Consider the following 53,203-nt stretch of genomic DNA (forward strand, 5'->3'; position numbering starts at 1 on the left):
AGCGCCGCCGAACCCCGGTGCGGCGGGCTGCCTCGGCGATGCTCAGACCCGCGGGAGGATCGGAGCGAGAGGGCCGAGGGACCGGTCGCGGGTTGACTTCGAGCACGCTCTAAAACCTAGCGTCGAGGCATGACAACACTGATCACTGGAGCGAACAAGGGGCTCGGCTTCGAGGCCGCCCGCCGACTCATCGCCGCGGGCCACACCGTCTACATCGGAAGCCGGGACGCCGAACGCGGCCGCCGGGCCGCCGAGCGGCTAGGCGCGCGAGCAGTCCGGCTTGATGTCACCGACGACGCGTCCGTGGAAGCCGCGGCGAAGGCCATCGAGGCAGACGGAGGGCTGGACGTGCTGGTCAACAACGCCGGCATCCAGGAAGAGATGCGTGAGGGCAACGTCGTGATCGGCGCCGCGGACGTGACCGCCGACCTGATGCGGCGCACGTTCGAGACGAACGTCTTCGGCACGGTGCGCGTCCTCCACGCGTTTCTCCCGCTGCTGCAGCGTTCCGCCGCCCCGGTCGTGGTCAACGTCAGCAGCGGCCTGGCCTCGTTGACCCGGGTCACCACGCCGGACACCCCGGCGTACGCCTACCCGGGCGTCGCCTATCCGGCGTCCAAGACCGTGATCAACATGATCACCGTGCAGTACGCCAAGGCATTCCCGAACATGCGGATCAACGCGGTGGAGCCTGGCTTCACCAAGACCGACCTGAACGGGAACACCGGCATCCAAACCGTCGAGCAGGGTGCCGAAATCATCGTGCGCATGGCACAGGTGGGTCCCGATGGCCCCACCGGGGGCTACTTCGATGCCGAAGGCACCCTCCCCTGGTAATCCGAACCGGGCGCCGTCTCAGGCAGAAGGCTCCCCACCTCCCCACGGTGGTCTCAGGACCAAGCACGCAACTGACCCCGGTTCGAGCCGGTGCTGGAATGCCGCAGCGCCGGGCGCGGCCCGGCCCGTACCGGGGTCGCGGCGGCGTCGACCAGGGCGAACGCCTCGGCACTGCTCAGCGGGCGACCGTCCATGACCGGGCTTGCCATGCGGGCAGGCCAGGCCCTCGGTCGCGCTGTGGATCCGGCAGATCGCCGACCGGACCTCATAGGCCGAGCAGCGGCCTTCTTCCAGGGCCGGGCAGGGGCCCGGCGCGGGGGCGGCGGCGGGCGGGCGTGGTGGCATCACCACTCCGGCCTGGCGCAGCCGCTGGCGTTGTCCATCGTTACTCTCAGTCGTTCAACAAGTATTTCAAGTAGTGTCAGCGGCTACTTGACGCACAGTATTCGGGGGTCCGTACGGCATGTTGGGCAGGTCGAGTGGGGCGGAGCGGCACTACTGGGCTGAACGAGCGGTGGCCGCCGATGAGTCGGTGTCGTGGGTGGTGGTGGACGAGGCCCTCGGCAAGCAGGGTGGCTGTGAGCGATAGCCGGCGGAGCCGACGACGCCAGGCAGCTCGCAACCTGAGCCCACCGGCGCAGCCTGACAGAATCGTGACCCATGATCGACGATTTCGCGAAAGACAACCTGCACGAGAGACTGCGGCGAGACCGCAAGGCGCTGCTGTGGAAACTCGACGGCTTGTCCGAATACGACGCCCGCCGGCCTCTGACAGCGACCGGGACCAACCTCCTCGGCCTGGTCAAACACATGGCCACCATCGAGGCCAGGTACTTCGGCGAGGTCTTCGACCGCCCATCCCCGGAACCCCTGCCCCGGTGGCAGGACTCCAACGGCAGCGATCTGTGGGCGACCGAAGACGAGCCCCGCGAACAGATCATCGGGTTCTACCGGCGCACCTGGGAACACTCGGACGCGACGATCAACGAGCTCCCCCTCGACGCCCCCGGCCACGTGCCGTGGTGGCCGGAGTCAACGCCGGCCTGGCACACGAACCTGTTCGCCATCATGGTCCATGTCCTCGGCGAGTCCACCCGGCATGCCGGGCACGCCGATATCCTGCGCGAAGGACTCGACGGCCGGACCGGACTGCGCGCCGAACACGAGAAGCAGATCGACGAGGAAGCCCGCGCAGCCTACTGCGCGAAGATCGAGCAGGCCGCCAGGGCGGCCCACACCAATTAAGGCTTAACCACAATCGCGCCGTGGCCGCGCCCTTGACGGGGGCCACGGTTCACCCCCGCCCCCACCAGCAAGATCACTTAAACGCCACATGTCGGAGTGCTGCGACGCTGCGGGCCGCCGAAGCCGACACCGGGCGGCCCGATCTGGATGCTTCCGTCGTCTTCCCGAGCGAGTTCGACATAGCCGAGGACCTCGCTCCAGAACGCGGCGAGCCGTTCAGGGTCGGCGGCGTCGATGATCAGCTCACTGATACGGCATGCCATGCGCGACAGTGTACGCAGGTGACCCGGAAGTCGATCATCGGCCGTCTCCCCCGCCGGGGGTGACGAGGCCGCTCTCGTAGGCCAGCGCCACCATCTGGGCCCGGCTGCCGAGGTTGAGTTTGGCCATGGCCCGGTTGAGATGGGTTTTGACGGTGGCCTCGCTGACGTTCAGGCGGGTGGCGATCTCGGTGTTGGACAGGGCGTGGCCCACCAGCTTGAGGACTTCGGCCTCGCGGGCGCGCAGCTGGTTGGCCTGGTCGGCGAGCACGGCCTCGGCACGGGCGGTGGCCATCGTGGCAGTGCCGAGCGCGGTGGCGAGCCGTTCCACCTCCGCGCGGCTTTCCCGGGTGATCCGTTCGAGGTCGGCGCGGGCGGCGTCCTCGCGCTGCTCGGCCTGTCGCCGGTCCTGTTCTGTGGCGCGCAGGGCGCGTTCGGCGGCCAGCCCGATCCGGCGCGCCGCACCGGCACCGGTGAGGAAGCGGCCGCTCCCCGGGCCAGCGCCCCGGTGGTGGTCAGGCGATCGGGTCGGCGTGGCCGGGCTCCGCAGGCTCGGCGGAGGGCGCGGAGGCCTGCCGCGGCTCGGTGGTGAGCCGTTCGCGCAGGTCCGCGCGCAGCGTCCGCAGGTCGTCGCGCTGCTGGCGCAGCTCGTGCTCGCGCGCCACGAGGAGCTCGCGCTGCGCGGTGATCTCGGTGGCGAGGCGGCCCGCCTCGGCGCGCAGCGCATCGCGCGCGGCAAGCACGGCGCGGAGCTGTGCCCGGTGCACGCCCTGACCACCTGGATCGCCACGCTGCACCGGCACGGCCGCACCCGCGGCCCGGTGTTCGTCCGCATCGACCAGCGACGATGCCGGGGCACAGGTAGTCCAGAGCCGCGGCCAGCTCGATGGCGTCCGCCGTGCCGCCCGCCCGCTCGTGCAGCGCGCTCCGTTCCCGGTCGCCGGGCAGCGCGCACAGCTGCGCGCCGTGGGCGAGGACGCGCTGGTCGGCCAGATCCTCGGGGAACATCGCATCCGCCGCGGAGGTCTCGCCCCTGGCCGGGCAGAGGAACGACCGCCGCCGTTCCTCGGGCCCAAGGCCGGCCGCGGCGCCGGGCGCCAGCCGGACCTGTGCGCCGAACGCCTGGTCAACGCCTACTTCGACACCGGCTCCCTGCCCGCCCGGGACGTCCACCGGTCCCGTGTCCGCGCCACGCCGTCACGCCGTCACGCGCCGCGTACCCCGGTGGGCTGCTCCGCGGTCGCGCCGGACGGGGTCAGGGCCTGCGCCTTCCCGCGCACGCGGACCTCCGGAAGGAGGCTCAGCAGGCCCAGCGCCGCCAGCGCCGCACCGAGCCAGAGAGGGGCTCGCAGACCGTAGGAGTCGATGGCCAGGCCCCCCACCGAGGAGCCGATGATGACCCCGAGGGTGATGAAGGACGAGTGGACCGTGTTGACCAGCGGCCGGGCGTTGGCGGTGCGCTGGACGCGGGTGACCATGGCGGGGTTCATGGTGACGCCGACCAGGCCGATGCCGAGCATGAAGGCCACCGCGGGGATGCTGAGGTGGGCCAACAGGGCGAAGCCGACCAGGCAGACCAGGTTCAGTGCCAGCCCCCATGTCTGGACGCTGATGGTGTGCCGGTCGGCCAGGCGGCCGACGATGGTGTTGCCGATCACGGTCGCGGCGCCGTACGCGATGAGCAGCACCGGCACCGTGCCCTCGCCGACCCCGGTGACCCGGGTGAGGATCGGGCTCAGGTAGCTGAAGGCGGAGAAGGTCGCGCCGATGATGAGGGTGCTGGTGGACAGCACGAGCCACAGCTTGGCGTTCTTGAAGACCTTCAGCTCCTCGTGGAGGTCGGAGGCTCCGGCCCCGGCCCGCTCCAGGCGGGGGACGCCGATGAGCGTGGCGAGGGCGGTCAGCACGGTCAGCGCGCTGATGGCCCAGAAGGCGGCCCGCCAGCCCAGGTGCTCGCCGATCAGGGTGGACAGCGGGAGCCCCAGCAATGTGCCGACCATCAGCCCGTTCAGGACCACGGCGATGGCCCGCCCGCGCACCCGATCGTCGGTGAGCTGGGCGGCCAGGGAGATGGCCACCCCGAAGAACGCCTGCGAGGCGATCCCAGTGATCACCCGGGCGACCATCATGACCGCATACGAGCCCGAGGCCGCGGCCAGCACGTTACCCACGAGGAAAATCACGAACAGTGCCGTGAGTGCCGATTTCGGCCGCAGCCGCGCCATGGCCATGGCGAGGAAGGGACCGCCCACGGCCATGGCGACCGCGAAGGCGGTGATGAGGTAGCCGATCTGCGGGATGGTCGCACCAAGTCCGGCGGCCATCTGCGGCATCAGTCCTGCGACGGCGAACTCGCTGGTCACCATGGCGAAGATGCCGAGGGCCAGCAGGTAGACGGTACGGGGCAAAGCAGTCGCTCCTTGGTCACGAAAATTTTGTATCGAACGGTGTAGAACCCGGGCATGCGAAGCCCGCCCGGGACTGACGGGAAGGTGTCAGGTGAGGGCGTCCATGGCCGTCGCGGCGATGGATTCCAGGACGGCGGGGCCGGCGCCTCCCTGGGCGGCGACCCGGATACCCGCGATCACGGTGTTGACGAACCGGGCGAGCGCGTCCGGGGTTCGGGCCGAGGTGATGTCGCCGGCCGCCAGCCCCGCAGCCAGGACCACCCGCAGCGAATCCAGCCGCCGGGTCAGGTCGCGATCGAGCAGCTCGGCGATCTCGGGGTCCCGGCCGGCCAGCTCCACCGTGGTGTTGACGGTCAGGCAGCCGCGGCCGTGGCCGTCCCGGTAGGAGGCGGACTCCAGCTCGACGATCTCGGCGAGCAGGGCGCGGATGCGCTCCAGAGGCGGCCGCTGCGGGTCTTCCAGGATGCGCTCCTGGTTGGCGGCGGTGGCGTCGACGTAGCGCGTCAACGCGCGCTTGAACAGCTCGTGCTTGCTGGTGAACGCGTTGTACAGACTACTGCGGTCCAGGCCGACGGCCTCGCACAGGCCCCGGGTCGAGGTGGCCTCATAGCCGTACGCCCAGAAGAGGTCCGTCGCGGTGGCCAGCACCTGATCCTCGTCGAATGTCCGCGGTCGCGCCATGGAGGTAACGGTAGCCGTTTTACACCATTTGGTGCAATACGGTCGGCGCCGCTGGACGCTCGCGGAGCTCCCCGCTTCACCCGTCGCCGAACCGCCACATCATCGCCTTCGCCTTCACCGCGACCCCATGTGAGCCATGCACGGCGAGATCGGCCGGATGGTGTGAGCCGCCGGCAACCTGCGCGACCTGGCGCTGGTACTGCTGCTGTACGTCTCGGCGCTGCGGGCCAGCGAGGTCTGCCGGGCCCGCGCCGACCACCTGACCGACGAGCACGGCCGGACCCTGCTGCGCGTCACCGCCAAGGGCGGCAAGACGCGCACCGTCCCGCTGGACCCGGCCGTGATGGAGGTGGTGCGCCGGTTCGTCTCGCCCAAAGGCCAGAGGCATCTGCCCGGCGACCGGTGGTCGGCGACCACACGGAGCTTGGTCGGGTACGAATCATGGCTGGAGCGTGACCATGTCATGCTGCTCGACATCGACGAGGCGGTGACCGGCATCTCCTCCCGACCGTTCTGGTTGTTCTGGACGACGCAGGACGGTAAGTCGCGTTCCCATGCGCCGAGACCTCAGGAAGCACCAGCACCCCGGATCCTGGCGCCTACCCGACAACTTCGAATACGCCTCCGACGGACATGCCGTGAATGAGGAATTGAAGTACTGATGAGAGCAGGCCTTGGAGAGCGCCACCCGGAACCGGCTCGCCTCCTGCAGATCGATGCTCCGGTGGAGAGCCATGACATCGCATGGGCGGGTGGGCGGCTGCCGCTTCGCGTCGCTGCCCACACCTCCGATGCAGAGGTGCCCCTTGAATTGGTCACGTCGGTGCGCTGCATCGTCTGGGTCGGTGACTCAATCGTCTTCTGCGAGAACAGCGACGGCGCTCATCCGTGGCCGGGCTGGCGGCGACAGGCCGGGAAGTCGTATGCGGACACCATCGTGCGTGAGGCGCGCGAGGAGACCGGCTGGTGGATCGACCGCGCGAGCGTCCGGCGCACGGGTGGCTTCATTTGACGCACCTACTGCCCCAGCCGCCCGATTCTGTGACACCATTCCCCGACTTCCTACAGATCGCCTGCCAGGCGAAGGCATCCGAACGGGAGGACGAGCCCCACACGGCGTGGGTCGACACAGAGGGCTACGAGCTGCGCTCTCGCCTCGTCGCCGTCGAGGAGGCGTTGAAGGAGACCACGTGTTCGCCGCGCTCGCCGAGTTCATCCGTGAACTCATCGTGGAAGGCACTCACGAGGGCCTGACCGCCGCGAAGGCTCATGGTGTCCGACTCGGCCGCCCGCCCGCGATGACCCCCGAGCAGGTCCGGCACGCCCGCGCCTTGCTCACCCAGCCCGACGCCACCGTGCCCTCGATCGCCCGGCTGCTGAACGTCAGCCGCTCCACGATCCACAAGTACGTGCCCGAACTCGCCACGGGCCACCCTGCCGTCGACCAGTCAACAGCGCGAGCCGAGCTGGAAGCGGAAAGCGGGCACTGATTCGTTCACTAGAACGTCTCTTCCTGCGGTTTCTTTTCCGGGCTCTGGCGAGCGGCCCTGATCGCCGATACCGCGCCAAGCACAACGCCGGCCATGCACACGATGATCATGGGATTGACATAGCCGGGTACGAGGTCGAAAACCTCATTGCACTGCCTCCTGAGCGGGAAGCAACTCGATTCGGCCTTCTCCGGTTCCCAAGGCTGGCCGTGCTTGAGCGAGCAGGCCTCTTCGATGTCCCACGCGAACGTGTGCCACAGACCCCAGCAGTACATGATCCCCGCACCCGGCAAGGAGAACATGCCGAACTCAGCCCAGGTCCCGGCCCTACCGCCGATTCATGTAGTCACCAGCACATGAATGCCTATGACGACTACCACCAGCACGATGAGGATCGGACCGGATAACAGGCCCAGACCTACGACCGCTTCCATGCCTTCTCCCCCAGGTCGTACCGCGTAGCAGCCCCGCGTGGTCCTGGTCGATGAGCTGATGGCCTGCCTAGCCGACGGCTCCGCACTGTGTGCAGCGGGGGACTGAGCGGAGGGCCGGATGGATTCCATTCGGGGCTCAACTCAGCCATGGGTAGCGGCGGCCAGCGCAGCCATCACGGGATCCTCACGACCAGGGCCAGCTCATCACCCTGGAATCTCAGCCACCACCAAGAACAACAAGGCCGAGGCCAGGAATGGCTGAGAGCTGAGGTCGTCGATCCATCCTTCGGCGTCCGGCTTGAGATAACCGGCATCGATGGCCCGGGCGACGTTGCGGCGCAGCCCGAAGAGGTGATCGGCGGTCGTGAAGTCGCGGAACACTGGCGCGGCTGTGACTACGGACCGCACCACGAGTCCTGCCTCCCTGCACAGCCGGGCCAGGTTGCGGCCGATAGTCGGATTGCGGATGATCTCTGCGGCTAGGAACCGAACCAGTGCGCGGCTCATGGCCGGCTGGGGGGAATCGATCAGCAGCCCCTCCCAGTCGGGTTCGGCCATGACGATCCGCCCTCCAGGGCGGGCTGCCCGGCGAAACTCCGCCAGCACCTGCGTCGGATCCGCCACGTGCTGGAGCACACGGTCGGTGCGAGCTCGATCGACGCTCCCCTCGTCCAACGGCAGCGCATGGACGTCTCCCGAACGGATCTCGACCAAGGGTTGTTCTGCTAGGCGGGCTCGAGCTTCGGCGATCATCACGGGATCCCGGTCGACTCCGATGACCTGGCCGGCCGGTGCGACAGCGGTCGCCATGGCCGCCAGGTCGGTCCCCGGTCCGCAACCGATGTCGAGCACGGTCTGCCCTGGGTGGAGATCCAGCAGTTGCAACACCTGTTGCTTGTAGTCCCGGCCCGCTGTGCTTGCGGCGACGTGGTCGAGATAGGCGATCGGATCCGGACGAGATCGAGAGTCGTTGTTGATCATGCGGACAGCCGATCAGACGCAGATGCGGCTCTCGAGGAAGAGATGTCGAGATTTCGTGCACCTTGCCTCGTCCCTCCTGGCCCAAGGGCTTTCTGCGCTGCGACCATTGCCGCTTACCCGCTGCGCTCGCCTTGTCAGTCCTAGTCACCTGCCTGGCTGTCGGCCATGGCCCACTCCGGCAGCGTGCGACTGGCTCCCACTCCCGATTCCACGGACGAGGCGGCTTGATGGCAACGGATCCAGAAGCCGTTTCGGCGGTTGGACTGCTTCATGCCGCTGCTGCGCCCTACGAGCCCGCGCCCCGCGGATGAGCGCCGAACAGATGGCGAACACAAGTCCCATATGATCACGCGGACTTACTCCGGCAGGGCTCATGATCAGCTGCACTTGCTCACGGAATCGCCGAATCTTACACATCAGCCAGCACGGCACCGGTCTCCGAACACCCCGATTGCCGCCGAGACGTCCCGCTGCCCTTTGCCTGTTCGTTCGCTCTCATCTTGGTGATCGAACTTCGATCTCCAGGTTTTGGCGGCCCATGACACGCTGGTCAACGGCACCCCGAGTGAGCCGAGTGAACCGTGCCACCCGCCGGCACGTCTACCGATCATGAGGATGCTTGCGGCCGCGGTGCTTCTCCTGCTCGCGACGGCCTGCGGTCCCGCCCAAGCACCGGTCACCGCCGAGGAGTTCGCCGACCGCGCCCGTGAGGTCGCCGAACACTGGCGGGCTTCGGCGGAGCAAGGGCCCTGGAGGGCGGGGTTCGTCCCGCTGCGGAACCTGACCCTGGAGCCCGACTGGGAGCACACGCCCCGCTGGGTCGGACGGAGTGCGATCAACAGCGCCTGGAAGCTGGAGACCGGACTCCCGGCCGAGGCGCCCGCCCCGGCCGAGCTGCGCTGGGCCGACGGGGGCACGCTGAGCGTGCCGGTCCTGACGGCCGCGGCCGCCTATGCCGGGCTCAGCAAGCCCACGTCCTTCGCCGACGAGAAGTGCCCGGCCGAGGGCTGCCGGCCGCTGCGCGTGGTCGCGGTGGCGCGGGGCGAGGCCACGGTGCCCAGCAGCCGGGGGGATGTGCGGGTGCCGACGTGGGACTTCACCGTGGAAGGCGTGCCGGGGCCGTTCCGGCGGGTGGCGGTGGACCCGGCCGCGATGGGTGGGCCGCCCCGGCCGCTGGAGGGCGGAATCCAGGAGGTGAGCACCTACGAGGTGCGCACGCCGACCGAGCTTCGGCTGAGCTACCAGCACGGCGTCTGCGACACGACGTACGGCGCGCGCGTCCACGAGACGCCCGAGGCGGTGGTCGTGGACGTCGACGTCCGGCCCGACGACGTGGAGATCTGCCCCGCGATGGGGAAGACCGACCGGATCGGCGTCACGCTGCGCCAGCCCCTGGGCCGCCGGGTGGTACTGGACTGCGGCAGTGGGGTGCCCCTGCTGCCGCACAGCGGCGTCCGCCTGGCCGAGTTCCGGAACTATGACCCGCGCCGCTCCTGATCTTCGGCGCTCTCGGCTACGGTGTGGGACCGTTGCCGGCAGTTGAGCGTGACGGTGGCCTGGGGCCTGCCCGAGGCGGGGTCCAGGGGCACGGGGAACGTCCGCCCGTCGGCCACTCGGATCTCGCTCGACCTCGGCCCCGTCCACGTGACCGACTCGAAGGCGGCGTCGGGGACGTCGTCGTCGAAGCAGCCGAGCTCCGTCGATCCTTGGAGGGTTGATCATGTCGTCCGAATCCGTGGAAGCCGTGCTGGTCATCGTCGACCAGGACGGTGCCGTGCTGTGCGACATGACCGGCGGCAGTCCGGCGCTGCCGCGGATGCGGTTCGACGTCAGGTGGCCGCCGATGGACAGCGAGCTGACCGATCGCGTGCGCTACGAATTCGGGCTGATCACAGTGGTTCTGGAGCCGTTGGACTTCACGACGGTGGTCCTGCTGGCGGTAGGCGGAGCACGGCCGGTATCCGCCGATGGGTTCGCCTGGCACGGGCATGATGCGGTGAGCGGGCAGAGCCTGGTCCTCGACCGCCGGGCGGCGCGATCCCGGCCGCCCGCCTCCGACTGGTTCAGGCCCGGCTGGTTCGAGCGAGCCGAGTCCTACATCGACAGAGAGATCAAGGCTGCCGGTCGCATGCGGCTCGGTCCGAGCCGTCAGATCAAGCACTGGAGCATGTCCGCCGTGCTCCGCACGCCGACTGACCGGGGTGACCTGTACCTGAAAGCGGTCCTGCCGAGGCTGGCTCGCGAGCCGGACATCACTCGGTACCTGGCGTCATTGCGCATCGCGCCGTTCGCCACCATCACCGCGATCTCCCCCGATGACCGCTGGTGGCTCGCCGAGGACTTCGGTGGCGTGGACGGCTGGGCGGTCTCCACAGAGCAGCGCCGCGCCTGCCTGACACAGCTGGTCATGGTGCAGAAAGAGACCATCGGCCGCGGGGACGAGCTGATCGCCGCAGGATGTGTCCCGCTCACCCCGACCTCGCTGGCCGACGGCGTGCGGTCGGCCATGGCACGCGACGACATCTGGCGGGCGCCCGAACTTCCGAAGAACCTGTACCGGGCGCTGAGCGGCGAGGAGGCCGACCGACTGCAGGCACTGACCCCGTACCTGGTCGAGTGCATCGAACGCCTGGACGAGGCGGCCGTCCCGGCGACGATCGTCCACCGCGATTTCCATCCGGGCAATGTGGTCGTGCGCGACGACGAGATCCTGCTGCACGACTGGAGCTTCGCCACCGTCACGAACCCGCTGTTCGACCTGGCCTCATGGCTGCTCGACGTCCCCGAGCCGGACGCTGCGAGCTACCTCGAGGTCTGCTTCGCCGCCTGGGCCGACACCGTCGCACCGGAACGGATGCGGAGCGCGTGGTGCGTGGCCAAGCCGCTCGCCGCAGTGGTGGAGATCATGAAGCTGATCGAGCTGGCCGACATCGTCGGACCGGATCACGACTTCAACTGGCTACCGATGGCCTACGGCTGGGGCCGGCGACTGCTGAACTCGGCCACCGACCCCGACCTGACCATCAACGGTTGGCGATAGTAAGGCTGATCGGCCGCATTTGAAGACCTTGAGGCCCGGTACGGACGGCGCGCCTGACGGTGAGGCCGGTCTCTGGGAGAAAGATCGCATCACTGGTCGTAGGTGCGCAGCCGTCCGACACGATATCCGTGAGGCCATCCCCTGCACGCCGTTCGCGTCGCGCGCTGAGCCGAGATCGTCGGTTTGGGCGCCGGGGCCGTGCGGGTGGACCCGGTGCCGGCGGTGAAGCTGTCGGCGCTTGCCCGCTACGGGCTGGTCCCCAAGGCGCCGACGTTGCGGGATCTGGAAGGCGATCGGCGGGCGTCCACGCTGCCGGCCACCGTCCGGCATCTGGAGACCTCTTCGGTCGAAGATGCCCTGGACGTGCTGGACCTGCTGATCACCTCGAATCTGCTGGCCCGGACCGAGCGGGCGGGCAAGGCCGAGCAGCTGCACACCTCCCCCGAACTTCGTAAGGCGGCCCGCACGATGGCCTCGGCGGTGGAAGTGCTGATGTCGGCGCCGGAGGCGACCGAGGATCGGCTGGTGTCGCTGTCCGTCGTGCCCTAACGGGATTCCTGCAGGGAGGGCCCGGCCGACGACGCCAGGCGGAAGCCCAGGCCGATCGCCACCAGGTCCCGCTCGTACGCGCCGTGCCGGCGAGCACAGCGGGCTAGGTCCCGGTCGTGGCGGAACGCACCGCCCCGGGTGATGTGCGGGTCGAAGGCCCAGTCCTCGGTCCTCGGCACCTCAAGGGGAGCGCCCTGGTAGGGGGCGTAGAGGGTGGAGGTCCATTCGTCGGCGTTGCCCGCCATGTCCAAGACGCCGAACGGGCTGGCCCCCTCGGGGAAAGAGCCGACCGGCGTGGTCGTGCCGATGCCCAGGTCCACGAGATTGGCCAGCCCGGTACGGTACTCCTCACCCCAGGGGAACTCACGGTCGTCGTCGCCTCGGGCGGCGCGCTCCCACTCGTCCTCGGTCGGCAGGCGTACCTCAACGCCGCCGAGCCGCTCCCCCAGCCACCGGCAATAGTCCGTCGCCTCCTGCCAGGTGACACCGATGACCGGGTGGTCCGCCGGCGCCTGCGGCACCGGCCTGCCGGTGGCCCGCGCGAAGAGCGTCCATTGCCCGACGGTCACGTGGGTGCGGGCGATCCGGAAGCCCGGGACGTGGATCTCGGCGCGCGGGGCCTCCTTCCGGTACCACTCCACCGGCACCCTGGTGTCGGCGTAGCGGCGCGCGACCTCCTCCACATCCTCGGCGGGCGTGCCTCGCCGCAACGTTCCGGCCGGGATCTCGACCCAGTCCACCTGTTCCACGCCCATGACGCCTCCACAACTCTCAATCGAAGAGACACCATGGTCGCGCCGACGGGCCCGAGCGCTCATCAGGCGGCAGACCTAGACCGGCAACGTCTTTGGTCCTAGGCGGTGTCTTCACGGTGATCTCAACTCCATTGCGTTTGACTGAGCGGCCTGTCGTCAATCCCTCGTGACGACACAACGGGACCTCTGAAGAGGACGCGGGATGGACCTGGCGTCGGTCGGCGCACTGATAGGAATGGTCGTCGGGGGGTCGGGAATTGCGGTCGCGGGAGCGGTGGCCGACAGCGAGACGATCACGGCGTGTGTGAGCACGAACGGGACGCTGCGGATTCCGCCGGACTCCTCTCCCACAGGCTCATCCGACCAGGCCGCGCGGGGCTCTCTTCCCGTTCCCACCAGTACGACGGTGCCCCGCGGGTGCCTGGACGGTGAGCGGACGATCTCCTGGAACCAGACGGGTCCGGTCGGCCCGCAGGGCGCACAGGGTGAGACCGGCCCGGCCGGGCCGAAGGGGGAACCAGGCATTTCCGGCAGGGAGATTGTCAGGAACCGCACCGTGTTCGCTGCCCACGCCTGCAATGGAGTCGAGGTCACCTGCCCGCAGGGCAAGACGCCCATCAACGCGCGCTACTACGCTAGGTATGCCGCCGGGCCGGGTCACGTCGACCAGATGCAGGTGGGCCATTGGGGACCCGTCTACGATGAGGGCATCTGGTTCTACGGGGCCTTCAACCCCCTCGATGTTCCCGTCCTTGTTGAGGTGACCGCCATGTGCGCGGTCCTGTCCTGAACCACCGGACAGGTCATCGGGGAGTCCCCGGAGCGGGTTTCCGTCCCGGTACGCGGCCGAGAGCCGACGGGAGCGTCATGGGGTGCCCGGACCGCTCGCCGCCCCTTGCCGCAGGTTCGGACTCATCCGAGACGGTCCTTCATGGTAGAACGGCCAGCACCGACCGGTCGTGACAACTGTCATGCGTGGATGTCCCGGCATGGCCCACCGGCCGGCCGCGAACGCCCCGGGGGCTCCTGAGGGATTTCGGGCTGAACGGTGGTCTACGGCCGGCGCTGTCGGGCGAAGGGGAAGGCATCCGTGACGAACAAGATCGTTAAGGGCAAGGTGCTGTGCTACATCGTTCGTGACGGACGGTTGCTGGTCTTCCGGCACACCGGCTTCAGCTACGAGGAGGTCGGAATCCAAGTCCCTGCCGGAAGCATCCGGCCAACGGAGACACCGCAGGACGCCGCCCTTCGCGAGGCGCGGGAGGAGACGGGTCTCACCCGATTCAGGATCGTCCGGAAGCTGGGCGAGGTCACCTACGACATCAGCCCCTACCGATTCGAGATCCAGCACCGCCACGTCTTCCACCTGGAGCTCACCGAGCCCGCCCCGGAGCGATGGGCCGGCCGGGAGCTCCACGACGGCGAACGGGAGCCCACCGACTTCGAGTGCTTCTGGATCCCGCTCGAAGCCGCCCATGTCCTCCAGTCCGGCTAGGGCGCGCTAATCGGAGCGCTCTTCGACTGACCAAGGGCGACCGTCATGGTCCGCACGTCCGGCACAGAGCCCGGCACGCGCCTCCACCCTTGAGGCCGGTCCTCCCATCACCGAGCACGCCACGGCCACGCTCAGCGGCACGTGAGCGGGTGGTCAAACGGTCGGCGTCAGGTGTCCGGCGGCGGCCGGTCCCGCGAAGGCGATGTCGGCATCGGTCAGCGGGGCCCCGGTAGTAATGGCGGGAAATCCAATGGATATCGCCGGCCAGCGTCGACGTAGAGCATCCAGGCAAGGCCGGCGGCATCCTCGGCCAGATGCGCGGCGCCCGTCAACTGGCGTTCCAACTCTGCGACGCTCTTTCATCAGAGCGGTTCAGAGGCGTATCCGTTGAGTTTTCAGCCATTACTACCGAGACCCCGAGGGGTGCGCGGCCGTAGGCGCTCGCCCTGCGGTCCGAACATGATCAGGTACTCGACCGGACCGCCGGGGCTGGCGTTCGCCACCCCGTGCGGGGTGCGGGTGTCGAATTCGGCGACGTCCCCGGAGGTCAGGATGAGGTCTTGGTCGCCGAGCGCGAGCCACAGCCGCCCGTACAGGACGCACAGCCACTCGTAGCCTTCGTGGGAGACCCGACGGGGCCGCGCGGGCGGGTCCTCGAGGGCGGGCAGGAGGTGCTTGTGGGCGTGCAGGCCGCCGACGTACCGGGTCAAGGGCAGCACCGCCTTGTCGTCACCGAAGCTCAGCGGCGCCCTAGCTGTATTGACCCGCAGGGTTGTTGACGCGGGTGATTGGTGGCTGTCCGCCGAGTGCGGTGTGGCAGCGGTGGTGGTTGTAGGTGTGGATGAAGTCTGCCAGGGCCTGGGTCCGTTCGTCGTTGCTGGTGTAGGTGCGGATGTAGGCCCACTCGTCGAGCAGGGTGCGGTTGAAGCGTTCGACCTTGCCGTTGGTCTGTGGCCGGTAGATGCGGGTGAGCTTGCCTGTCGCGCCGATGTCGGCTAGTGCCTGCCGCCAGGCGAAGCTCTTGCGGTAGGGCCAGGCGTTGTCGGTCAGGACCCGTTCGACGCGGTCGATCCCGCAGGCGGCGAAGAAGGCGGCGGCCCTGCGCAGGAAGGCGGCGCAGGTGGCGGCCTTCTCGTCGCTGTGGATCTCGCTGTAGGCCAGCCGGGTGTGGTCGTCGACGGCGGAGTGGATGTAGTCGAACCCCACGCTGCTGCGGTTGGCCCGGCCGGCTTGGCGGCCGAGGACCTTGTGGCCGCCGCCGGCGGGGATGCGGCCGAGTTTCTTCACATCCACGTGGACCAGCTCGCCGGGCCGGGCCCGTTCGTAGCGGCGGATCACTTCTCCGGTGGGCCGGTCCAGGAACGCAAGACGGTTCAGCCGGTGCCGGGTCAGGATGCGGTGCACCGTGGATGAGGGCAGGCCCAGGATCGGGCCGATGCGTGCCGGGCCCAGCTTGCGGTCCTGTCGCAGCCGGCAGACACGCGCCTCGACGTCCGCCGCGGTCCGGTGCGGTGTTTTGTGAGGGCGGCTGGAACGGTCGGCCAGCCCGGCGTCTCCTTCCTGCTTCCACCGGCGCACCCACTTGTGTGCCGTGGTGCGGGAGATGCCCATCTCGGCGGCTACATGGGCGACGGGGCGGCCCGAACGGACACGCTCGATGAGCAGACGCCTGCCGTGAACGGTCAGCCGGGCGTTACGGTGGGACACGAAGACCTCCGTGTGGTGCGTTCCTAGACAGCTCCACCACACCGGAGGTCTTCGCCATGATCAAGCCCAATCAGCGTTAACAACGCTTGTGGTCAATACACCTAGCGCGCGGCTCGGCCGCGGGGGCGGGCGCCGTGCCGGCCAGTTCGTCCAGGGAGATGCCGTACTCTTTCGACAGCTGCAGCAGCACCTCCAGGGTGGGCTTGCGCCGGCCGGTCTCGATCCGCGACAACGTGCTGGTCGAGATCCCGGTCGCGCAGCTGACACCGGCGAGCGTCGCGCCGTGGTGCTCACGCGCGGCCCGCAACCGGGGCCCCATCGCGGCCAGCGTGCCGTCCACGTCGTCGGCTGCCACCTTCCCCGCTCCTTCTCACCGTGCCGCGCCATCGCTCTTTCCTGCGAGTTTGCCAGAATGGCAAGGCAAATCGCATCGGGCGGGTGCCACGCCGCAGGATCAACGGGTAGCCGCATCCGCCGCGAACCGAGGAGAAGCCCATGCAGCCCGAGCCGACCACCGAGCTCCGCAACCGCACCGTCGAGACCCCGGCCGGGCGCCTGCACCTGGTCGAGCAGGGCACCGGCCCGCTGGTCCTGCTCGTGCACGGCTTCCCCGAGTTCTGGTACTCCTGGCGCCGCCAGCTCCCGGCCCTCGCCGCGGCCGGCCACCGGGCGGTGGCCATCGACGTGCGCGGTTACGGCCGCTCCTCCAAGCCGGAGGCGATCGACGCCTACCGGATGCTCGACCTGGTGGAGGACAACCTCGCCGTCGTGCGCGCCCTCGGGGAGGACGACGCGGTGGTCGTCGGCCACGACTGGGGCTCCAACATCGCCGCCGCCTCCGCCCTGCTCCACCCCGAGGTCTTCCGCGCCGTCGGCCTGCTGAGCGTCCCCTACGCGCCGCCCGGCGGCCCCCGCCCCAGCGACATCTTCGGCCAGATCGGCGGCCCCGAGCAGGAGTTCTACGTCTCCTACTTCCAGGAGCCCGGCCGCGCCGAGGCGGAGATCGAGCCCGACGTCCGGGGCTGGCTCGCGGGCTTCTACGCGGCCCTGTCCGCCGACACCATGCCTGCCTCGGGCGAGCCCGACCCGCACTTCGTCACCCGCGGCGGCCGGCTGCGCGACCGCTTTCCCACGGGGGTCCTCCCGGCCTGGCTGAGTGAGGACGACCTCGACGTCTACGCCGGGGAGTTCGAGCGCACAGGGATCACCGGCGCACTCAACCGCTACCGCAACATGGACCGAGACTGGGAAGACCTCGCCCCGCACCGCGGAGCCCCGATCAAGCAGCCGTCCCTGTTCCTCGGCGGCACCCTGGACGCCTCCACCACCTGGATGTCCGACGCCATCGACGCCTACCCCACCACCCTTCCCGGCCTGTCGGCCTTCCACCTCTTGGACGGCTGCGGCCACTGGATCCAGCAGGAGCGCCCCGAGGAGGTCAATCGCCTGCTGACCGACTGGCTCGCCACCCTCCAGGCCTGAACCAGGCGGGCCACCCGGGCAGCCTGGCGGTGCGCTCGGCCTCGTGACCGGTCTCCCCCAGCAGCTCCCGAGCCGCCGCGACCTCGACCGGCTCATCGCCGTCGGCGTCTCCGCCCGGCAACTCCAGCAGGACCTTCCCCGCCGGGCTGCCCGCGGCCTGGGGCTCCACATCAGCGCCCCGGCATGCCGGCAACGCTGACGGCCGCGCTCCAGCGGTGAACGGATCCGCCGTAGCGCAGCGGCATCAGCGGCAGGGGTGGCCCGGGTGGTTCGCTCGTGCTCGGCGGGCGAGCGGGTGGTCACGCTCGCCCGGCGGTTCCGTGTCGGTGGCGTTCTTCGTCATGCCCGGGTGGGGAGCCGGGTCGCCGCCGTGTCGGTGGCGGTGAGGTGGCGGCGGCGGCTCGGCATCATCATGGTCGGGTGGGAGACGCTCCAGGCCGCGCTGGCGCAGATCATCTCCTTGAGGCGGGCGGCGGTGCGGCCCGTGATGACGGTGGAGGTGACCTGGTCGTCGGGGGTCACGCGCTGGATGATCCCGTCGCGGCGTCCGAGGCTGATGCACTGCACGGAGTAGCCGATCGTGGTCTGGGGAACGGTGCGGCCGGTCAGGCGCGCGGCGATGACGTCGGCCGCCAGCCACGCCATCGGGTTGGCCGAGGCGCACGACATCCGCAGCGGCCTGCCGCCCGCTCCCTGGGCGAGCGCGGCGTCGCCGACGGCGTACACGTCGGGGTGGGAGACCGAGCGCATGCCGGCGTCGACGATGATCCGCCCTGTGTCGGACACCTGGAGGGTGGTGGCGGCCGCGATCGGGTGCACGGTGAACCCCGCGGTCCACACGGTCACCTGGGCGGGGATCTTCGCGCCCGTGCCGGTGAGCGCACCGTCGGCGTCGACGCGGGTGATGGCGGCGTGGTCGTGGACGGTGATGCCGAGCCGGTCCAGGGCGCCGCGCAGGTGGCGCTGGGCCTTGTCGCTGAGCCAGTCGCCGACGCGGCCGCGGGCGGCGATCGCGACCTTGAGGCCGGGGTGGGCCTCGGCGATCTCGGTGGCCGCCTCGATGCCGGTCAGGCCGCCGCCCACGACCAGCACGGTCGCGCCGGGCGTCAGCCTGCTCAGGCGCGCCCGCAGCCGGAGGGCGGCCTGCTTGCCGGCCACGTTGTGGGTGTGCTCGGCGGCGCCGGGGACGCCGTGATCGGCGATGACGCTGCCCAGGGCGTACACGAGGGTGTCGTAGGCGAGGGTCTCATCGCCGAGATCGACGGTCTTGGCCTCCACGTCGACGGCGGTGACCCGTGCGGTCCGGACCTGTACGCCGGTGCCCGCGTAGAGGTCGCGCAGCGGGCGGGGCTTCAGGTCCTGTCCGCCGGCGAGCTGGTGCAGGCGTACCCGCTCGACGAACTCCGCATCGCCGTTGACCAGGGTGATCTCGACGTCATCGCGGTGCAGCCGCCTGGCGAGGCGGCCGGCGGCGTTGGCTCCGGCGTATCCGGCTCCCAGGACGACGATGCGGTGCTTCATGGCTGGCTCCTATCCGGTTGCGTTCACCTCCTGAACCGGGCAGCCGCGCGATCCCTGACAGCGAACGAGTGTGATCTGGGTCACCAGTTCTCCGCGGCAGGGCGGTAGGGTCGCGACCGGTGACGGCGTCATCTGGGACCGGAGGCCGGGTGGATCAGGGGTGGACCTGGGAGCAGGATGTGCCGCCGCGGTGGCTGCTGATCGATGACGGCAGCAGTGGTGTGGACGGCTCCGGCGCCCCTGGCGCTGTGCGCCGGTATCGACGGCTTGTTCGTCGAGCCCGCGCCGCCGCTGAACAGGGCGGTAGGCCAGGGGTGGCTCGCCACCTCCTGCAGGTGGTCGAACCGATGTCGCATCACGTCCGCCGCGCCGACGGGGCAGCGCAGCACGTTCTCCTCGACCCCGTTGAACGGGCTGCAGCGGATGCGTTTGATGGTCAGCAGGCGCCCGGATGGGGTGATGAGGACGCCGCGGACCCGTGCGGGGCGTTTCACCGCTCACCTGGAGCGTGGACGCCCCGTCTTCCAGGGCGGGGAGGAAACGCGGCACGGCCCGGCATGGTGGTCCCCCGGTTGTGCCGGTGGGGGTCGGCAGGTTGATCGGCATGTCCCGTGTGCGGCTTCAGCCCTCGCCTGCCCAGGAGGCGGCGCTGTTGAAGCATCGCGGGCACGCCCGGCTCATATGGAACCTCGCGGTGGACCAGCACGCGCACCGGCGTCCAGGCGTGACGTCCGCGCCGGGTTTCGCCGAGCAGTGCCGTCAGCTCACTCCAGGTGCGAGCCATATTCGCGTGGCTGCGGGCATCTGCTGACGATCGTCACGCGGCGAAGGGCTTTCCGGGCCGTGCGGTCACGCCGGTCGGCAAGCTTGCCCGGCACAACAGCGACAGAGGAGACGATGCCGAACACCGACCGCAAGGGTCGACTCGTCGCGGCGAGCACCTATACGGGCACGGTGCATGCCGCGCCCCTCGACACCAGATCCACCCAGCCGGGCCTGGCCCCATGGAAAGCCGTGTGCCCCGTTGAAACGAACCTCACGCGAACCACCAAGCCGGTGACGTGCCGTCGCTGCCTGATCTGGCTTGCCAAGCGAGGACGAAAGATCGGAGACATCATCGAACTGAAGGAGCGCAGGCTGGGAGGCGAGACTGAGAACAGCGGTTTCAGCGGTGGGTCGCCGTGCGGTGCGCGGGACCGGAATGGCCCGGGAGCCGACGCGAGGGTGGTGACCTGCGGCGATGCGATCCCGGAGGCTGCGCAGAGGTGAGGTTCTGTCTGATCTCGGGCCCGGCGCGGCCCGTTTCTGCCGCATTCCGGTGGCACCCCAAGAACCAGTGGCGCGTTGGGGTAGTCCTGGGCCAGCGTGGTCAGGGCGTCCTTTTCCGTGGCATCGACGCTGAGGGCCCAGCGGACTTTGACCGCGGTCCACTCGGCGACATACCGGCAGCGGGCCTGCTCATGAGGCGGCAGCCACTGGCCGGGGAATTGGCCTTCCTCCTGGGCTCCTCGGCGCGACCGAGGAGGGCGAGTTCCTGGGCGAGTCCCCGGTGATCGCCCGCGAGAAGCCGCGGTGGACGTTCCGCTGTGCCGCCGGGGGCGATGCGGGTCTGCCCGAGGGCGTCGTCGCGCGTGCCTGCCAGCGCGTCGCGTAAGCGGCAGAACGCCTGCGCCCGTTTCGGGTGCGGTCGGCGCGCCGCCTCGTCCGCCCCCGGAACGGGGCCAGCCCGAGCATCACGGTCGCCCCTTCCTTGCCAAGAAGGGGCCCCGGTAATGATCGCGGAACATCCAACGGATGCACCTCCGGCCTGCCCTGATGCGAAGGCGTAGCATGGCTGGTGTGCCCGGCTGGTGGGCGCGACGGGCCGGGGCCGTGGGTACCGCCGGCCTCGCCGGGATGCTCCGCGTCGATGTCGGCAAGCGGAAGCGGCGCCGACCGCGGGGCCGGCCCGGGGCGCGGCCGCCGGGCGCCGGGTAGACGGGCCCCGGAACGAGCAGGTTGATGGCGACGCCGATGGGGATCGACACGAAGGCGCCGAGGGTGAGGAACATCCACTGCTGACGGCGCTCGGCGCGGATCATCGCTGTGGTCTCGCCGGCGAGGATCCGCCGGATCTTCTCAGCCTGCTCCGCATCGATGGCGAGGAGACGCTGCTGCTTCTCGGCCCGTACGAGGAGTTCCTCGCGTGCCGCCTGCTGAACGGCGAGGTCACGCCGGAGCTCGTCCATGAGATGCGCGGCTTCGGTGGATGTCCCAAAGGGCGAGAGCCGCTCCGCCTGCCGCCTCACTACTGTGACGTCGCATGACCGGCACCGAGATTGAGATCACTGCAGACCTGGTCCGCGATCTGCTGCAGGAGCAACATCCAGACCTTGCAGGGCTGGCCATCGGTGAGGTGGCGGGCGGCTGGGGCAACCACATGTGGCGCCTCGGGGACGAGTTGGCCGTGCGCATGCAGCGTATGGACCCCACCCCGGAGCTCCAGCTCAAGGAGCGGCGGTGGCTACCCGTGCTGGCCCCGCGCCTGCCGCTCCCGGTGCCGACCCCGGTGCGGTTCGGCGAACCGTCCGAGCGCTTCCCCAAGCACTGGACCGTGATGACGTGGGTTCCCGGCGAGCCGCTGGATCACGGCTCGATCAGCCGCGGCGCCCACGCGGCCGACACGCTGGCGGGTTTCCTCCAGGCGCTCCATGTGGAGGCACCCGCCGAGGCCCCGGCCAGTTCGGACCTCGGCGCTCACCCCAAGAGGTGCACGGGCGGCTTCGAACGGTTCTTGCAGGCCATTGACCCCGCCACCGTCGGCGATGCCGGCGCCGTCCGGGCCGTCTGGGCCGATGCCGTCGCGGCCCCCGAGTGGGAGGGCCCGCCGGTGTGGGTGCACGGCGACCTCCATCCCGCCAACGTCGTCGTCTCGGACGGAACGCTCTCAGGCGTGATCGACTTCGGTGCCCTGTTCGCCGGCGACCCGGCGTGGGACCTCGGCGCCGCATGGGTGCTGCTCCCCGCGGGCACGGCCGTGCGGTTCTTCGACGCGTACGCGCACGCGGACGAGGCGGCGATCCGGCGCGCCCGTGGGCTGGCCGCCATGAAGTGCCTCTTCCTGATGCTCATGGGACAGAACGGAGAGCGGGGCCTTCCCGGCGGCAAGCCGCACTGGGGACCTGCAGGCCGCGCGGCACTTGATCGGGTGCTGAAGGGCGTTTGATGTAAGAGCCGGCCCCGGGCATGGGCCGCACTGCGCCCCGGCGACACGTTGAAGTTCCGAAAGTCCGACCGGTGGGGCCGCTCAGCCGCGCACGTGCGGCCGCTGGTCGCCGAGCGAGATGCCCAGCGCCGGGAACTGCTCGGCGATCTCCAGCGTGGTGAGAGGGCCAGGTGCCGTAGCCGTGTGACCAGGCGTTCGCGAGGGTGACATCGAGATCCGGCCGGTGGTGCCCGAGCCCACCGAGTACGTCGTGCCGAGTCCGGAACGCGAGGACCAACGGAGCCGTGTCAGCCAGGCTCAGGTGCGTCCGGCGGATACGAGAGTGAAGGTGTCACGGAAGGCGGCGTCTGGGTGGGTCCACCGCCCGGCGACCGGGCGAAGAAGTTCCAGGCCATGGCTGAGCCGCTCGTGACGGGCGCGGTGGATAAGACCACGTGGTCGGTGGTGATCAACGTTTGGTATCATTACCTTTCCGGCTGAATGTTGATTTCGGCCGGAAAGTGCTTGTATGACCACTTTCAAGGTAAGCGTGCGGCCCGCGAGCGCCGCAGACTTCTCCACCGTCGAACGACTCTGGCTCATGTTCCGCCACGACATGTCGGAGTTCCAGGGCGGGCTGCCCGCCCCCGACGCCACCTATCGCAGCGACCGGCTGCAGGCCGCGTTCCAGGACGATGACTGGGCGCCCTACCTGTTCACCAGCGACGACCACCCGGTCGGGTTCTCGTTCGTACGCGCGCTGTCCGGCCCGGAGCGGGTGCTGAACAGCTTCTTCGTCGTACGCGGGAGGCGCCGGTCCGGGATCGGGATGACGGCTGTGCAGGAGGTGATCTCCCGGCATCCCGGCCCGTGGAAGATCGCCTTCCAGGACTCAAACACGGCGGCCGTGGCGTTCTGGAGGCGCGTGGCTACCACGGTCGTCGGCGAGGCGTGGACGGAGGAACGCCGGACGGTCCCGCACCGGCCGGACGTCCCGCCGGACGTGTGGATCTCCTTCACGACCGCCTGACGGGTGAAGGGGCCGGCGGCTGAAGGGGTCCTGCCCTGGGTGAGTGCCGCCGGCTGGTTTCGGAGCAACGTTGCGGTTCACGGCTGGTGACATGTTCTTAACGGAACCCCATGTAGCTACGGTTCTACCCAGCACAAAAGCGCCCCGCCCTCCTGAGGGCGGGGCGCTGCGTCTGGGTGGGGTCTCGGGGGTCCTGCCGGAATGCCGCGGAAAGGGGCCGCCGAGTTACTCAGGACGGCGGGATTCGGTTCGAACAGGGTGGGATACGTCGGGCGCGATAACGCGATCTCCGCTGTTTCCGCAGGTCGTACTGCCTGGTAAGGAGCCTTATGTCAATCGCTCTACATCCCCTGGAGCGCACTGCTGGACCGCCCGCGGCTGCCGTCCCGACCCGGCTGGGTCTACCTCGGCCAGCCCGGCGACCCGCAGCCCCGCCTTAACTTCCAGCCGGTGACCGAGCCGAAGCACGGCAAGACACGCCTGCACCTGGACGTCGTGGTCGACGACATCGACCAGGGCATCGCCCAGGTCATCGCCCTCGGAGGTCGGTTCACCGGCGAGCGGCACGACTTCGACGAAGGGGTGGTCGTTGTGATGGCCGACCTCGAAGAGCACGAATTCTGCCTGGTCCAGTACTACTGACCCGCGAACGTAGATCCCCGCCAACCGCGCCAAGCCCGCCGTCAACCCCGCCGGACTACCGCCAAAATCCGGTCCGATCCTCCTCGCGAGCCGACGCGGTCGTGGTCGGTCCGGCCCGCTGGGGCGGGCACCGCCGTGCTACCGGACCCCCGGGCGGCGGTGGGGGAAGGAAGGAAGCAACGCGGCCCGGTCTTCGCCCGTAACCGGAGGAGCTGCAGCTCCCACCGCAGGTACGGCGTGTAGGGGCGTTCCACGACGCGAAGCCGGTGTCCGGTCGACGTGTCACGCCGCCCCAGTCGTGAGGGACGACATGGTGACGATCGCGGGGTCACAGCGCGCCGGATCACTCCCGAATCCAGCACAGGATCAGACCCGGCGCTCCATCGAAAACGGCTGTTTTCGATGGAGCCGTGAAAGAAGAGCGCTGGCTATGTGACACGAATCGATGTCAACGTCGTCGAAGGGGTCTTGTGCAAGGGGTCTTGTGCGTCGAGCGGGTCTCCCCGCGCGAGCTGGACCCCCGAGGACACGAACGGTGGTGTTCATTGCCTCCGCCGGACCGTGGCGGGCGCCTTCCGCAGACCGTTCCCCAGTCGGCCGGGTTTTGACAGCAGGCGGACCAGCGGTGCCGTCGTCGCGGTCGTCAGCAGCGCGAGCAGGACCAGCATCGTGAATCCCGCCTCATTGATCAACCCGTGTTGGAGGCCGATCGTGGCGATGACGATCTCGGTCACACCGCGGCAGTTCATCAAGGCACCGAAGCACAGCGCGTCGCGTGGGGCCAGGCCGACCCGGCGGGCGAAGAGAGCACCACCTGCGAGCTTCGGGGCGCCGGCCACCACGAGCAGCACCCCGAAGAGCCACAATCGACCAGGATCCACGCCCACCGCGCGCAGGTCGGTGTGCAGGCCGGCACCGGCGAAGAAGAGCGGCAGCAGTACGGCGCCGGTGAAGTCGTGTAATCGGCCGGCGGCCCGGTCGACTGCGGGTGCCTGCCGGGGCAGGATCGCACCGAATACGAAGGCGCCGATCGCCGCGTGCAGGCCGATCAGCTGCGTGACCGCGGCGAACCCGGTAGCGCCCACCACCAGCAGTGTCGACAGCATGCCCGTCGTCGGGGCAAGCCGTTCGATGAGCCGGAGGAGTGCCGGCCGGGCGCCGAGCACGGTCAGCAGCGCGGTGCAGGTGATCAGCGACACGGTCATGGCCAGCTGCCGTACCGATCCGGAGGCCGAGACCATCAGCAGCAGCGTCAGCACGGACCAGCTCAGGCCATCGCCGACTGCGGCGCAGGTGAGGGCCAGCCGGCCCGGGATGCTGCCGGCCGTTCCGGTGTCCGCCAGGACGCGGGCGAGGACGGGCAGCGCGGTCATCGCGATGGCGAGGCCGAAGAACACCACGAACTCGAAACGGCCGGCGGCCGGGCCGGCCAGCGTCGGGTATATCGGGACGGCGACGGCCATGCCGGCGGCAACCGGCAGACCGATCGAGCCGACGGCCCCCTTGCATATGGCCCGGGGCGGCAATGTGTGCGCGCCGAGAGAAAGCTCCCGGCCGATGAAGAACATGAACATCACGAGGCCTAGTTGGGCCACCAACTCGCGGCCGGCGACCTCCTCGAAGAGCCAGTGGCTCACGCCCGGCCAGGCCAGGCCGAGCAGCGACGGACCGAGCAGCAGGCCACCTGCGATCTCGCCGACCACGGCCGGTTGACGTAGGCGCGTGGCCAGGGCGCCGCAGAGGCGGCAGACGGCGACCGTCACCGCGACCGCCGCGAGGAGCCGGGTGATCGGCTCTGCGGCACCCGGCATCGACCGTGCCATGGGGGTGCCGGCGGCGCCGAGCAACGCCAAGGCCACCGCTGTGCAGGCGGCCGCGCCCCAGCCGATGGCGCGCCACCGTTGGGCGGTCAAGCCACGGCCCTCTCGGGAAGCGCCTTCAGGTTGTGGTCGGCGACCGGCTGGGCTGCCTCGACCCAGGTCCCGGCGGCGGCGGCGCGCAGGGCGGCCATGATGATCTGGAACGACCAGGCGGCGCGAACCGCGCCCGCCGGGTGGGCGGCCGTGGCTGCCGGGTCGCCCAAGGCCACGGCGATGCTGTCGAAGAGCGCCGCCTGGGCCGGGTCGTCGTGAGTCTCGTGCTGATAGCGCTCTTCTCGGGTGCCTGCGCTGCCGGCACACCACCAGCCGCGGTTGAGGCTCCAGCCCGCCGTGCCGTCGGTGCCGATCAGCTCGATCCCGGCCTGGTGCCAGGGGTTCGTGCTGCCCGGCCAGGTCGGCGCGTCGCGGCCGCATTCGAAGTACAGGCGGGGACCTTCGTGGAAGATGGCGATGCCGGCTGTGTGGTGGGGCGCCGGTGGCAGGCGGCCGTCGTCCGCCCAGCCGACCGCCTGCGCCAGGACGCGGTCGGCGACGAGCGTGTCGCCGAACAGGAACCCGACGAGGTCGAGCAGGTGCGAGCCGTGCTCCAGGATCGACCACTTCGTGGCCGCACGGATCAGCCGTATCCGGCCGATGGTCCCGGAGGCGATCTCGTCCCGGAATCGGCGCAGTGGTGGGAAGTACCGCAGCTGGTGGTTGCCGAAGAGGGCCACACCGGCCTCCCGGCAGTCGTCGAGGATGCGGTACCCCTCCTCGGCACGCACCGCGATCGGCTTCTCGACCAGGATGCCGCGTGGGGGCGTGCCGGCGGTGAGGACGTCATCGACCACCGGTCGCCGTACGGCCGCCGGCGTCGCCACCACGAGGAGGTCTACAGGGTGGTCGTGCAGCATCGCCGCGACGCTGGGGTAGACGTGCGGCACAGCGAACCGTCGCCCGAACTCGGCGCCACGGTCTGCGTCGATGTCGGCGCAGGCGGCCAGCCGGCAGGCCGTCGACGCCGCGAGTGCTTGGGCGTGCCCAACCGCGCGCGGCCCGCAGCCGGCCAGCCCGACCCGCAGTGCGTTGCCGTTTCCGCTCATCATGCCCGTCCTCCGATTCCCGTCAGGTAGCGCAGATCCGGTCCGTGGTTGATGTTCGCCACCTCGAACGGCGCCACGTCGACGCGCCGGCCGGAGTGGCGGACAGCCGTCACGAGCAACTGCCGGGTGTCGCCGCGGCTCATCGGCGTCGAGACCAGCTCAGGCAGCTCAACGCCGGTACCGAGAATCGCGTAGCCGCCGTCCTGGGAGGGAGCGATCCGGACCCGGCCGTCGGGCGCCGACAAAGTCCAGTCGATCTCTTCCGGACGTACCGTCGGCAGGTCCGAGGCCATGAACGCGACCCGGCGGTATCCGTCGGCGAGGCCTCGGCGGATCTCCTCGGCCTGCCGCCGCGCGAACGGCCCGTCGTGCTGTCGAACGAGCTCCGCCTCGGGCGCGCAGGTGGCGGTAAGGTCGGCGAGCTCTAGCGGCCTGCCCGCGACCGACACCCGCACATGCGCGGTGGCCGCGGCGGCCGTGCGCAGGGCGTGGCGCAGGCAGCGTTCGTACGCGTCGCGGGCCGCGGCGGCGCCGACGTCGGCGACCAGCCGGGTCTTGCTTTCGCTGCTGGCCGGCGGTCGGCACAGTACGACGACAAGGGTGTCCGCTGCCATCACCTGTCCTCCTCGGGCATCTTGATGCCGTCCAGCGCGTCCGCGCACGGGCAGCTCCGCTCGACCGGCAGCGCCTCGACCGCGGCGGCCAGGACGGTCCGCAGCCGGGTGATGTTCTCGGCGAAGACCCGGAAGACCTCGTCCTGGCTGACCCCGGCCTCGCCCCGCACCCCGGCGTCGCGGTCGGTCACCAGGGAGATGGCGGTGTAGCAGAGCGCCTTCTCGCGGGCGAGCGCGGCTTCCGGCAGCCCGGTCATGTTCACGAGCGACCAGCCCTGCTCGGCGTACCATTGCGACTCCGCCCGGCTGGAGAACCGGGCGCCCTCGATGACCACCATCGTCCCGCCGTCGACGACCGCCTCGCCGGTGAACCCGCCCGAGGCGCCGGCCGCCCTGAGGACCGCCGAACGCCCCACCGGGCAGTACGGATCGGCGAACGGTACGTGCACCGCGCCGCGGTCGTAGAACGTCTGCTCGCGGCCCGTCGTGCGGTCCACCACCTGGTCGGGTACGACGAGGCTGCCGGCGCGCAGGTGCGGCTGCAGCCCGCCGACCGCGCACGGGGCGATGATCTGGCGGACGCCCAGCGCGTGCAGGGCCCATATGTTGGCCCGGTACGGGATGCGGTGCGGTGGGTACCGGTGGTCGCGTCCGTGTCGCGGCAGGAAAGCGACCGTGCGTCCTCCGACCCGGCCTACCGTGACCGCCTCGCTGGGGGGCCCGTACGGGGTCCGCACGGGGTACTCCGGCGCGCCGTCGAAGAACGCGTAGAGGCCTGAGCCGCCGATGATGCCGATGTCCGCCGACACGTCCGTCATTGATCCTCCTGAGCCGGCTCGATGAGTTCGATGAAGTGGCCGTCCGGGTCGGCGCAGTATTGATAGCGGCCCGTCTCGAAGTCGACTGGAGCACCGACGGCGCGCCCACCGGCTTGGGCCGCCGCACGGGCCGCGGCGTCGAGGTCGTCCACCGCGATCGCGAGGTGCATGGTGGGCACGTCGCACGGGCGGGTGTCGAGCCGCCGGACCTGGGCGCTGGCGTATCTCAGGATCTCCAGCGCGACTCCACCGGGGGTGGTGAGCATGGCACCACGCAGTCCCGCGTCAGGCACGGCGACAAGGCGGGAGGGCCGCGGGTCGTCGCCCGGCTCGATCGGCGACACCTCGGCGTCCGGCCACAGCGCGCGGTAGAACCGCACCGACCGGTCGACGTCCGCGACCGTCAGGCCGTAGTGGTGGATTCCTGGCATTCCTGGTCCTCCTGGGTGGTGTCGAGCCGGCGCAACAGAAGAAGCGCGCCGAGTGCGGCCAGCGCGAGAAGCCCGCCCGCGGTTGCGAATCCGGCGGCGAGGCCCCGCGCGGAGTGCAGGCCGCCGGCGGCGAGCGCGACCGACGACAGGACTGCCAACGCGATCGAGCCACCGATCTGGTGCGACGTGGAGAAAATCGAGGTCGCCGAGCCGTTGTCGGCCTCGTCGATCCCGGCGACCGATGCGACCGTCAGCGGCACGTAGACCATGGTCACGCCGACGCCCACGCAGACGAACCCCGCGATGACCAGTGGCAGCGGCGGGCCGGCGAGCACCGCCGCTACGATCATCCCGAGCCCTGCCGCGGCCAACGCGAATCCGGCCCCGACCGAACGGGCGAACCCGAACCGCTGGAACTTCGCGCTGACCAGCGGTGTGGCGAGCAGCGGCATCGAGGCCAGCGCCAGGAACACGTAACCGGCGTGGTCGGCGGAGAGGCCGAGTACCTGTTGCAGGTACAGGCTGCCGAGGAATTGCGTGGACACGAACCCCACCGGCAGCGCGAGGCCGAGCACAGCCGCGACCGGTACCCCGCCGCGGCGCAGCAACGCCAGGCGGAGCAACGGTTCGCGGGCCCGGCGGGTGGCCACCGCGAACGCGACGGCGAGCAGCGCGGCAACGGTGGCGCCGGCGAGCGTCGGTAGCGACAGCGGCCCCGTCCGCCCAACCTGACCAGCGGTATGTACGAACAGCGCGAGCGCCGCGACCAGCAGTACCGCGCCCTTCCAGTCCATCGTCGCGCTGGTCGTGCCGGCGGGCCGGCGCGGGAAGGCGAGCAACGCCAGCGTGATGGCGAGCAGGCAGATCGGCACGTTGACCCAGAACACGGATGGCCAGCCGAGGTACGCGACGAGCAGTCCGCCGAGCAGCCCGGCGCTGACCCATCCGGCGCCGCCGCCCATGGTCAGCAGGCCGAACACCCGGGACCGCTCACGCGAGTGGGGGAAACTGTCTGCGAGTTGCGCGATGCCGGCCGGGGTGCTGATCCCGGCGCCGACGGCCTGCACGACGCGGGCGCCGAGCAACATCGCCGGTGTGGTCACCAATGCACCCAGCAGCGACCCGGCGAGCAGCAGCGCCTGGCCGGTCAGAAAGACGCGGCGGCGCCCCCACAGGTCGGCGGACTTGCCGCCCAGTGGCAGCAGCCCGGCGAACGCGACCGAATAGGCGTTGAGCACCCAGTGCGCGTCGTCGGCGTCGAGCACGCCATCAGCCGACATGGCGGGCACGCCGATGCTGACGATAAGCCCGTCGACCAGCCCGAGGAACTGCGCCGCGAGGACCGCCGCGACGAGCGGTACGCGCCTCACGTCGGCTCCCGGAACGGGTGCTGCACCGCCGTCCGCTGCCCGACGACATGGCTCGCGTACCGCGCGACGAAGGCATCGTGCGCCGGTGTCGCCTCGTATGCGAGGTAGTCGCCGTAGCTGTCGAAGTCCGCGACGAGAGCGAAGTCGTAGTTGTCCGGGTCCTTGCCACCGTTCACGCCGAAGGCGTGCGCCCGCACGTACGGGTCGGCGGCGAGCAACTCGCGCAGTCCGCCGAGGAAGGCGTCGATCCGTTCGTCGGTGGCGTCGTCCCGCCACCGAAACATGACCACATGCCGAAGCATCCGCAGTACTCCTAACCCGAGCGTCTAACTGATCCAGGGCCATCGGTCGTCGTCGTCGAGCGTGCGGTCCCGGCCGGGAATCCACCGCGTGCCGAGCGCCGAGACCCGGTCGGTGACCTCGACGTAAACCACGTCGGCGATCCGGCCGACCGCACGTAGCTCGTCGTCGACACGGTTCTTCGCGGCAGTCGTAGTGACCAGCGCCTCGCCATCGGCCGGCACGAACCGGGCGGCGGGCAGCCGCTCCCGCAATCGCGCGACGAACGCGGCGCTGACCCCCGGAAGCACGGTCACCGTCGCGGGATCGGCCGGGCGGAACGACGGCGCCTGGCGGCCGGGACGCGGTGGGGTGGCCCGGATAACGGCGATGAATTCCTTCTCCGCCTCCGCTGCGGCCTCCTCCACGCGCCGCCTGGCCCGTTCGGCCATGGCGGTGCGGCGCGCCTCCGGCATGTGGATCGCCGCCGGTACGTCCGGAAGCTCAGCCACCACACACTCCTGACGGGGCGTCAGGTACCGGTCGAGTCCCGGGAACGCCTCGGTGACCAGGACCGATCCGGCCAGCGCTGCCTCGAAGATCCGGGCCGCCGCAGTGTCGGTCCAGCCGGCGAACTCGCCGCGCAGCGTGTTGAGCGTGAACCGGCTCGCCTGATAGCGGCGGAACAGCTCGGTCGGGTCCATCAGCCCGTGCGTGCGGACGTTCGGGAGCGGGCTCGATTCCGGCCAATCCCCGACCAGGGTCAGCGTCAGAGCGGGGTCGGTGGCGAGCCAGCTCCGCACGGCGGCCGCCACCCGGTCCTCTCGCGCCGAGGCCGCCGCGACGGTCACCAGCAGGTCCGACTCGACCGGCGGCGGGACGGGCACGTCCATTAGCGACACGGCGAACATCGCCGGCGACACATGCCGCACGACGGCCCCGGGCCCAGCGAGTGCCGTATAGCCGTCGACCGCCCGCTGCCCGCCGGCGAACAGCAGTACCCCATCGAAGGCGCGCAGCGCCGGACCGAGATGGTGGCGCCCATTCAGGAGCGGCAACCGGAACGGGGCGTCCGCGTCCAGATACCAGCAACGCACTCCGTCCACTGTGGATGCCAACTCCCCGACCCACAGGTCCGCCGCCCAGTCGCCCTCCCCGCCGCCGCCGAGAGCCCCGGCCCACTTCAGGACCGTGTCCCTGGGTCCCACCCGCCGGCACAGCTCTGTACGTACCTCCGCGGGGGTGTCACAGGACACCACGGACACCCCGCCACCGGCCCACCGGGGCGACCCGGCGGGCGGAGGCGGCGCGATCTCGTAGACGGTGGTCGACGCGTGCCGCCCAGCGGCGACGGCGACGGACCGGTACAGTGTCGTCCCGCCCTTGCCGACCGCCGGGTTCAGCACGGTCGGCGCGAGGATGTGGACCTTCACCGCGGGTTTCCCTACACCACTTCGACGGTCAGCGGCGTACCCGGCAAGACGCCCCAGCGGCCGAAGAAGCTGCCCTGGTTGAGGCCAAGGGCAAGCGAGCCGCGGCTGTTCAGGTAGACCAGCTCCGAGCCGAGCTCGACCTCGCCGAACGTCGACAGGAACGGCCACTCCGCGTCGAACGTCGCGGTCCGCACGCGCACCTTGCGACCGGCCAGCTTGTCGATGTTGCCCAGCAGCTCGGCGGGGATGTTCGTCCACACGTTCCCGAAAGCCTTGTCGATCCGCACGATCTCGCCGCGTACCACGCCGCCCTCGGCGACCGGCTGGATGAAAGGCAGGCGCACGAGGTCGCCGACCGGAAGCATCCGGCCGACGTCGCCCAGCGGGAACCCGGCGGCGAGGCGAGCGGCACACGCGGCGACGATGTCCCGCCCGTACCAGGTAGCGGTGACCGTCTCAGCCATCGCGGCCGGGTTGGTGACCTCGTGGGCCGCCACCGCGGGCACATCCCGCAGAGCGAGTGTCAGCAGCCCGTTGTTCGGCGCGACCAGCAGCTGATCCTTCTCGTTTCGCACCACGACGGTGCGGGTTCCGGTACCGGTCTCCGGATAGACATAGGCGGCGATGATCGCGCCGGCCGGGAAGAACTCGGGGACGTTCGCGAGGCACAGCGCGCCCTCCCGAACGTCGAACGGGGGAACCTGGTGCGTGATGTCGACGATCCGCGCCTGCGGGCAGATCGTCAGCATCAATCCCTTGCACAGCGAGACAGCCTCATCGGCGGCGCCGACATCAGACAGGAACCCGATGACGCGTTGCTTCACATGAACCTCCTGGGTATGCGCTGGCACTGCACCACCATGCGGCACCGGCGCGGGGCTTTCCCAGGTCAGCGACCGGACACTTACCGGTCATGTGCTAACAAACGGGCAGTGACGTCGTTGGCCGCCTTCGGCTCTCCGGCGGCCTGATGCCGACAGCCATCGCGTGGTCGCCGGCCGTCGTGCTCAGCATCGCCGACACTGAGCAGGAGCTGCGCAGCCGCGCCCGAACGATCCAGCGAGAGGCCCTGGAAAGTGATGCTGGAGTATTAGGCTCACACCCAATTGATGTGGTCGTTAATATGCCTTTTTGTGCCGTTTACCCTGATTCATCCCGTTGTCGCGGTGCCGTTGCGCCGTGTTCTGCCGCCGGTGGCGCTGGCCGCCGGGGCGATGACCCCCGACCTTCCCTACTTCGTCCCCGACGGGATCATCGATGTGATCCCACTCGGGCCCTGGTGGCCGCTGCTGGATGCCGGATACACCCACAGGGTGCAGGCGAGCGGGCTGGCCGCCGACATGGTGCTGGCGCTGGCACTGGCGGGAGTGATCACGGTGTGCGCCGCCCCGGCCCGCGCTCTGCTGGCCCGGCGGCTGGGGCGTCGCGGCCGGCCGCGGGCAGCACACTGGGCGTGGTGGCCGGTGGCCGCCGCCACCGGGATCGCCACCCATCTGGTGTGGGATCGCCTGGATGAGTGGCTAGGGGCCGCCGGGGACCCGATCCTGCTGGAGGACGAGGGGGTGCATCTGGTGGGTTCCCTGATCACGCTTGCGGCGCTGGGCTGGGCCTGCCGGTGGCTGTGGCGCAGGCCGCTGAGCGAGCCGGTACCTCAGCCGAGCCTAGGGGTGCGACTGGGACTGCTGGCGGCGATGGGGCTGCTGGCGGCCGGGCTGGTCGCGACACTGAGCGCTGGGCTGGGGCTGAGGTCGCTGGTGACGCTGACGATCGACGCGGTCGTGCTGGTACTGCTGGCCTATGCCGCCTTCCGTCGCCTGGCCCCGTCTCGGGCGGCAAGTTGACCCGTCGGGCCCTTATCCCCGGCTGATCTGGGCCGACTTCCATTCGGCCTCCTCGGCGCAGAAGGTGGCGGGCCGCGGTCGGAGCTGCTCGACCGATTCGGCGAACGACCTGGGGAAACGGGTCGGGAGCAATCCCGATATCGCGTCCCAGGCCGACTCAACCCGAGACCACAGGCCGGACGACCATGGCAGGGCTCCGTCTTTCCTGCCCGGGACGCCGACGGGGTAGTCACCGGCGAACCCCGGCGCGAGCCCGTGACGCGAAGGGCGGTCCCGTCTGCCCGGCGTCCTGGCCGGGACGTGCGTTTCCCAGGCCGCGGGCGACCTGGCCGGGTTACGGTCAGGGCTATGACCATGGACGAGTCCCCAGCGGTGCCCCTGGATCCGTATGCGGCGACGCTGGCCCGCAAGTGGATGGCCGCGACGGTTGTGCTGCGCGACGCCGCCGGGCAGGTGCTGCTGGTCGACCCGACCTACAAGCCGCTGTTCGAGCTGCCCGGCGGGGCGGTCGAGGGCAACGAGCCGCCCCGGACCGCCGCCCGCCGGGAGGTGCTCGAGGAGCTCGGTCTCGACCGGCCGGTGGGGCGGCTGCTGGGGGTGGACTGGGTGCCGCCCAGGCCCGGGTGGCCGGACGGGATGATCCTGATCTATGACGGCGGCGTGCTCACCGGCGAGGAGATCGCCGCGATCAGGTTGCCGCCGCAGGAACTGGCCGGGTGGGTGTTCGCGACGCCGGATCAACTGGCGGCGCTGCTGCCCGAGAGACTGGCCCGGCGGGTCATCGCGTGCCTGAGCGCCCTGGAAGCCGGGACGGTGGCCTCTCTGCAGGACGGTCACCCGGCTCCGTGAGCCGGTGCTCCTCAGAAGGCTCGTGCGGCTTCGCCGACTCCGGGTTCGACCCGGGGGGAGGACGGCGCCCGGACGCCGTCGCGGGTGACGAGGCGGCGTGGCGGGCTTTTCGGTCCGAAACAGCGGAGCGCCGGAGCCGACCCACTCCACGATCGCGGCCTGATCCGCGGCTTCCTCCTCATCCCAGGGAGAAATGGCATCCACCAGCGCCTGAACCCTCGCCCGCGCAGCATCGCCCGGCAGCATCGCCCATCCTCTGGAGGTTCGACAAAGACCGGCACGCCAGGCACGCAAGGACACATGCCCCCATGCGTCACCGGCGCCAGAAACTCCAGCGTCAGCTCACCCGCGCTGACAGTTGATCGGCCGTCCACCAGGGGCGCCCGGATCGCTGAGCGCCGCGGCTGGGCCGCGCCACCATCCCGTGCTGCGTTGCACCTCTAGGTGAGAAGCACCTGGTCGAGGACGTGATCGCCGATGGCCGCCATGCCGGGGTCATCGGCCGAGTGGGCGGCCAGAGCGGTGCCCATGGCGAGGGCCCAGCCCCGGGCGCGCTCCCAGGTCACCTCGTCGGCGTCCACGCGTGATCGGAAGACCTCGCGCGCGTTCTCGTCGAACACCAGCCACGCGGCGGAAAGATCGGTGGCGGGATCGCCGCTGGTGAGGTCGCCGAAGTCCAGGACAGCCGCCAGCCCTTCCCCGTCGAGCAGGAGATTTCCCGGGTGCGGGTCGCCGTGGAGCCAGAGCGCGGGCCCCTGCCAGGGCGGGAGGGCGACCAGTTTCTCCCAGAGGGGAAGGAGCTCGGCCGATCGGGGAATGGACCGCAGGCGTTGCCGTACCACTTCGTCGCGGGCGGTGAGCGGGACGCCGCGGAAGGGATTACGCGGGGCGTCAGGCGGTGCGGGCCGGTGGAGGCCCGTCATGAAGTCGGCCAACGGGACGGCGATGCCGGAGCGGTCGGGCGGCCGCGCATCGGCGGCCGTGCGGCCTTCGAACCAGGGCGCGATCGTCCACGGCCACGGGTAGCCCTCGCCGGGCACGCCGGTTCTGACGGGTACGGGCAGCGCGACCTCGACGTAGCCGGCCAACACCGGCAGCCAGCGTTGCTCGTTGACGATGAGGTCGACGGCGACCTGGCGGCGCGGCAGCCGTACGGACAGGTCCTCCCCCAGGCGGTGGATGACGTTGTCCCAGCCGTTGGCAACGGGGGTGAGCGGACCAGCCAGATCCGGGTGCTGCACGCGGATCAGGCGGTCAACGAGGTCTTCGTCGATGTCGACTTCCGCCGCGGGGGTGGTCATGCCGCAACGATAGTGCGGCATGACCTTGACGGGCGTGGGCACTGCAGCCGGATGACGTCCGCCAGGCGGTGGCCGGTGACGAAGTGACGGTCAGACCGGCGGCGGCGATCAGGACCGCTTGGGCGAGAATCATCGACTTGCGCATGTGAAGAGCTCTCTGCGAGGGGACGGTGTTCGTCAGAGCGCCGTCTCTGCGCGGCCCCTCTTACGCAGGTACCGTAGGCGTGCCGTGTCGGCTTCGCGTTGGGTCTCCGTTGGGTGCCGAAAGCCCGTTGCTGTCAGGTGAGGCTCACATCCCGGGGTTCGTGCGCGGACAGGCCCTCGGCCGTGAGTGGGCGCTGGGCCTGGAGGAGGGCGGATATCCGCCGGGCCTCCGTCGGCACGTTCTGGATCACGGCCAACTCGTGAGCGCGGCGCAGGCAGGCAGCCGCTTCGGCCGGGCGCCGCAGAGCGGTGAGACTGTCGGCGCGCAGGCACAGTGCCACTCGTTCCAGCACCCGGTCGCCATAGCGGCGGGCGTCGGTGAGGAGCCGTATCGACAGCGTCTGCGCGTCAGCGTGGCGACCGGCTCTCACCGAGGCGTGAAGGTCGGCCAGCGAGATCAGCGAGGACATGCGCGGGTTGCCTGCCGCGAGCTGCATGGCCCTGTCCAGCATCGGGCGTGGGTCGCCCCCCTGAAGGGGGGCCAGGCGCGCGAGCAGGACGGCCTCGCTGAGGGCGTCACCCACCCTGGCGGCCATCGACACGGCTTGGGTGAGGTGTGCCAGGGCGGCCTCTGTGTCTCCCAGCGCCAGTTCCGCGGCGCTGAGGTTGGCCAGCGTCAGCGCCTTGATGGAGCTCTCGCCCAGCAGCGGCAGTGCTTCCTCGGCCAGGGCGAGGGCCTTTTCGCGCCGATGTCGGCGATCCCGCCGCGACGGCTCGCCGAGCTGTCCCGGTACGGCGTGGACGGCAAGGCATCGCTGTCGCGGGACGGACGGCCCACCCCGCTCGGCGACGCGATCGCGCACTACAGGCGGATCGCCAAGACCCCGCACATCCTGCGCCTGGCCGACGAGCCCGGCTACCGGCGGCAGATCAAGGTGCAGGCCAACCTCCAAGAGGGCCGCCACGCGCTCGCCCGGAAGATCTTCCACGGCCGGGCCGGACAGCTCTACCAGAGCTACCAGGACGGCATGGAGGACCAGATCGGCGCCCTCGGACCGGTCCTCAACGCCCTCGTGCTCTTCGACACGAGGTACATGGACGCCGCCGTCACGCAGCTGCGTGAGGACGGGTTCGATGTCCGCGGCGAAGACGTGGCCCGACTCTCCCCGTTCGTCCGCCATCACATCAACATGCTCGGCCGGTATTCGGGGGTTGAGCAGCAACCGAACGGCCAGTGACGTTAGCGAGCCGTCGGGGCTCGGGTCATCGTCACTGGCCGTTCTGATGCGGGTGGTCGCTCGTCCTGTCCCTCGCCGGCGGCTAATCCCGCACGTGCAGGCCGAAACCCTTGCGGCCCGGCGCTTCCAGGCCCTCCTTCAACCGCAGTGACGGGATCTCGTAGTCACCGAAGTTCTGGCGCCGGAACGCGATCGGCTCGGTTGTCTCCAGCGACAGCAGCCGCTCCTTCCACGCCTTCGCGGCGTCCTCGAAGTCACCGCGTGTCATCTTGTCGGTGCCGTACAGCACGAACGGCGGCAGCACTTCCATGCCCGGGTAGTACAGGATCCCGTGGTGGATCGGGAACAGCAGATCCTCGATCGGGCCGTTGATTCCGCGATCGGTGTAGTGGGACTCCGGGCCCCCGACGGTCACCGACAGGATCGCCCGCCGCCCCTGCAGCATCCCCTCACCGAAACGCTCGCCGTACCGGGTCTCGTCGTGCACTCCGACGCCGTACGCGAAGTGGAAGGAGAACACCCGGTCCACCCAGCCTTTGAGGATCGCCGGCATCGTGTACCACCACATCGGGAACTGGAAGACCACCGTGTCGGCCCACAGCAGCTTCTCCTGCTCGGCCGCCACGTCGGGCGTGAGCGCGCCGGCGTCGTACGCCCTGGCCGAACTCGGTATCACCTGCAGCGGGCTCGTGGCGTGCTCGCCGAAGTCCGCCGCGTCCACCACGGCCTTCCAGTTCATCGCGTACAGGTCGCTCACCCTCACCTCGTGCCCGGCGGCTTCGAGAGTGGACACGGCGAGGTCCTTCAGAGAGCCGTTCAGCGAACGCGGCTCGGGGTGGGCGTAGACAATGAGCGTCTTCATGGCTGTTCCCTTCAACGAGGTGTGTCGCCATAGATGCTCGGCCGCCGAGGCCTCGTCGTTCAGGGACGCCTCTTCCATCGGACGGGACTTCCTGGTAATAGCAGGACCACCTTCACGTGCGTCACCGGAGCCATACTGGGGGGCATGGACGATCTCGCGGGCTTTCTGCGCACCCGGCGTTCCCGGGTCGACCCTTCCGCCGTCGGCATCCCCACCGACAGCCGCCGCCGCGTCGAAGGGCTGCGCCGCGAAGAGGTCGCGCACCTGTCCGGAGTCAGCGTCGACTACTACGTACGCCTGGAGCAGGGCCGCGCCACCCAGCCCTCCGAACAGGTCCTCGACGCGCTCGCCCGCGCCCTCGGCCTCGACGAGACCGAACGCGAGCACCTGTACCGGCTGGCCCGGCAGCGCCGCCGCCGCGCGAAGTTGCCCAGCGGGCGCCTGCGGCCGGAGCTGCTGCGCGTACTCGACCTGGTCATCGACGCGCCCGCCCTGATCATGGACCACCGGCTGGACGTGGTCGCGGGGAACCGCCTCGCCGGGCTCCTCTACGGCCGGGAGATGCCGGGCTTGAACACCGCCCGGCACATCTTCCTTGAGGAGGCCGAGCGCGGCCTGTACGCCGACTGGGAGAAATGCACCCTAGACGTGGTCGGGCACCTGCGTCTGGCGGCCGGGAAGTACCCCGACGACCCGCGCCTGGCCTCACTTATCGGCGAGCTGGCGATGGGTAGCAAGCGCTTCCGCCGCCTCTGGGCCCGCGCGGACGTGCGCTCCCGCACACATGGACGCAAGGCGTACCGGCACCCGCTGGTCGGACTGCTGGAACTGCACCAGGAGAACTTTGCACTGCCGGATGAATCGGGCATGGAGCTGCTGGTGCTGTCCGCGGCACCCGGGAGCCCCACCGAGGACGGGCTGCGCCTGCTGGGCGCGCTCAGTGGGGATGGACATCCCACGGTGAAAGGCCTGCCGGTAACGAATGTGTCATGAGCCGCAAGAAGCCGTTGGGGTCAGCGGCGGCGATCGGCGGGGCTGTCTTCGCGGGTGTTGCGTTCGTCGGCGTCTGCGCCGAGGCCGTCGTGGTGGCCGAGGGTGGGAGGCAGGCATGCCTGGGATTCAGCTGGAGTTCGGGCGCGGAGTGGTGTCCGGGCATCGGGAAGAGAGCCCTCCTCTCCTTGTCAGTCAGCTCCTCCCAGGTCGGGCGAGCGCCCGGTCGTGGGCGAGGCGCTGGCGAGCCCTGGCCAGGGCCAGGACATGCGGGTCGTCGAGCGGGATCTGGGGCAGCGGCATGGCGCTCTCCTCAAAGAGCCGAGGGCTGGTCAGTGGGCTTGCCCTCGGTGGCCGCGAGGGTCTTGTGGACGACGCCGACGGAGACGTTGACTCCGGCGGCGATGGTGCGGATGGATTCGCCGCGCTGGCGGCGGGCCAGGATAGCGGCGCGTTTGTCGTCGTCGACCACGGGTCGGCGGCCTCCGACGCGGCCGCGTTCGCGGGCGGTGTCCAGGCCGTTCTTGGTCTTGCGGGTGATGTCGCGGCGGCGGTCTTCAGCCAGGGCGAGCGCGAGGTCGAGGATGAGGGAGCGTTCGGTGTGCTCGCCGGACGCGATGCCTTCCAGGACCTTGACGCCGACGCCGCGCTGGAACAGGTCGGTGAGGACGATGAGTCCTTCCAGGAGGTTGCGGCCGAGGCGGTCGACCTCCTGGAAGGTCAGCAGGTCGCCATCGCGGATGTAGGACAGCGCGTTCAGCAGCGCGGGCCGGTCAGCGGTGGCGAGCTTGCCGCTGATCGCTCCTTATCGTCACTGGCTGTTCGGTTGCTGCTCAAGCCCCTGTTCCTTCCAACTCCCCGAGCTGCCCGGGGGCCTGCATCCGCTGCGCGATCCGGACGCCGCCGACAAGGAATGACACTCGGTGAGGGGTCGTCAGCCGCGCGGGACGCTGACGTCCCCTCACACCGGGCTCAGGGCTGGAGGCTAATCAGGCAACCTGACCAGCGGTCGCCGCCGCGGCGGCGACCCCGGGGACGGTCGGTTTCGCGGCAGCAGGCGGCGTGCGGTAGGCGCGAAGGGGCGCGTTGGTCGCGGCCACGGCGGCGATCGCCAGGATGGCGGACAGCCCGCCGAAGACCAGGGAGAAGGAGGCGGAGGTGGCCGACGCCAACAGGCCACCACGGAAGTTGCCGAGTTCGGGGCCCGCGACACCGATGACGTGTTCCACCGAGGAAACCCGTCCCCGGTACGCATCCGGGGTCTCCAATTGGACCAGGGCACTGCGGGTGATGACAGACACGGTGTCGGCAGCGCCCGCCACGGCCAGGCAGCCGAGCGCCAGCCACAACGGCCCCGCCAGACCGAAACAGGCCAGCGCCAGGCCCCAGACACCGGCTGCGGACAGTTGGACCAGGCCGCCACGGCGCCAGCGCGTCACCGTACCGGAGAGCAGACCAGCCGTGATCCCCCCGACCGCGACGGCAGAGAGGAACAAGCCGAGGGTTTGCGGGTTTCCCCCGAAGCGGATCTCGTTGACCAGCGGGAAGAGCGCGATAGGCATGGCGAGCAGGGTTGCGGACAGGTCGGTGGCCATCGAGCCCCACAGCGTCGGGCGGCGCAGGACGATCCGCCAACCGCCACGCTCCGGCCGGCGCCTGCCGCCTGCCGCGTCGGCGCCTTCGGGCCGCATGGCAGGCAGGCGGATCACCGCGAGCATCGAGACGATCATGGCCACGGCCTGGGCCGCGTATGCGGCAGGGAAGCCCCAGCGGGCGATGATCAGCCCGGCCATCGCGGGCCCGGCCAGCATCGCGGCCTGGAAGGAGACGTTGGTCAGCGCAAGACCGGCCGCGACCTGGTCGCCCGGCAACAGCCGGACCGGGAAGGTGCGCCGGGCAGGAGCGCCGAGAGCGCTGCAGCTCGTCCCCATGGCTACCAGGGCGAGCAGCAGCAGCACGTTGCGGTTGTCCGCCAGGGCCTGGACGCACAGCCCTGCGGCGGCCAGCAGTTGGCCCGCGGTGGTGGCCCGTACCACCGCACGGCGGTCAAATGTGTCGGCCAACGTGCCGCCGAGCAGACCGAACAGCACCATCGGCAGGCCGGTGGCGAGCCCGATGGCACCGGTGCCCACTGGGCTGCCGGTCAGGTCCCAGACCTGGGCCAGCACCGCCACGTTGGCTATCTGTCCACCGATTTGAGAGGCCGAGGTGCCGATCCACAGGTCGCGAAACGACTGACTGCTACGCAGCGGGCGGGTGTCGAGGAACCGGACACGGACGCGCCCCCTCATCCTCATCGCGGTGGCTCGACGAGGTGGTGGAGGATCCTCTGCCGCATCGACCGGCGTTCCAGCGCCCGCCGCACCTCCTCGACAACGGTGGTCATCGCGTACGGGACCTCGCTGTCCAGCTCGGCGACCGTCGCGTGGGTAGCGCGCCACTCCGCCTCCAGGAACGGCACCAGTGACCGGCCGCGTTCGGTCAGGTCGATCCGCCGGGTGCGGGCGTCGGGCCCCGGCTCGGAGGTGACCAGACCCTCCTTGCGCATGGCGGCGACGGTCTGGCTGATCGCGGAGTGCGAGCGGTTCAGGGACTTCGCAAGCTCGCGAATGGTCAGTGGCCCGGTGTGGGCGAGCCGGATCAGCGGATAGGCGAACCGGGGCCGCACCCCCTCGATGCCACGTTCGACGTAGACCTGCTCGATCTCGGCGTCCATGGCTGCCAGAAGCTCGTGCAGGGAATGCCAGGGATCGGGTAGCGCTGTGGGATCCGAAGATGTCACAGCGCTAATATAACAGCGCTGCAGTAATTGGGGATCGTGATCGAGCCAGAGCCTGCGGCTGTACCGCTGGCCCCGATTCTGGGAAGGCGTCGTACCCGCGCTCACCGCACCGGCCCGGCCACGAGACGCCAGGGCCTGCTCTGATCCGGTTCTTCGGTGGAACGCGCGTTCCGCTGAGCCGACCGGTGAACCAGCGGACCGCCGGCATGTTCGGCGAGCCCGCCGGACAGGACAGGCGCGGATGCCTACGTGTCTTTCCGGGCCATGCAGTGCGTGCCCAGGTTCGCCTGCGTCGGCCTGCCGTCAACGAAGCTGCTACCAGGTACACGCGATCGCATTGAGCCCGCTCAGCAGCTTCCGTCGCTGAGCGGAAGACCCGACGGAACGACGGTGTCGTCCGGTGTCACCATGCTCTCACCACCAGGTCTGACGCGATCGCGTGTACCTGGTGACACGAGTCTTAACGGCACCCCGTGACCGGCGCGCGCATCCACCGTCATCATCGCGCCGGGTGACGCCTGGAGCGGGCCGGGCCGAAGCCGGCCGGGGCAGCTGGGCCGCGCCGCGCCGGCGCGGCCTGACCAAGGACAGCAGCCTCTACAGGCGGGCGAAGAAATCCAGCACCAGCGGGTTGATCTGGTCCCCGGCCTCGATCGCGCCGCCGTGGGCGTGGCCGGTGATCTCGGCGAAGACGGCGTTCGGCATCGCCGCCGCGGCGGCGCGCCCGGCCTACGGCGGGAACAGCAGATCATGCTCCAGGGCGAGCACCAACACCGGCTGTGTGATGCGCGGCCACCGGGCGGCGTGGTCGACGTCCAGCATCCAATCGATGCAGGCCAGGTACTGACCGTGATCGCCAGGGGTGTCCCAGGTCTTGGCGGCGATCAGCTCGGCCCAGCCCTGCACGCGGGCGTCGCGGCCGGGGTGCTGGTGTGGCTGACTCCGGCCGTGTGGCCGCCGGTCGATGCCGCCGTGGCGGTGATGGGACTGTCGCCGATGCTGTGCGGGCTACGGCGCGGACGACATCGCCCCTGAAGACCGTCGGCCCAGCTTTCCGGGATCGGCCGCATTCCGGATGACATGATCGCCGGGTAACGGTGAGGGCCGGCAGGGCGGCTCCCCGGCGCCGCTCCTACCGGCCCCTTCCCGTACGCCGGTCAGCGGAGGGCGGCCGCCGAGGCGCGGGCGACGGCCGCGGAGGCGAACGCGGTGATCGCCGGGTGCGGCCGGCTGCCGTCCCCGGCCAGCTCCGGCTGGAAGAGGGTGGCGAGGAAGAACGGGTGACCGGGCAGCTCCAGGACCCGCACGGCCCCCTCCTCACCGCGGCCGGTGAACCTCAACCCGCCCTCCTGGAGCACCGGCACGTAGGCGGGATCGAGGCCGAAGGCGCAGGAGTACTTCTCCACGGTCCGGTCCGCGCCGACGATCCTCTCGATCAGCGAGCCCGGCTCCAGCCATACCGCCTCCTCGTGGCCGGCGAGCGAGCAGGCCAGGGGGACCAGCAGGAACTCCCCGGCATCGGGGTCGTTCTCGGCGTGCGCGACCCGCAGGCCCAGCACGTCGCGGGCGTACTCCAGCAGGGTGTGCTGGAAGCCCCCGCAGGTGCCGAGGAACGGGATGCCGTGCTCGCGGGCGGTGCGGGCGGCGTTCACCGCGCCGGCCTCGCTGCGGTAGGGGCTGCCGGGCAGCATCCAGATGCCGTCGAACCCCTCCAGGTCGCCGGCCTCGTCGGTGGGGATCCAGTAGGCGTCCAGGGTCAGCCCGTCGCGCTCGCGCAGGGCGGCGAGGAGGGCGGGGACGCGGGCGTGGGCCTGGACGGCGGGTGATCTGTCGCCCACCAGGGCGATTCTCGCGATGGTCACGCGCCCATCCTGGCCGCCGCCCACCGATGAGGGCCAACGATGATTCCTGCTGGGGCGATAAGCGATACTGATGCACCGTGGACCCGCATCTGCTGCGCACATTCGTGACCGTCGTCCGCCGCCGGTCCTTCTCCGCCGCCGCCGAGGAGCTCGGCTACACCCAGTCGGCGGTGTCCCAGCAGGTCGCCGCGCTGGAGGCCGACCTGGGCCTGACCCTGCTGCGCCGCCGCCCGGTGGCGCCGACCAGGGCCGGGGAGCGGCTGCTGGAGCACGCCGGGCCGCTGCTGCTGCGGCACCGGGCGGCCCGCGCGGACGTGCTGCGCGCCGCCGCCGGACCGGCCGGGCGGCTGACCGTGGCGGCATCTCCGCTGGCGCTGGTCCCGGCGATCGCCCGCGCCCTGGAGCCGGGCGGGCCGGTGGTGACGCTGCGCGCGGTCGGCCGCGAGCGCGTGGCCGAGCAGGTCGCCTCCGGCGATGCCGACCTGGGGTTCGTCGACGGGATCGCGGCGCCCAGCGACCCGCTGCGCCTGCCCGACGTCGGGGCGCCGGCCGGGGTGCGGGTCGCCGAGGAGGAGCTGGCGGTGATCCTGCCCGAGCGGCACCCGCTGGCGCGCGGGCGGGGGCTCGCACTGGCCGGCCTGGCCGACGCGCTGTGGCTGCACGCCCCCGCCTTCATCCCGGTGGAGCGGCTGCGCGAGGTGGCGGGCGGCGGCGCCTTCCGGACCGGGTTCCGCTACGACGGTCACGACCTGCGCACCGTCCTGAACCTGGTGGCCTCCGGGCACGGCCTGGCCCTGCTGCCCGCGCCGGTCACGGCGGGGGCTTCCCCGGCCGCGACACTGACGGTGCCGCTGGCGGCGCCGCGCCTGGTGCACCGGGTGGAGATGCTGTGCGGCCCGCTCGCCTCCGGCGAGGCGCGGGCCGTCGCCGACCGGCTCGGCGCCTGACCGGCCCCTTTCGCGGAAGCTGCGCGCCGAAGGTCTCGTCCACCATGTGCCGGGGCATGGCCGGTTCGCAGGCCCCGCCCCCGCACGCGACGCCGCCGGCGCGCTTGCAAGGCGCTGGAGGAGGGAAAGGGTTTCGCCGAGGCTGTGGCTCCGCGGTACCAGCGGGTTCGACCTGGAGACGTCCGAGTACATAACGGGGGTCGCCATCGTCAGCCTGTACCCACACCAGCGGGACAAAGTTCCCTCCTAGGGGCCGCTCAGAGTTTTGACCATGTGGTTGAGGTGAGGGGCTTCCGCCATATGACCGAGCCTCGGAGGCAGAGCCCGGCCTCGTGACTTTCCGGGGTTGTGCCGTATCGGGTGGCCAGAGCGCGCCAGGTCTTGACCTTCCGGAAACCGTGTTCGACGGTGCTGCGCTTCCGGTAGCGCTCGGGATCGAAGGCGATGGGCCGCCCGTCTGCTGGCCCCTTCTTCCGGTTGGCCCGCTGATCGGTCTTCTCCGCGATGACCGCGGTGATCCGGCGGTGACGCAGATCGGCACGGCTGGCCTCGCAGGAGAGGGCCTTGGCGGCGGCCACCGCAGCAGGGCGGGTACGAGGCCGGCCAGCCGACCGGGTGTGGAAAGGGGCCGAGACCTGCCGGGCCGGTGGGCGGTGCGAGAACACACCGGTGGTCACCCCATCGCGGCCGAGAACGCCGCGCGAAGCGTGGCGGCCGCCGCGGGGAATGCGGAAGGGGACGGCTTTCCCGGACGAGCCGGCCCGGGTCCCGGGCGTAATGTGACGGCCTGACGCGCTCACCCGGCGCCGGTCACCCTGGAGTCCGGATGACCGTGGACAGGGAAAGGGGCCAGGCCCTGAGTGCTCAGCCTGCCGAACCGCGCGCGATCGGACACGACCCCGATGAGATCGTTTCCCGTCTGCCCGAGCGGTACCGCGCTCGCTTCCTGGCCGAGTATCGGGAGGCGATGGTCGCCGCGGCGCACGAGACCTGGTGTTGGAAGCACCTGGCCGAGGTGCTGAACCTGTGGCATCTGCGGTCGCTCACCTACAGCGCGCCCGGCTACGCGCAGGCGTGTGCCGACGTGGTCGCGGGCATGCCCGGCGTACCCGCCGACACCGTCATCCCCGACTGGTCGCAACTCGTCGCCGATGCGGGCCGCAAGGCGTGAACTAGCAGGTCAACTTCCACGCCGCCGCCAGCGCACAGGCTCCGGGCCTTCCCGTGAACGCGTTCGGCGCCCTGGTCGAGGAACTGCTCGTCATCGGCGCCGACCCGCACCACCGCGGTGTGCCCGACCCTGACGAGGCCCGCCACCTCGAGGCGGTGTTCGGCGGAGTCGGCCTGGTGCCGTATCTGGTCGATGATGCGTCCAAGGCCGTGCACGTGTATGCGATCACCTGGGCGGGCTGAGCTTCACGATCGTCTGTGACATGTTCGCCTCGGCAACCGAAGTCGGCGACCTGCCGTGGGACAGCCATCCATGCTGCAGAAGGTGTTCGGCTTCACCTCTGACGGGACTTCGTTCAGCTGCTTTTCAACGACCGGCCGAAGATCGACGGCCTGCCCTCGGCGGTATCCGATGCGCGACCTGGCTCGGTTAGGTGTGTGCGGCCGAGGCTGGCCAGGTGCTGGTGGCGGGACTTGGCCTGCAGCTCCGGCGCGGTGCGACCGGCGACGGCCAGGTGCGTCAGCGCGCTGTGGCGCAGTTGGTGCAGTGTCCACCCCTGGCCGTGCGGTCGAGCTCGGTGGAGGCGGTCTGATAGATCCGCGCGTGGTCGAAGGCGAACGCCGACGGCCTGACCCTGGGGCAAGCACGAACACGGTTCGGATCTCTCCATCGCGAACACCGCGGCTAGTGCCGCGGATCGCATCCACCAGCTCCGCCGCCGACCACATAATGCACGGTGTCGGCGTGGGCCGTGGACGTGTACAGCACGCCACGACCCACACCGATCTTGCTGAATCTGGTTATCCGGCTTGGGTGGGCTGGTAGTCGCCGCCGCGCTGCCGGTTGATGACGGCGAAGCGGTTGGTGGCGTTGATGAGGGCGATGAACGCGACCAGGGCGGTGAGCTGGTCCTCGTCGTAGTGCTCGACGGCGTTCGCCCAGGCTTCGTCGGTGACTCCGCCGGCGCCGTCGGCGATGCGGGTGCCCTGCTCGGTCAGCTCCAGGGCGGCGCGCTCGGCGTCGGTGAACACAGTTGCCTCACGCCAGGCGGCGACCAGGTTGAGGCGGGTGGCGGTCTCACCGGCGTTCGCGGCGTTCTTGCCGTGGACGTCGGTGGCGTAGCCGTCGCCGTTGATCTGGCTCGCACGGAGCATCACCAGGTTCTGGGTCGCGGTTGGCACCGTCGACTCCTTGATGAGCACCGGGGCCGCTGCGCCGTAGTGGCCCAGGGCCTTGGCGACGACCGGGCTGCCGAAGAGGTCCAAACGGGGTTCCATAGTGCACTCCTTGCGTGGTGACGGTTTGAATGTCGATCAGTTCGCCATGCCGGCGAACTGGCCGGGCTGGTAGGAACCTCCCGGCAGGCGCACGATGACGTTGAGCCGGTTGGTCGCGTTGATCATGGCGACCAGGGAGACCAGCGCGGCGATCTGGTCGTCGTCGTAGTGCTTGCGGACCTGGGCCCAGGTCTCGTCCGACACGCCGTGGTGGGCGTCAGCGAGCCGGGTGCCCTCCTCGGCGAGCGCCAGCGCGGCACGCTCGGCGTCGGTGAACACGGTGGATTCGCGCCAGGCGGCGACCAGGTGGAGCCGGACCGCGGATTCGCCGGCTACCGCGGCGTCCTTGGTGTGGTAGTCGACGCAGAAGCCGCAGCCGTTGATCTGACTGGCGCGCAGCATCACCAGATCTTGGGTGGCCTTGGGCAGCGGCGATTTCTCGATCAGCATGGCGACGTTGTAAACACGCTTGGCGATCTTGGCGCCGAGCTCGTTGGTCATCAGGTCGAAACGGGGTTCCATGACGTGGTCCTCACTCGTTGGCGTGCCGCAGCTCGTTCGCGTGGCGTTGACGAACACAAGATGTCGACGGCCCGATCCGCGTGACAGCGCAGCACTGTGACATACGCCACCGATCACGGGTGTCACAACGCGGCGGCGACCGGCGTCTTGTACGCGTGACACGATCAGGAACCAACAGGAAGGAGCCAGCCATGAACGACCGCAGCGAGCCGACAGCGGACACACCCGCACCGCCCGTTCGTGGCGGCCGCATAGATTCGGCCACCGAAGCTTTCGTCGCCCACCGCAATCTGCTGTTCACCGTTGCCTACGAGATGCTCGGCTCGGCCGCCGACGCCGAAGACGTCCTGCAGGAGACCTGGCTGCGATGGGTGGGCGTCGATCTCGAGACGGTGCGGGAACCGCGTGCGTACCTGGTCAGGATCACTACCCGCCAGGCGCTGAGCCGGTTGCGTACGCTCGGCCGGCGCAAGGAGTCCTACGTCGGCCCCTGGTTGCCCGAGCCGCTGCTGACCGCGCCCGACGTGGCCGAGGACGTCGAGTTGGCCGACAGTGTCTCGATGGCGATGCTGATGGTGCTGGAGACGCTCGCGCCGACCGAGCGGGCGGTGTTCGTGCTGCGCGAGGTGTTCGATCTGGCCTACGACGAGATCGCCGAGGCGGTCGACAAGAGCCCGGCGGCGGTTCGCCAGATCGCGCACCGGGCGCGGGCCCACGTCGCGGCGCGCCGACCGCGCGGGGTCGTTTCGGCGGCCGAGACCCGAGACGCGCTCGAGGCGTTCCAGCGGGCGGTCAATACAGGTGACATGCAGGGCCTGCTCGACATCCTCGCGCCGGACGTCATCCTGCTGACCGACGGTGGCGGCGTCAAGCAGGCCGCGCTGGCGCCCATCGTGGGGGCCGGCACGGTGGCCGATGTGCTGCGCGGGATCGCCGACGCGGTGCTGCAGCCGGCACAGGTCAACGGCTGCCCGGCACTGATCGTCCGGCTCAACGGCGAGCTCGACAACGTCATCGCGGTGCGCATCGACGACGGCCAAATCACCGGCCTCTACGCCGTACGCAACCCCGAAAAACTGTCGTATATCAAGCGAGAGACCACCCTGCACCGCTGAGCGCCATGATGCCGGAGGCCGGGTGCTCGCGCACCCGGCCTGCAGGGCTCGAGTTCAGAGGGGAAGGCGCAAGCCAGGTGGGTCAGGTGGCGGCGGGTGGTGCCGGGGTCGAGGCGGCGGCGGGGCCGGAAGAGGTCTGCGGAGACGGGGCGGGGCGTGTGGGTGTGTTCGCCGGTGCGACCAGATCAGCATCAGGGGATGCGGCCGGCGGAGCGGACACCTTCGGTGCCGGCTCTGCCGGCCGCAGGATTTCACAGTCCATGTCTATGAACCGCGGCCCCTACCGATCTGCCGCTTCCCCACGTCGAAAATGATCCGGAGAAAGATCCGGTCCGCCCCCGCCAGGGTCGTTTTCGGCCCAGTATGTTCAGCGGACGAGTCGGGCCTGCGAGATCAGCCCGGGCCGATGGCGTAGGCTCGGATGATCGTCTGGGTCAGGGTGGTGCCGGACGTGCCGTTGACAGTAGCCCTCAGCGAGGCGAATCCGGGCGTGCGCGGGTTCGGTATCGTGGCGGTCCATCCCGTGGCGGTGCGCCGGGCCGGGACGGTACGCCAGCTCGTGCCGTCGTCGGAGGAGAGCTCTAGCTTGAGCGCGGAGGGAGCGCCCTCGACCCTGATGGGCAGTTCGGTTAGTGAACCGGGCCTGGCGCGGTTGAGGTCGTCGAGTCCGCTGGGCGCGTAGCGCACCGCCATCAGCGGTAGCGGCCGCTCCGTTTCTGTACGCGCCGACCGGAAGGTCCACACGCTTTCCACCGCCGTGGACAGCACGGAGTGGGGAACTTGCCTGCGTATGGACGCCCGCAACGTGTAGACGCTGGACTCCGCCGGCAGCGTGGCTTGGAAGCGGCAGCTTTCCCACTGGTCGAGCGCGCAGCCGGTGAGGGACGCCTCGGCGAGCACGTGCCCGTTCCGGCTGAGGGTGGCGGTGCCGGATGCCGCTGTGTCCGCTCCGACCCTGCCAGGGGCGGGGTCAGTGAACAGCCCGACGGTGGAGAAGGCCAGCGTGTCCCGGGTACGGCTGCCGCGGATCCCGGCGGTCGCGGGACCGGTCACCGCGGCGTTCCAGGTTTGCCGGGTACGCTGTCCGGGCTTCATGGCCTGGCCGCCGTCGGCGAGCGTGTACGTGCCGAGCTCGAGCATGCTGTCCCAAGTCAGGCCGGGTGTGCGGTAGTAGGTGAGCATGCCGGGCAGGTCCATGTCCTGCGCCGGCGAGACCAGAAACACCGGCCAGTCGTCACGGAAGCGCGGCCCGCTGAGGGGCAGGCCGGTGGCCGCCGTGGCGGACGCGCGGAAGGTCGAGCTCACCATGGCGAGGTCTTTCTGTCTGGCGGTGTAGGTGGGATCTTCAGGCAGACCGCCGGTGCGGTGGTCGGCCAGGTCGTACAGGTATGGGCTCGGCACGGCGTCCTTGCTGGACCAGATGGTCCGCAGCAGGTAGCGCAGGCCCTCCTGGCGTGCGGGGACGATGAAGAGCCTGGTGTTGGGGTCCTCGCTCGACAAGCTCGCGATGCCCCAGGCGCCGTGTGACAGGCTCAGCTCGTGACCGCGCCTGGGAGCCGCGCTCGGATCGTCCAGCGTGACCCGTACCGGATTTCCCTTGCGCGCGTCCACGACCACCTGCTGATCGCGATCGGCGATGCGCACCGCGGCGTGCGCGACGGTCTTGCCGTACGCCCGCTCGCTGAAGTCCGCGTAGACATTCCACTCGCCCACAGGCAGGCGGGCCTTGCCGACGCCGTCCTGGACGGCGAGTTCATGGACGGCGCCGGTCTTCGCGTCATACAGCTCGACGTACGGATGCGCGGGGTTGCCGTCCCTGCCGACGACGGTCACGGTGAGGTCGTACGACTCCGGCTCGACGTACGCGCCGGCCGACGTACGGATCACGCTCTGGCCGGACCTGGCGGTGACGACGCCGAAGTAGTCGCCCGGCGCTTTCCGGCTGGCATCGATGGTGAGGGTGAGCGACGCCTCGCCTTTCGCAGGCACCTCCAGCCGCTGGGTGAACAGCTTCAGCATCTCCCCTTCGGTGGTCAAGTCGACAGTGGCCGGGGTGTCCGCGGTGTTGGCGTAGGTGAGGGTCCTGGTGGCCACCCGCTCGCCCTGGCCGTTCCAGGGGAAGGCCGCCCACAGATCGTCCGGCAGGGCCACGATCTGCTGGTCGACGGCGCGGGCCACGTCCACCCGGCCACTGCCCTGCTGGTACGGCGTCGCACCGGCCGAGGGCGCGGCACTGCCGACGAGCGCCGCCTTGAGCTGCCGACCGCTCCATTCGGGGCGCTTCTGGGCCAGGATCGCGGCGGCTCCCGCCACATGCGGCGCGGCCATCGAGGTACCGCTGAGCGTCTGGTGGGCGCCGCCGGGTGCCGCGGCGACGATGTCCACGCCCGGCGCGGTGATGTCCGGCTTGATCGCGTGATCACCCTGCCGCGGTCCCTGGCTGGAGAAGTCGGCGATCCGGTCCGACCTGTCGACCGCGCCGACGGTGAGAGCGGCGTCGGCGCTGCCGGGGCTCGATACCGTGCCGGGCCGGCCGTTGTTGCCGGCAGAGACGACGAACAGCGTGCCCGTCCGCTCCGACAGGGAATTGACGGCCTCTTCCAGGGGGTCGAGCTCCAGCGTGTCGGGCCCGCCGATGCTCATGTTGACGATCTTGGCCTTGACCTCGAGGGCGGCCCATTCCATGCCCGCCAAGACGGCGGAGTCGGCGATGCCGTCGGCACCGCCGACCTTACCAATGGCCAGCTTGGCGTCGGGCGCCACGCCCCGGTACTTCTCCCCGGCTCCGGCGACGGTCGAGGCGACGTGGGTGCCATGGCCGAGGGTGTCGCGGCTGTCAGGGTCTTCGCTGAAGTTGCGTTCGTAGGCCACCGCTCCTTTCAGGTCTGGGTGGTCGGGGTCGTAACCTGAGTCGAGTACGGCCACGGTGACGCCCTTGCCGGTCAGGCCGCGCTCCCAAGCCGTGTTCGCTCCGATCTGCTTGACGCTCTGATCCAGGTCGAAGGAGCGGCGGCCGTCCAGCCAGAGTTTCGTGTTCCCCGTGCCCAGCGCGCGGGCGCCGCTGGTCAGGTCCTTCCACGTCCGGCCCGCGCTCTTCTTCGGCACGCGCAGCGTGGTCATGCCGGCTCCGGCCAGCCGCCGGGCCTGGAGGGCGGCCGCGGGCACCTGCGCCGACTGGGCGATCAGAGGGATGTCGGATCTGCGGGCATCGTCATAGCGCCAGGCCAGCAGCTGGGTGACATCGAACAACCGCCGGTCGAGCATGCCTCCGGCCACCAACGTCCGGGCGTCGGACGGAATCACGTACAGATGCCCTTGGCGCATCTGGCTGGTGAAGTCCACCTGCCGGCCGGGGCCGGGAACGACGCGGAAGCCGTTGCCGGCGACCATCACCCGGTCACCAGTGATCAGCGTCACACTGTTCGATGTGCCGGTGCTGGCGGGCGCGGCGGATGGGGGCATGGGGGCGGCAGCGGCCGCTCCCGCCAGCAAGGCGACCATGAGCGCATTGCGTAAGGTCATCGTGAGCCTCTCGGGGCCGGGAAGATTTCTGGCCCGTTGTCGCCCGCAGCTCCTGGATGGGTTCACGCACCGGGCTCGTGGCCGTCGAGAACTCGATTCGTCCCATCGGGAAACAGCAGGCATGACACAAACCCCACCGGAGGGATGATCGAGGCGGACGACGCTGAGCTCATCCGCCGGTCAATTGACGATCCGGAGCAGTTCGCCAGCGTGTTCGACCGGTATGTCGAGTAGATCCACCGGTATGTCGCGCGGCGGTTGGGCGTGCAGGTTGCCGACGATATCGTGGCGGAGACGTTCCTGGCCGCCTTCCGCCGTCGCGCCTCCTACGATCACGCGCAGCCGCCGGCCAGGCCGTGGCTGTACGGCATCGCGACCAACCTCATCGCCAGGCAGCGGCGCGGATGAGGAGCGATTCCTGCGGGCGCCGGCGCGTACCGGTGCGAAGCCGCCGCCTGAGCCGATGGCCGATGCGATGATCGAGCGCATGGCCGCGCAGGCTGAGGACCACCGGCTGGCAGGGGCGCTGACGGGCCTGACAAACGGTGATCGCGGCGTGCCGCTGCTGGTGGCGTTTCCTGCGCGAGTTCGCAGCTTCACCTGGCCTGACGGACAACGACGGCAGGCTGATCGTCGACCCCGGGCTCCAGCATCATGGCTCCATCCCAGCCGCTATGGTCGCGGTCTTCGCGACGCTCCTGATCGTTGCGGGCCTTGGGTTCGGCGTCGCTCAGGTGAGGCCAATCAACAAATCCTTACTAAGACGTCATCTCATTTGGTGAGGTGTCGTCGGATAAATGGTGCCGTTCCCAGGACGAGTGCGGCGAAGACGGTCAGTCGTTGAAGGCCAGGCTGGGTGGCGAAGCTGCTGTGCTGGATGCCGTAGACCGCGTACCAGTTGGCGGCGAGGTCGGTCGCCATGATGGCGCACGCGAGGTCGGTTCCTCGGCGTTCGCCCCTGATCAGGAACGCAGCGGCGAGCGTGTCAAAGAGCGCCAGCGACGACCAGTAGAGGTTGAGCCAGCTCGGTGCCCAGGCGTAGGGGTGCAGACCGTGGCTGAGAAGGTCGGCTACATGCGCGGAAGCGCCGACGAAGAGCAGCACGGCCGCGATTACGCAGACCGAAATGACC

At 70.1% G+C, this 53,203-nt stretch carries 66 protein-coding genes and 1 pseudogene (1 of these 67 running past the window's edge); 24 read left to right on the top strand and 43 right to left on the bottom strand.

The window, feature by feature from the left end:
• Positions 1-129: 129 nt before the first annotated feature.
• Positions 130-837, top strand: a complete 708-nt coding sequence (locus tag ACQP10_RS20055; protein WP_433539462.1) for an SDR family NAD(P)-dependent oxidoreductase — start codon at positions 130-132, stop codon at positions 835-837.
• 53 nt (positions 838-890) lie between these two features.
• Here the strand turns inward: ACQP10_RS20055 and ACQP10_RS20060 are convergent, their stop codons facing one another.
• A complete protein-coding gene (locus ACQP10_RS20060; protein ID WP_433539463.1) occupies positions 891-1,046 on the bottom strand; it encodes a hypothetical protein in 156 nt (51 codons plus the stop codon).
• Between the two features lie 451 nt (positions 1,047-1,497).
• On the opposite strand from ACQP10_RS20060, the gene ACQP10_RS20065 reads away from it, so the two are divergent.
• Entirely contained in the window at positions 1,498-2,082 is a 585-nt protein-coding gene (locus ACQP10_RS20065) for a DinB family protein (RefSeq protein WP_399501647.1), read from the top strand.
• A 77-nt stretch (positions 2,083-2,159) separates the two neighbouring features.
• Here ACQP10_RS20065 and ACQP10_RS20070 read toward each other — a convergent pair whose 3' ends face one another.
• From ACQP10_RS20070 to ACQP10_RS20095, 6 genes are all read right to left on the bottom strand, one after another.
• A complete protein-coding gene (locus ACQP10_RS20070; protein WP_386148636.1) occupies positions 2,160-2,345 on the bottom strand; it encodes a VOC family protein in 186 nt (61 codons plus the stop codon).
• A 34-nt stretch (positions 2,346-2,379) separates the two neighbouring features.
• Positions 2,380-2,673 carry a response regulator transcription factor gene (locus ACQP10_RS20075; RefSeq protein ID WP_386148634.1) on the bottom strand — a complete coding sequence of 98 codons (294 nt, stop codon included), beginning with the start codon at positions 2,671-2,673 and terminating at the stop codon, positions 2,380-2,382.
• Positions 2,674-2,857: 184 nt separating this feature from the next.
• Complete coding sequence (locus ACQP10_RS20080) at positions 2,858-3,145, bottom strand: hypothetical protein (protein WP_399501650.1); 288 nt, start codon at positions 3,143-3,145, stop codon at positions 2,858-2,860.
• A gap of 402 nt (positions 3,146-3,547) precedes the next feature.
• Positions 3,548-4,750: an MFS transporter gene (locus tag ACQP10_RS20085; protein ID WP_433539464.1), complete on the bottom strand. Its 1,203-nt coding sequence runs from the start codon at positions 4,748-4,750 to the stop codon at positions 3,548-3,550.
• Between the two features lie 87 nt (positions 4,751-4,837).
• Positions 4,838-5,431 carry a TetR/AcrR family transcriptional regulator gene (locus ACQP10_RS20090; protein WP_433539465.1) on the bottom strand — a complete coding sequence of 198 codons (594 nt, stop codon included), beginning with the start codon at positions 5,429-5,431 and terminating at the stop codon, positions 4,838-4,840.
• A 76-nt stretch (positions 5,432-5,507) separates the two neighbouring features.
• Positions 5,508-5,705: a hypothetical protein gene (locus tag ACQP10_RS20095; protein ID WP_346021211.1), complete on the bottom strand. Its 198-nt coding sequence runs from the start codon at positions 5,703-5,705 to the stop codon at positions 5,508-5,510.
• On the opposite strand from ACQP10_RS20095, the gene ACQP10_RS20100 reads away from it, so the two are divergent.
• From ACQP10_RS20100 to ACQP10_RS20110, 3 genes are all read left to right on the top strand, one after another.
• A complete protein-coding gene (locus ACQP10_RS20100) occupies positions 5,652-6,077 on the top strand; it encodes a hypothetical protein (protein WP_433541925.1) in 426 nt (141 codons plus the stop codon). The two genes, ACQP10_RS20095 and ACQP10_RS20100, sit on opposite strands and share 54 nt — an antisense overlap.
• Positions 6,078-6,092: 15 nt before the next feature.
• Complete coding sequence (locus ACQP10_RS20105) at positions 6,093-6,443, top strand: hypothetical protein (RefSeq protein ID WP_433539466.1); 351 nt, start codon at positions 6,093-6,095, stop codon at positions 6,441-6,443.
• 178 nt (positions 6,444-6,621) lie between these two features.
• Positions 6,622-6,921 (top strand): recombinase family protein, encoded by a 300-nt coding sequence (locus tag ACQP10_RS20110; protein ID WP_433539467.1) that lies wholly within the window; start codon positions 6,622-6,624, stop codon positions 6,919-6,921.
• Positions 6,922-6,929: 8 nt separating this feature from the next.
• On the opposite strand, the gene ACQP10_RS20115 is transcribed toward ACQP10_RS20110, so the two are convergent.
• Together ACQP10_RS20115 and ACQP10_RS20120 are read right to left on the bottom strand one after the other, a co-directional pair.
• Complete coding sequence (locus tag ACQP10_RS20115; protein ID WP_346021208.1) at positions 6,930-7,223, bottom strand: hypothetical protein; 294 nt, start codon at positions 7,221-7,223, stop codon at positions 6,930-6,932.
• Between the two features lie 336 nt (positions 7,224-7,559).
• A complete protein-coding gene (locus ACQP10_RS20120) occupies positions 7,560-8,336 on the bottom strand; it encodes a methyltransferase domain-containing protein (protein WP_346021207.1) in 777 nt (258 codons plus the stop codon).
• A gap of 609 nt (positions 8,337-8,945) precedes the next feature.
• Between ACQP10_RS20120 and ACQP10_RS20125 the strand changes: the two genes are divergently transcribed.
• The 3 genes from ACQP10_RS20125 to ACQP10_RS20135 all read left to right on the top strand — a co-directional run bounded on the left by ACQP10_RS20125 (position 8,946) and on the right by ACQP10_RS20135 (position 11,925).
• Entirely contained in the window at positions 8,946-9,833 is an 888-nt protein-coding gene (locus ACQP10_RS20125; RefSeq protein ID WP_433539468.1) for a hypothetical protein, read from the top strand.
• Between the two features lie 223 nt (positions 9,834-10,056).
• Positions 10,057-11,376 (top strand): aminoglycoside phosphotransferase family protein, encoded by a 1,320-nt coding sequence (locus tag ACQP10_RS20130; RefSeq protein ID WP_433539469.1) that lies wholly within the window; start codon positions 10,057-10,059, stop codon positions 11,374-11,376.
• 213 nt (positions 11,377-11,589) lie between these two features.
• Positions 11,590-11,925: a hypothetical protein gene (locus tag ACQP10_RS20135; RefSeq protein WP_390004887.1), complete on the top strand. Its 336-nt coding sequence runs from the start codon at positions 11,590-11,592 to the stop codon at positions 11,923-11,925.
• Here ACQP10_RS20135 and ACQP10_RS20140 read toward each other — a convergent pair.
• Complete coding sequence (locus ACQP10_RS20140; protein WP_390004889.1) at positions 11,922-12,680, bottom strand: formylglycine-generating enzyme family protein; 759 nt, start codon at positions 12,678-12,680, stop codon at positions 11,922-11,924. The genes ACQP10_RS20135 and ACQP10_RS20140 overlap by 4 nt on opposite strands.
• A 202-nt stretch (positions 12,681-12,882) precedes the next feature.
• On the opposite strand from ACQP10_RS20140, the gene ACQP10_RS20145 reads away from it, so the two are divergent.
• On the top strand, positions 12,883-13,470 hold the full coding sequence (locus ACQP10_RS20145; protein ID WP_390004892.1) for a hypothetical protein: 588 nt from the start codon (positions 12,883-12,885) through the stop codon (positions 13,468-13,470).
• Between the two features lie 300 nt (positions 13,471-13,770).
• Positions 13,771-14,175: an NUDIX hydrolase gene (locus ACQP10_RS20150; RefSeq protein ID WP_390004895.1), complete on the top strand. Its 405-nt coding sequence runs from the start codon at positions 13,771-13,773 to the stop codon at positions 14,173-14,175.
• Positions 14,176-14,570: 395 nt separating this feature from the next.
• Here the strand turns inward: ACQP10_RS20150 and ACQP10_RS20155 are convergent, their stop codons facing one another.
• From ACQP10_RS20155 to ACQP10_RS20165, 3 genes are all read right to left on the bottom strand, one after another.
• Positions 14,571-14,894, bottom strand: a complete 324-nt coding sequence (locus tag ACQP10_RS20155) for a cupin domain-containing protein (protein ID WP_433539470.1) — start codon at positions 14,892-14,894, stop codon at positions 14,571-14,573.
• A gap of 31 nt (positions 14,895-14,925) precedes the next feature.
• A complete protein-coding gene (locus ACQP10_RS20160) occupies positions 14,926-15,882 on the bottom strand; it encodes an IS481 family transposase (RefSeq protein ID WP_433539471.1) in 957 nt (318 codons plus the stop codon).
• A gap of 76 nt (positions 15,883-15,958) precedes the next feature.
• Positions 15,959-16,237, bottom strand: a complete 279-nt coding sequence (locus ACQP10_RS20165; protein WP_433539472.1) for a helix-turn-helix domain-containing protein — start codon at positions 16,235-16,237, stop codon at positions 15,959-15,961.
• A gap of 140 nt (positions 16,238-16,377) precedes the next feature.
• On the opposite strand from ACQP10_RS20165, the gene ACQP10_RS20170 reads away from it, so the two are divergent.
• Positions 16,378-17,364, top strand: a complete 987-nt coding sequence (locus ACQP10_RS20170) for an alpha/beta fold hydrolase (RefSeq protein ID WP_390004899.1) — start codon at positions 16,378-16,380, stop codon at positions 17,362-17,364.
• Here ACQP10_RS20170 and ACQP10_RS20175 read toward each other — a convergent pair.
• The 3 genes from ACQP10_RS20175 to ACQP10_RS20185 form a co-directional block, all read right to left on the bottom strand.
• Entirely contained in the window at positions 17,321-17,533 is a 213-nt protein-coding gene (locus ACQP10_RS20175) for an NUDIX domain-containing protein (RefSeq protein ID WP_399501655.1), read from the bottom strand. The genes ACQP10_RS20170 and ACQP10_RS20175 overlap by 44 nt on opposite strands.
• Positions 17,534-17,703: 170 nt before the next feature.
• Complete coding sequence (locus ACQP10_RS20180; RefSeq protein ID WP_433539473.1) at positions 17,704-18,885, bottom strand: NAD(P)/FAD-dependent oxidoreductase; 1,182 nt, start codon at positions 18,883-18,885, stop codon at positions 17,704-17,706.
• A 128-nt stretch (positions 18,886-19,013) separates the two neighbouring features.
• A complete protein-coding gene (locus ACQP10_RS20185) occupies positions 19,014-19,379 on the bottom strand; it encodes a hypothetical protein (RefSeq protein WP_346021196.1) in 366 nt (121 codons plus the stop codon).
• 110 nt (positions 19,380-19,489) lie between these two features.
• On the opposite strand from ACQP10_RS20185, the gene ACQP10_RS20190 reads away from it, so the two are divergent.
• The gene (locus ACQP10_RS20190; protein WP_399501657.1) at positions 19,490-19,696 is read left to right on the top strand and encodes a helix-turn-helix domain-containing protein; all 207 of its coding nucleotides are present in this window, start codon (positions 19,490-19,492) and stop codon (positions 19,694-19,696) included.
• Between the two features lie 86 nt (positions 19,697-19,782).
• Complete coding sequence (locus ACQP10_RS20195; RefSeq protein ID WP_433539474.1) at positions 19,783-20,154, top strand: hypothetical protein; 372 nt, start codon at positions 19,783-19,785, stop codon at positions 20,152-20,154.
• 464 nt (positions 20,155-20,618) lie between these two features.
• Here ACQP10_RS20195 and ACQP10_RS20200 read toward each other — a convergent pair whose 3' ends face one another.
• On the bottom strand, positions 20,619-21,113 hold the full coding sequence (locus ACQP10_RS20200; RefSeq protein WP_433539475.1) for a hypothetical protein: 495 nt from the start codon (positions 21,111-21,113) through the stop codon (positions 20,619-20,621).
• A gap of 74 nt (positions 21,114-21,187) precedes the next feature.
• Between ACQP10_RS20200 and ACQP10_RS20205 the strand changes: the two genes are divergently transcribed.
• The gene (locus ACQP10_RS20205) at positions 21,188-22,090 is read left to right on the top strand and encodes an aminoglycoside phosphotransferase family protein (protein WP_433539476.1); all 903 of its coding nucleotides are present in this window, start codon (positions 21,188-21,190) and stop codon (positions 22,088-22,090) included.
• Positions 22,091-22,171: 81 nt separating this feature from the next.
• Here the strand turns inward: ACQP10_RS20205 and ACQP10_RS20210 are convergent, their stop codons facing one another.
• Entirely contained in the window at positions 22,172-22,300 is a 129-nt protein-coding gene (locus ACQP10_RS20210; RefSeq protein ID WP_346021192.1) for a hypothetical protein, read from the bottom strand.
• Positions 22,301-22,598: 298 nt separating this feature from the next.
• On the opposite strand from ACQP10_RS20210, the gene ACQP10_RS20215 reads away from it, so the two are divergent.
• Both ACQP10_RS20215 and ACQP10_RS20220 read left to right on the top strand, forming a co-directional pair.
• Positions 22,599-23,099, top strand: a complete 501-nt coding sequence (locus ACQP10_RS20215; protein ID WP_346021191.1) for a GNAT family N-acetyltransferase — start codon at positions 22,599-22,601, stop codon at positions 23,097-23,099.
• A gap of 363 nt (positions 23,100-23,462) precedes the next feature.
• Positions 23,463-23,741 carry a VOC family protein gene (locus ACQP10_RS20220; RefSeq protein ID WP_399501682.1) on the top strand — a complete coding sequence of 93 codons (279 nt, stop codon included), beginning with the start codon at positions 23,463-23,465 and terminating at the stop codon, positions 23,739-23,741.
• Positions 23,742-23,782: 41 nt separating this feature from the next.
• Here ACQP10_RS20220 and ACQP10_RS20225 read toward each other — a convergent pair whose 3' ends face one another.
• From ACQP10_RS20225 to ACQP10_RS20270, 10 genes are all read right to left on the bottom strand, one after another.
• Positions 23,783-24,103, bottom strand: coding sequence for a DUF6879 family protein (locus ACQP10_RS20225; RefSeq protein ID WP_433539477.1), 321 nt, complete (start codon positions 24,101-24,103; stop codon positions 23,783-23,785).
• A 180-nt stretch (positions 24,104-24,283) separates the two neighbouring features.
• On the bottom strand, positions 24,284-25,654 hold the full coding sequence (locus tag ACQP10_RS20230) for a cation:proton antiporter (protein WP_433539478.1): 1,371 nt from the start codon (positions 25,652-25,654) through the stop codon (positions 24,284-24,286).
• Entirely contained in the window at positions 25,651-26,706 is a 1,056-nt protein-coding gene (locus ACQP10_RS20235) for a Gfo/Idh/MocA family protein (RefSeq protein ID WP_433539479.1), read from the bottom strand. The genes ACQP10_RS20230 and ACQP10_RS20235 overlap by 4 nt, the downstream gene beginning before the upstream one ends.
• On the bottom strand, positions 26,703-27,317 hold the full coding sequence (locus ACQP10_RS20240; RefSeq protein ID WP_399501661.1) for a DUF2064 domain-containing protein: 615 nt from the start codon (positions 27,315-27,317) through the stop codon (positions 26,703-26,705). Before ACQP10_RS20240 ends, ACQP10_RS20235 begins: the two co-directional genes overlap by 4 nt.
• The gene (locus ACQP10_RS20245) at positions 27,317-28,135 is read right to left on the bottom strand and encodes an S-methyl-5'-thioadenosine phosphorylase (RefSeq protein ID WP_399501662.1); all 819 of its coding nucleotides are present in this window, start codon (positions 28,133-28,135) and stop codon (positions 27,317-27,319) included. Before ACQP10_RS20245 ends, ACQP10_RS20240 begins: the two co-directional genes overlap by 1 nt.
• The gene (locus ACQP10_RS20250) at positions 28,132-28,566 is read right to left on the bottom strand and encodes a VOC family protein (protein WP_346021186.1); all 435 of its coding nucleotides are present in this window, start codon (positions 28,564-28,566) and stop codon (positions 28,132-28,134) included. Before ACQP10_RS20250 ends, ACQP10_RS20245 begins: the two co-directional genes overlap by 4 nt.
• Positions 28,539-29,936 carry an MFS transporter gene (locus ACQP10_RS20255; RefSeq protein ID WP_433539480.1) on the bottom strand — a complete coding sequence of 466 codons (1,398 nt, stop codon included), beginning with the start codon at positions 29,934-29,936 and terminating at the stop codon, positions 28,539-28,541. The genes ACQP10_RS20250 and ACQP10_RS20255 overlap by 28 nt, the downstream gene beginning before the upstream one ends.
• Positions 29,933-30,238 carry a Dabb family protein gene (locus ACQP10_RS20260; RefSeq protein ID WP_346021184.1) on the bottom strand — a complete coding sequence of 102 codons (306 nt, stop codon included), beginning with the start codon at positions 30,236-30,238 and terminating at the stop codon, positions 29,933-29,935. The genes ACQP10_RS20255 and ACQP10_RS20260 overlap by 4 nt, the downstream gene beginning before the upstream one ends.
• Positions 30,239-30,262: 24 nt before the next feature.
• The gene (locus tag ACQP10_RS20265; protein WP_399501665.1) at positions 30,263-31,648 is read right to left on the bottom strand and encodes a glycosyltransferase family protein; all 1,386 of its coding nucleotides are present in this window, start codon (positions 31,646-31,648) and stop codon (positions 30,263-30,265) included.
• An 11-nt stretch (positions 31,649-31,659) separates the two neighbouring features.
• Entirely contained in the window at positions 31,660-32,472 is an 813-nt protein-coding gene (locus ACQP10_RS20270; RefSeq protein ID WP_433539481.1) for an SAM hydrolase/SAM-dependent halogenase family protein, read from the bottom strand.
• A gap of 285 nt (positions 32,473-32,757) precedes the next feature.
• On the opposite strand from ACQP10_RS20270, the gene ACQP10_RS20275 reads away from it, so the two are divergent.
• Both ACQP10_RS20275 and ACQP10_RS20280 read left to right on the top strand, forming a co-directional pair.
• Positions 32,758-33,489 carry a DUF4184 family protein gene (locus tag ACQP10_RS20275; protein ID WP_433541926.1) on the top strand — a complete coding sequence of 244 codons (732 nt, stop codon included), beginning with the start codon at positions 32,758-32,760 and terminating at the stop codon, positions 33,487-33,489.
• Between the two features lie 348 nt (positions 33,490-33,837).
• A complete protein-coding gene (locus tag ACQP10_RS20280) occupies positions 33,838-34,338 on the top strand; it encodes an NUDIX domain-containing protein (protein WP_433539482.1) in 501 nt (166 codons plus the stop codon).
• A 440-nt stretch (positions 34,339-34,778) separates the two neighbouring features.
• Here the strand turns inward: ACQP10_RS20280 and ACQP10_RS20285 are convergent, their stop codons facing one another.
• The gene (locus ACQP10_RS20285) at positions 34,779-35,639 is read right to left on the bottom strand and encodes an aminoglycoside phosphotransferase family protein (RefSeq protein ID WP_433539483.1); all 861 of its coding nucleotides are present in this window, start codon (positions 35,637-35,639) and stop codon (positions 34,779-34,781) included.
• A gap of 278 nt (positions 35,640-35,917) precedes the next feature.
• Positions 35,918-36,379 (bottom strand): hypothetical protein, encoded by a 462-nt coding sequence (locus ACQP10_RS20290; protein ID WP_433539484.1) that lies wholly within the window; start codon positions 36,377-36,379, stop codon positions 35,918-35,920.
• 18 nt (positions 36,380-36,397) lie between these two features.
• On the opposite strand from ACQP10_RS20290, the gene ACQP10_RS20295 reads away from it, so the two are divergent.
• A complete protein-coding gene (locus ACQP10_RS20295; protein WP_433541927.1) occupies positions 36,398-37,021 on the top strand; it encodes a Tn3 family transposase in 624 nt (207 codons plus the stop codon).
• A gap of 82 nt (positions 37,022-37,103) precedes the next feature.
• On the opposite strand, the gene ACQP10_RS20300 is transcribed toward ACQP10_RS20295, so the two are convergent.
• Entirely contained in the window at positions 37,104-37,883 is a 780-nt protein-coding gene (locus ACQP10_RS20300) for an NAD(P)H-dependent oxidoreductase (protein ID WP_433539485.1), read from the bottom strand.
• A 144-nt stretch (positions 37,884-38,027) separates the two neighbouring features.
• Between ACQP10_RS20300 and ACQP10_RS20305 the strand changes: the two genes are divergently transcribed.
• Positions 38,028-38,876: a helix-turn-helix transcriptional regulator gene (locus ACQP10_RS20305; RefSeq protein WP_346021177.1), complete on the top strand. Its 849-nt coding sequence runs from the start codon at positions 38,028-38,030 to the stop codon at positions 38,874-38,876.
• Between the two features lie 310 nt (positions 38,877-39,186).
• On the opposite strand, the gene ACQP10_RS20310 is transcribed toward ACQP10_RS20305, so the two are convergent.
• The 6 genes and pseudogenes from ACQP10_RS20310 to ACQP10_RS20335 form a co-directional block, all read right to left on the bottom strand.
• Positions 39,187-39,345, bottom strand: a complete 159-nt coding sequence (locus ACQP10_RS20310) for a hypothetical protein (RefSeq protein ID WP_346021176.1) — start codon at positions 39,343-39,345, stop codon at positions 39,187-39,189.
• Between the two features lie 30 nt (positions 39,346-39,375).
• Positions 39,376-39,672 (bottom strand): annotated as a pseudogene (locus ACQP10_RS20315) (recombinase family protein); the annotation flags it as partial.
• Positions 39,673-39,862: 190 nt separating this feature from the next.
• Positions 39,863-41,164 (bottom strand): MFS transporter, encoded by a 1,302-nt coding sequence (locus ACQP10_RS20320; RefSeq protein WP_433539486.1) that lies wholly within the window; start codon positions 41,162-41,164, stop codon positions 39,863-39,865.
• A 2-nt stretch (positions 41,165-41,166) separates the two neighbouring features.
• Positions 41,167-41,655, bottom strand: a complete 489-nt coding sequence (locus tag ACQP10_RS20325) for a MarR family winged helix-turn-helix transcriptional regulator (RefSeq protein ID WP_346021174.1) — start codon at positions 41,653-41,655, stop codon at positions 41,167-41,169.
• Positions 41,656-42,384: 729 nt separating this feature from the next.
• Positions 42,385-42,561, bottom strand: coding sequence for a hypothetical protein (locus tag ACQP10_RS20330; RefSeq protein ID WP_346021173.1), 177 nt, complete (start codon positions 42,559-42,561; stop codon positions 42,385-42,387).
• Between the two features lie 251 nt (positions 42,562-42,812).
• On the bottom strand, positions 42,813-43,517 hold the full coding sequence (locus tag ACQP10_RS20335; protein WP_346021172.1) for a CTP synthase C-terminal region-related (seleno)protein: 705 nt from the start codon (positions 43,515-43,517) through the stop codon (positions 42,813-42,815).
• 77 nt (positions 43,518-43,594) lie between these two features.
• Between ACQP10_RS20335 and ACQP10_RS20340 the strand changes: the two genes are divergently transcribed.
• The gene (locus tag ACQP10_RS20340) at positions 43,595-44,464 is read left to right on the top strand and encodes a LysR family transcriptional regulator (protein WP_346021171.1); all 870 of its coding nucleotides are present in this window, start codon (positions 43,595-43,597) and stop codon (positions 44,462-44,464) included.
• 257 nt (positions 44,465-44,721) lie between these two features.
• Here ACQP10_RS20340 and ACQP10_RS20345 read toward each other — a convergent pair whose 3' ends face one another.
• Complete coding sequence (locus tag ACQP10_RS20345; protein ID WP_433539487.1) at positions 44,722-45,042, bottom strand: hypothetical protein; 321 nt, start codon at positions 45,040-45,042, stop codon at positions 44,722-44,724.
• Positions 45,043-45,290: 248 nt separating this feature from the next.
• Here ACQP10_RS20345 and ACQP10_RS20350 point away from each other — a divergent pair, with 248 nt between their 5' ends.
• Together ACQP10_RS20350 and ACQP10_RS20355 are read left to right on the top strand one after the other, a co-directional pair.
• Positions 45,291-45,635 (top strand): DUF6247 family protein, encoded by a 345-nt coding sequence (locus ACQP10_RS20350; RefSeq protein ID WP_433539488.1) that lies wholly within the window; start codon positions 45,291-45,293, stop codon positions 45,633-45,635.
• 53 nt (positions 45,636-45,688) lie between these two features.
• On the top strand, positions 45,689-45,877 hold the full coding sequence (locus tag ACQP10_RS20355) for a hypothetical protein (RefSeq protein WP_433539489.1): 189 nt from the start codon (positions 45,689-45,691) through the stop codon (positions 45,875-45,877).
• A 558-nt stretch (positions 45,878-46,435) separates the two neighbouring features.
• On the opposite strand, the gene ACQP10_RS20360 is transcribed toward ACQP10_RS20355, so the two are convergent.
• Both ACQP10_RS20360 and ACQP10_RS20365 read right to left on the bottom strand, forming a co-directional pair.
• Positions 46,436-46,912 (bottom strand): carboxymuconolactone decarboxylase family protein, encoded by a 477-nt coding sequence (locus ACQP10_RS20360; protein ID WP_433539490.1) that lies wholly within the window; start codon positions 46,910-46,912, stop codon positions 46,436-46,438.
• Between the two features lie 36 nt (positions 46,913-46,948).
• Complete coding sequence (locus ACQP10_RS20365; RefSeq protein ID WP_433539491.1) at positions 46,949-47,434, bottom strand: carboxymuconolactone decarboxylase family protein; 486 nt, start codon at positions 47,432-47,434, stop codon at positions 46,949-46,951.
• Between the two features lie 191 nt (positions 47,435-47,625).
• Here ACQP10_RS20365 and ACQP10_RS20370 point away from each other — a divergent pair, with 191 nt between their 5' ends.
• On the top strand, positions 47,626-48,549 hold the full coding sequence (locus ACQP10_RS20370; protein WP_433539492.1) for an RNA polymerase sigma-70 factor: 924 nt from the start codon (positions 47,626-47,628) through the stop codon (positions 48,547-48,549).
• A gap of 393 nt (positions 48,550-48,942) precedes the next feature.
• Here the strand turns inward: ACQP10_RS20370 and ACQP10_RS20375 are convergent, their stop codons facing one another.
• The 3 genes from ACQP10_RS20375 to ACQP10_RS20385 all read right to left on the bottom strand — a co-directional run.
• Positions 48,943-51,966 (bottom strand): S8 family serine peptidase, encoded by a 3,024-nt coding sequence (locus tag ACQP10_RS20375; RefSeq protein ID WP_433539493.1) that lies wholly within the window; start codon positions 51,964-51,966, stop codon positions 48,943-48,945.
• 285 nt (positions 51,967-52,251) lie between these two features.
• The gene (locus ACQP10_RS20380) at positions 52,252-52,560 is read right to left on the bottom strand and encodes a hypothetical protein (RefSeq protein ID WP_433539494.1); all 309 of its coding nucleotides are present in this window, start codon (positions 52,558-52,560) and stop codon (positions 52,252-52,254) included.
• A gap of 282 nt (positions 52,561-52,842) precedes the next feature.
• Positions 52,843-53,203, bottom strand: the 3' portion of a protein-coding gene (locus tag ACQP10_RS20385; RefSeq protein ID WP_433539495.1) for a hypothetical protein. The gene runs 35 nt beyond the window's last position; the window shows 361 of its 396 coding nt (coding positions 36-396); the start codon falls outside the window, past its right edge — the gene reads right to left on this strand; its stop codon occupies positions 52,843-52,845.

Source organism: Streptosporangium sandarakinum (assembly GCF_050942225.1).
In the GTDB taxonomy this organism is placed as follows: Bacteria; Actinomycetota; Actinomycetes; order Streptosporangiales; family Streptosporangiaceae; genus Streptosporangium; species Streptosporangium nondiastaticum.

Coding starts and splice junctions, on each gene's coding strand:
- ACQP10_RS20055 (WP_433539462.1), top strand. CDS start 130: ATGACAACACTGATCACTGGAGCGAACAAGGGGCTCGGCTTCGAGGCC.
- ACQP10_RS20060 (WP_433539463.1), bottom strand. CDS start 1,046: ATGGCAAGCCCGGTCATGGACGGTCGCCCGCTGAGCAGTGCCGAGGCG.
- ACQP10_RS20065 (WP_399501647.1), top strand. CDS start 1,498: ATGATCGACGATTTCGCGAAAGACAACCTGCACGAGAGACTGCGGCGA.
- ACQP10_RS20070 (WP_386148636.1), bottom strand. CDS start 2,345: ATGGCATGCCGTATCAGTGAGCTGATCATCGACGCCGCCGACCCTGAA.
- ACQP10_RS20090 (WP_433539465.1), bottom strand. CDS start 5,431: ATGGCGCGACCGCGGACATTCGACGAGGATCAGGTGCTGGCCACCGCG.
- ACQP10_RS20105 (WP_433539466.1), top strand. CDS start 6,093: ATGAGAGCAGGCCTTGGAGAGCGCCACCCGGAACCGGCTCGCCTCCTG.
- ACQP10_RS20115 (WP_346021208.1), bottom strand. CDS start 7,223: ATGTTCTCCTTGCCGGGTGCGGGGATCATGTACTGCTGGGGTCTGTGG.
- ACQP10_RS20120 (WP_346021207.1), bottom strand. CDS start 8,336: ATGATCAACAACGACTCTCGATCTCGTCCGGATCCGATCGCCTATCTC.
- ACQP10_RS20125 (WP_433539468.1), top strand. CDS start 8,946: ATGAGGATGCTTGCGGCCGCGGTGCTTCTCCTGCTCGCGACGGCCTGC.
- ACQP10_RS20130 (WP_433539469.1), top strand. CDS start 10,057: ATGTCGTCCGAATCCGTGGAAGCCGTGCTGGTCATCGTCGACCAGGAC.
- ACQP10_RS20140 (WP_390004889.1), bottom strand. CDS start 12,680: ATGGGCGTGGAACAGGTGGACTGGGTCGAGATCCCGGCCGGAACGTTG.
- ACQP10_RS20145 (WP_390004892.1), top strand. CDS start 12,883: ATGGACCTGGCGTCGGTCGGCGCACTGATAGGAATGGTCGTCGGGGGG.
- ACQP10_RS20170 (WP_390004899.1), top strand. CDS start 16,378: ATGCAGCCCGAGCCGACCACCGAGCTCCGCAACCGCACCGTCGAGACC.
- ACQP10_RS20180 (WP_433539473.1), bottom strand. CDS start 18,885: ATGAAGCACCGCATCGTCGTCCTGGGAGCCGGATACGCCGGAGCCAAC.
- ACQP10_RS20190 (WP_399501657.1), top strand. CDS start 19,490: ATGTCCCGTGTGCGGCTTCAGCCCTCGCCTGCCCAGGAGGCGGCGCTG.
- ACQP10_RS20195 (WP_433539474.1), top strand. CDS start 19,783: ATGCCGAACACCGACCGCAAGGGTCGACTCGTCGCGGCGAGCACCTAT.
- ACQP10_RS20200 (WP_433539475.1), bottom strand. CDS start 21,113: ATGGACGAGCTCCGGCGTGACCTCGCCGTTCAGCAGGCGGCACGCGAG.
- ACQP10_RS20205 (WP_433539476.1), top strand. CDS start 21,188: ATGACCGGCACCGAGATTGAGATCACTGCAGACCTGGTCCGCGATCTG.
- ACQP10_RS20210 (WP_346021192.1), bottom strand. CDS start 22,300: ATGTCACCCTCGCGAACGCCTGGTCACACGGCTACGGCACCTGGCCCT.
- ACQP10_RS20215 (WP_346021191.1), top strand. CDS start 22,599: ATGACCACTTTCAAGGTAAGCGTGCGGCCCGCGAGCGCCGCAGACTTC.
- ACQP10_RS20235 (WP_433539479.1), bottom strand. CDS start 26,706: ATGATGAGCGGAAACGGCAACGCACTGCGGGTCGGGCTGGCCGGCTGC.
- ACQP10_RS20240 (WP_399501661.1), bottom strand. CDS start 27,317: ATGGCAGCGGACACCCTTGTCGTCGTACTGTGCCGACCGCCGGCCAGC.
- ACQP10_RS20245 (WP_399501662.1), bottom strand. CDS start 28,135: ATGACGGACGTGTCGGCGGACATCGGCATCATCGGCGGCTCAGGCCTC.
- ACQP10_RS20250 (WP_346021186.1), bottom strand. CDS start 28,566: ATGCCAGGAATCCACCACTACGGCCTGACGGTCGCGGACGTCGACCGG.
- ACQP10_RS20260 (WP_346021184.1), bottom strand. CDS start 30,238: ATGCTTCGGCATGTGGTCATGTTTCGGTGGCGGGACGACGCCACCGAC.
- ACQP10_RS20275 (WP_433541926.1), top strand. CDS start 32,758: ATGTGGTCGTTAATATGCCTTTTTGTGCCGTTTACCCTGATTCATCCC.
- ACQP10_RS20280 (WP_433539482.1), top strand. CDS start 33,838: ATGACCATGGACGAGTCCCCAGCGGTGCCCCTGGATCCGTATGCGGCG.
- ACQP10_RS20285 (WP_433539483.1), bottom strand. CDS start 35,639: ATGACCACCCCCGCGGCGGAAGTCGACATCGACGAAGACCTCGTTGAC.
- ACQP10_RS20290 (WP_433539484.1), bottom strand. CDS start 36,379: ATGGCCGCCAGGGTGGGTGACGCCCTCAGCGAGGCCGTCCTGCTCGCG.
- ACQP10_RS20300 (WP_433539485.1), bottom strand. CDS start 37,883: ATGAAGACGCTCATTGTCTACGCCCACCCCGAGCCGCGTTCGCTGAAC.
- ACQP10_RS20305 (WP_346021177.1), top strand. CDS start 38,028: ATGGACGATCTCGCGGGCTTTCTGCGCACCCGGCGTTCCCGGGTCGAC.
- ACQP10_RS20320 (WP_433539486.1), bottom strand. CDS start 41,164: ATGAGGGGGCGCGTCCGTGTCCGGTTCCTCGACACCCGCCCGCTGCGT.
- ACQP10_RS20350 (WP_433539488.1), top strand. CDS start 45,291: ATGACCGTGGACAGGGAAAGGGGCCAGGCCCTGAGTGCTCAGCCTGCC.
- ACQP10_RS20360 (WP_433539490.1), bottom strand. CDS start 46,912: ATGGAACCCCGTTTGGACCTCTTCGGCAGCCCGGTCGTCGCCAAGGCC.
- ACQP10_RS20365 (WP_433539491.1), bottom strand. CDS start 47,434: ATGGAACCCCGTTTCGACCTGATGACCAACGAGCTCGGCGCCAAGATC.
- ACQP10_RS20370 (WP_433539492.1), top strand. CDS start 47,626: ATGAACGACCGCAGCGAGCCGACAGCGGACACACCCGCACCGCCCGTT.
- ACQP10_RS20380 (WP_433539494.1), bottom strand. CDS start 52,560: ATGCGCTCGATCATCGCATCGGCCATCGGCTCAGGCGGCGGCTTCGCA.